This window comes from Streptomyces albipurpureus (assembly GCF_023701525.1).
GTDB classification, from domain to species: Bacteria; Actinomycetota; Actinomycetes; order Streptomycetales; family Streptomycetaceae; genus Streptomyces; species Streptomyces albipurpureus.
Window position 1 is genome coordinate 1 of the sequence record NZ_JAMQAW010000031.1, and the last position, 55,312, is coordinate 55,312.

A 55,312-nucleotide genomic window follows, 5' to 3' on the forward strand; every position below is an offset into this window, starting at 1 on the left:
CGAAACCCACACCACACCAACCCACCCTGACCAGCTAACCAACCACCCCCACACAACGGGGGAACCTCAGGCAACCCCAGCCCGTCCGGCGTTTGAGGACGGAACCCTTCACCCCCGGTGAGGACGGCAGGGAGTGGGGGCACTCAGCCGGTGCACCCAAGGTCCCGGCACAGGGTCACCCCTACCGAGACCCGCCCCTGCAAAGGGGCACCCCAGCCCGTCCGGCGATTGAGGACGGAACCCCCCACCCCGGGTGAGGACACCCAGTACGGGAGCGTCGAGCCCAGGACCCCGTACCCCGGGCACAAACCCCCACCCACAAAAGGCACCCCGCCAAGGGGCAACCCAGCCCGTCCGGCGATTGAGGACGGCCCCCCACCCCAGGTGAGGACACCCATCACAGACGGCGCCCGAGCCCGGAACGCAGGCCCCCCCCGCACAGGCCCCCCGCCAAGGGGACGCCCCCTCTAAGGGGGTAACGAGAACCAGATCCCCCAGCATCACCCCCTCGGTATGGCGTCTCACGCCCCTACTGGGGCCGTCGCGCCCCTGGGGGGCGTCTGGAGCGCAAAGGGGGCGATCCACGCGCGTAGGCGGGCGCTGAGAGGGGTTGGTGGCGGCGATGCGGCATTGCAATCTGACCACGGTTCGGTATTGGACATGTTCTGAGGCCGTGTGAGGAGTCATACTCAAAGCAATGAACAAGTCAGCCGAATCCCGGCGCCACCTGCCGACGAGTCCCTTCAACCGTGCGGCCCAGGCGGGTCCTCCCATCGAGGAGTATGCGGTGGGGGATCGGGTCTCGCACGATCAATACGGTCTGGGCCGCGTCATCGCGGTGGAGAGCGGCAATGCCGCTGTCCATGTCGACTTCGCCGGTCGCAAGGGGAGAATCCCCAGTCCTTACACCAAGCTTGCGAAACTCTGAGGGCCGCTGCCACCGAAACGCGCCACCGGAACCCGCCGTGTGATCCGCGGCGGGCCCGGCGGCCCGGTTCACAGTGCCTGCGCGGCGGGCTTCACCATGCCCCGTACAGTGCGTGACTTCACGAAGTCGCCTACAGCAGTCATCTCCCACTCACCGGAGAACTGCTTGATCAGCTTCGCCATCATCACTCCGGTCTGAGGCTCGGCGCTGGTCAGGTCGAAGCGGACCAGCTCTTCGCCTGTCGCTGCGTCCATCAGGCGGCAGTAGGCCTTGGCCACCTCGGTGAATTTCTGTCCCGAGAACGAGTTCACCGTGAACATCAGTCCGGTGGCCTCCGCGGGGAGGCGCCCGAGATCAACGGTGATCACCTCATCGTCGCCGGCCCCCTCGCCCGTCAGGTTGTCGCCCGAGTGCCTGATCGCGCCATTGAGAATGGTCAGCTTGCCGAAGTAGCAGCTGTCCAGGTGGTTGCGGTTCGGGCCGTACGCGATCACGGACGCGTCGAGGTCGATGTCCTTGCTGCGGTAGGCGGGCTCCCAGCCCAGACCCATCTTGAGCTGCGAGAGCAGCGGACGACCGCCCTTGACCAGGGACACCGTCTGGTTCTTCTGGAGATTGACGCGCCCCTTGTCCAGATTGATCTTTCCTGAGCCGGGGGCGGGTGCGGGGGGCGCCGGAGGCGCGGCAGCCACTCGGGGGTCCTGGACGGCCGGTGCGACGGGCGGTGCGGCCGGGGGCGGTGGCGAGACCGGAGCCGAAGCGGGTGCCGGGGCGGCCGCGGGCTCATCCTCAACCGAGACGCCAAAGTCCGTGGCGATGCCCGCCAGTCCGTTCGCGTAGCCCTGACCGACCGCACGGGCCTTCCAGGCTCCATTGCGCAGATAGATCTCCACGACCACGAGCGCTGTCTCGTTGCCGAGCTGCGGCGGGGTGAAGGTGGCGAGGGCGCTGCCGTCGTCGGCGTTACGGATGGTGGCGGTGGGCTCGATGCCCTGGAAGGTCTGCCCAGCGGCATCGGGGCTTGCCGTGACGACGATCTTTTCGATGCCCGGGGGGACCGCGGTGGTGTCCACCACGATCGCGTCCGGAGCGGTGCCTGCGCCGGAGCGGTAGGTCACCCCGGAGCCCGTCGGCTGGTTGTAGAAGATGAAATCGTCGTCGGAGCGCACCTTGCCATCGGCGGTGAGCAGCAGGCCCGATACGTCGAGCCGCACCGGGGCGGCGACGTCCACCGCGATACGAGCGGCGGAAAGGGGGATGTTCGAGCCGGGGGTCATAGCTGTCATGTCTGGGGTAACGAGCGAGATACCTTTGCCGTTCCCTTACCGTTTTGGTCGATAACCGGCAGGTGGAGACGGTCGACAACCTCGGGGCAGGGGAGCCCCGCACGAGACATGGCCAACTGTTCTGGAGGGGCCCGCAGCTGGTTGTCCGAAGGGTCTCACGCCATCGCATCGCCGTGGATGGCCGATTGCCCGGTCCACTCGCGCCGCGGTCCTCACCCGGAGTGCTGTCAGATGACCGTGGCCGTGCCGTTCGCTGCCGGGACTCACTGCTCCTTGACGGAGCCGCTGGACCCGGCCTAGCGTCATCCAGCCATATGCCATGGAGAAGATCAACACGGAGGGCACCCCATGACCGTCGCCCCCGTTCCCTCCCGTACCCAGTACGTCCTCGAAGAGATCAGGCACGCCGTTCTCATCGGTCGGCTCCGGCCCGGACAGCCGCTGGTGGAAACCGAGTTGGCCGCTCATTTCGGAGTCTCCAAGACCCCCGTGCGTGAGGCGTTGAAAACCCTGGCTGGCAGCGGACTCCTGGTGATGAGCCAGTACAAGGGCGTCACGGTGCGGACCGTGGACGCCGCCATGGCCCGCGAGGTCTATGACGTACGCCTGCTGCTGGAACCCGAGGCCCTGCGTCGGGCCGTTGAACGCTCAGCCGACCTGGAAGCGGATCTGGGAGCTGCCCGAGACGCGCTGGTCAGGGCCGCGGCAGCCACTGACCCGGCCGAGCACTCGCTGGCGGGCGGTGACTTCCATCGTGCCCTCTGCCTGCCCTGCGGCAATCCGCTGCTCGCCCGAATGCTCGATGATCTACGGGATCAGGCCGCTCTGGTCTCCGCCGTCGTCTGGGCGGCCGACCCTTCGGGGGAGCGGGAGGACGCCGAGCACCGCGAAATCCTGCGGTTGGCTCTCAGCGGCGATGCGCAGGGCGCGGCCGATGCGCTGCGTCAACACCTTGCCGGATTCGTTCACCGGGCCTTCCCCGGTGACGGAACCTCTCACTGACGTCACTTCAGCGCTGCCGCCATCATCTTCTGTGCGACGGGCGCGGCCAGGCCGTTGCCGCTGACCTCGGAGCGTGGGCCACCCGCGTCCTCGATGAGCACCGCGACGGCCACCTCCTTGTCGCTGTTGTCGTCCTTGCCGTAGGAGGTGAACCAGGCGTAGGGCGTCTTGCTGTTGTTCTCGCCGCGCTGGGCGGTGCCCGTCTTCCCGCCCACCTCGGCGCCCGTGACCTGTGCGTTGGAGCCCGTGCCGTCCTCGACGACCGTCACCATGGCGCTGCGCAACTGCTCCGCGGTCTTGGCGGAGACGACCCTTTGGGAGCCACCGTTCCCTGGGGATTCGAGGGTGTTCCCATCGGCGTCCACCACCTCGGAGACCATGTGGGGGGCGGCCATCACCCCGTCGTTGGCGATCGCGGCCGACACCATGGCCATCTGCAGCGGGGTCGCGGTCACATCGAACTGCCCGATCCCCGTCAGCGCGGTCTGAGCCTTGTCCAGACCGGTCGGATAGACGCTGGCGTACGCCCGTACCGGCACATCGAGCGTCTTGTCGTTGAAGCCGAACTTCTCCGCCATCGCCTTCACCTTGTCCTGCCCCAGATCGGCGGCCACCTTGCCGAAGACGTTGTTGCAGGAGTAGCGCAGGGCAGTGCGGAGAGAGGCGTTCTCACAGGGAGCGGAGGGGATGTCGTTGACCAGGACACGGGTGGTGCCCGGGAGGGTGTAGGGGAGGGGGCTCTTGGTCCGCTCGTCCACGGAGCCGTAGAGGCCTTCCTCCAGGGCAGCGGCCGCGACGACCAGCTTGAATGTCGAACCGGGTGCCAGCGGCTGGCGCAGCGCACGGTTGACCAGCGGCTTGTCCTTGTCGGCCAGGAGCTTCTGCCACTCTTTCGAGTCCGAGATCCCCGCGATCGTCGAGGGATCGTAGGACGGAGTGCTGACCATCCCGAGGATCTTCCCCGTCTTGGGTTCGATGGCGACGGCCGCCCCCTTGATATCGCCCAATGCCTTGTATCCCGCCGTCTGAACAGCGGGATTGATGGTGGTGAGCACATCGCCCGGGTCCAGTTGCTTACCGGTCAGTGCGTCCACGGGGTTCTTCAACCGGGTGTCCGTGCCGTCCAGCACCTCGCTGTAGATGCCCTCCAGCTGGGTCGAGCCGTACGCCTGCGAGCTGTATCCGGTCACCGCCGCATACAGCGGGCCCTCGGCGTAGGTGCGCTGATACGCGAGATCGCTGCCCGTCGTCCGCTGGGAGCCGGTGATCGGTGCCCCGGCCACGACGATGTCACCCAGTGGCTGGGCGTACTGGTCAATGATCTTGCGTCGATTTCTGTCATTGTCCGTGAGCGCCTTCGCCTCGTAGGTCTGGAGCCAGGTCGCGTGCACCAGGAGGGCCAGCACCAGTAGCAGACTGAAGACGGCGGCGTGCCTGATTGTCCTATTCATCCCACTGAAAGACGAAGGAGGCCCTGGTCAGGGTTCCCCTGTGCCCCGTTTCTCAGGATTTCTTCATGCCCGGCGCACGGAAGCACTTTGCCGCTGTGGATGGTTCGGCCCGGTGCCATGGGCGGCACTCCAGGGTCGGCGATCACGGTTTGCCCCTGGTTCCGAGCCGTCGGAGGACGTGCCGACCAGCAGGGTGCGTACGCCGATTCGGTGGCGGGTGCTGCTGGTGTCTGTCTCCACTCCGCCCAGCCCGGTTCTGCCAAGGAACGGAGCAACGTACGGACGCTGGACTTGGGCCCGTGACTGGCGGCAAACTGCCCCGATGGTCGACCCCTGTGAACTGCCCGTACTCCCTTTCCCGTTGCGTGCGTACGGTCCGCGGGGCAACTGGTCATACGAGAACGACGTGCTCACCGGCTGGGCCGGAGCCCGGGCCGACCGCTTTGTGTCACCAGCGGGCACCTCGCTGGACCCCGCATCCGACGCGCCACGGCTACTGGGCGCCCCCGCGGGGGACTTCCAACTCATCGCCCGGGTCACTGTCGGCTTCTGCGCCCCCTTTGACGCCGGCGCGCTCTACCTTCACGTCGGTGACCGTGAGTGGGCCAAGCTGTGTTTGGAGCGCTCCCCCGACAAGCCCACCATCTGCACGGTCGTCACCCGCGGCCACTCCGATGACGCCAACTCCTACGAGGTCGAGGGCGACAGTGTGTGGCTGCGCATCAGCCGCACCGGGAAGGCGTTCGCCTTCCACGCGTCCACGGACGGTGTGCGATGGACCTTCGTACGGATCTTCGCTCTCGGCACCGAAGAGTCGGCGGGGGCCGCGCTGGTCGGCTTTCTGGCGCAGTCGCCGGTGGGGGAGGGGTGTGTGGTCACCTTTGATCGAATCGACTTCAGGGAAGGGTGGCCGAATGGGCTGCGCGACGGTTCATGATCGTCTCCATGGGTCCGTAAACTGCTGCGATCACCCGCGCTGGTCCACCGGGGAGTAGTCGCCCTGGGCATCCACCCATGCCCACCCCAGCCGGCGACGACTGGCCGCCGGCCAGTCCGGCACCCCGAGCGCCCTCCGACCGCCCCATCCGACGGTGGCCGGGAGTGGAACACCCTCCATGCCCTCCTGTGCAGGAATCCGCCCTAACCACAGCGTGTTCGCACATAGTGAGCGCATGGCCACATCCATACGAACCTGGAGGAAATCGGTATGATCGTCGAGATTTGGAGCGATATCGCCTGCCCGTGGTGCTACATAGGTAAGGCGCGCTTCGAGAAGGGACTCGCCGGATTCGCCCACCGCGGGCAGGTAGAGGTGATCCACCGTTCCTTTGAACTCGACCCCCATCGGGCCAAGGGCGACACCGCTTCCGTCGTGGACATGTTGGCCAGCAAGTACGGCCGCACCCGGGAACAGGCGCAGTCGATGGAGGAGCATGTCGCCTCCAACGCCCGCTCCGAAGGTCTGAACTACCGAACCGAGGGCCGTGACCACGGCAGTACCTTCGACATCCATCGGCTGCTGCACCTGGCCAAGGAGCGCGGTCGCCAGGACGAACTGTTGAACCTCGCCTATCGGGCCAACTTCGCCGAGCAGCGATCCGTGTACGACCCCGAGGTGCAGGTCGCCATCGCCGTCGAGGCCGGACTCGACGAGAGCGAGGTACGAGCGGTCCTCGCCGATGGGGCGCGGTACGCATCGGAGGTACGGGCCGATGAGCAGGAGGCATCCGACCTCGGCGCCAGCGGGGTGCCCTTCTTCGTCTTCGACCGTCGCTACGGGGTCTCGGGCGGCCAGCCCGTCGAACTCTTCACTCAGGCGCTGGAGCAGGCATGGCAGGGGCGAGAGGCTGATGCGGCGGTGAAGGCGCCTGCTGTCGACGCAGCCGTCTGTGGGCCTGACGGGGCTTGCGAGGTTCCACAGCGTTGAGCGCATGTCCGGAAGCGGGCCAGCTGACGGAGACGCCCGATTGACCGGTGGGCGGGGGCGGCACATGGTGATTCCATGGAGAGCCTTGGCGGTGCGGAGTTTGCACCAGAATCAACGTATCTGAACACCTCCACCTGCGGACTGCTGCCCGCCCGGTCCGTTGCGGCGGCGACGGAGCTGATGCGACAACTGGTCGCCGGGCGGCCGGGCGGCGCCGGCGACTACGAGCCGCTCGCAGCGGTCCGACACTCCTTCGCGCAGATTGCCCAGGTCGACGAGGAACGCGTCGCCCTGGGGGGTTCGGTCTCCGTCCACACCGGGTTGATCGCCAACTCGCTGCCGACCGGGGCCGAGGTCCTCATCCCGGAAGGGGAGTTCGTTTCGGTCGTCACTCCGTTCGTGGTACGCGGGGACCTCAAGCCGCGTTTCGTCCCGCTGGACGGACTGGCGGACGCGGTGGGGCCCGAGACCGCCCTGGTGGCCTTCTCCGCGGTCCAGTCTGCGGACGGCCGGATCGCCGATCTGTCCGCGGTACGGGAGGCGGCGGCCCGACACGGGGCCCGTACCCTCGTCGATGCCAGCCAGTCGGCGGGGTGGCTACCACTGCGAGCCGGTGACTGGGACTACACCGTGACCGGTGGATTCAAGTTCCTCCTCTGCCCCCGCGGGGTTTCCTTCCTCACTCTCACCGAGGAAGCCCAGAACGAGGTGGCCCCCATCCACGCGGGGGGCTTCGCGGCCGCGGATCTCTCGGACGCGCCATACGGCCCGGTGAAGCACCTGGCCCCATCGGCCCGCCGCTACGACGAGCCCCCGGCATACCTCGCGTACCACGCGGCTCAGCGATCATTGGAACTGATCGAGGAGATCGGGGTGCCCGCCATCCACAAGCACGCCACAGACCTGGCGCACCGCTTCCGCGAAGGCCTCACCACACTCGGCCACCCCTCCATCCCCGGTGACTCCGCGATCGTGGCGATCCCGGGGCTGGGACACCTGGAGCCGGAGCTGGCCCGCGCGGGGGTGCTGGTCGCGGAACGGGCGGGGAACCTTCGGGTGGCGTTTCATCTGTACAACTCGGTGGGGGACGTGGAAAGCGTGTTGTCGCTGCTCCGACGCCTGAGGTGAGGCCCTGGCCGGGCCTGGTTTCCCCGGGGGTCCCCTTGGCGGGGTGCCTTTTGTGGGTGGGGGCTTGTGCCCGGGGTACGGGGTCCTGGGCTCGACGCTCCCGTACTGGGTGTCCTCACTTGGGGTGGGGGGTTCCGTCCTCAATCGCCGGACGGGCTGGGGTTGCCCCTTGGCGGGGAGCTCACCAGTCGGGGGCGGCTCTTTGCCCAGAGGCTCTGGGCACCCTGGGCCGAGTGCCTCCGCCTTTGATGTCCTCACTTGAGGACGGAACCCCCCCCACCCCCGGTGAGCACGGCAAGGAGCAGGGACACTCAGCCCCTGCACCCAAGCCCCCGACACACGGCAACCCCAGCCAAGACCCGCCCCCCGCCAAGGGCTACCCCCCCTGGGCCGCGCAGTCGGTGGTCTGGGTGCAGAGGTTCTCCTCTACCTTTCCCAGGAGGCGTACCAGCTCCACCCGCTCCCCCTCGTCCAGCCCCGCCAGGGTGCGCCCTTCCAACTCCGCCAGTGCCGCCTCCGCTGCCGCGTTCAGCTCACAACTCTCCGTTGTGGCTTCCACCAGCACCGCGCGGCGGTCGGCTGGGTCGGCGGAGCGTCGGACGTGTCCCGTCTGTTCCAGGCGTTGAAGCATCTTGGTCACCGTGGAGGGGTCCAGTTCCAGGGTTTTGATCAAGTCTGACTGGCGCTGGGGGCCGCTCTTCCACAGGTGGATCATCAAGGATTCCTGCCCGGGGTAGAGGCCCAGCACCTTGAGGGCCTTGGCCGCCGCCATGCGGTGGAGTCGGGCGGTTCGTGAGAGGGAACGGCTCACGGGTCCGCCGAGTGAGCAAGCCGACAGCGGCTCATGACAGACGGGGTCTGCGACTGCCTCGGATTTCATCGGGACTCCTCGCTGGTGGGCTGTCGTACGCACAGTGTCTCCGAACGCCCGCCCACACCTCCAACGAAAACTTTACCTTGGTCGACCAAGTAAATGCGTTACAGTGACTCCCGGATCGATTACTTGGCCGACCACATAATATTTTCTGGAGCCCTGATGACCACCGCTTTCGACCCGATCGACCTCTCGGGCAAGCAGCTGGCGAACCGTATCGCCATGGCCCCCATGACTCGCAGTCGCGCCTTCGGTACTGGTCTCTCGCCGACCGACTCGGTGGTCGAGTACTACGCGCAGCGCGCCACGGCTGGCCTGATCATCTCCGAGGGAATTCAGCCCTCGGAGACCGGCCGGGGATACCCCGACACCCCGGGGCTGCACAGTGATGACCAGGTGGCCGCGTGGAGCAAGGTCACCGATGCCGTGCATGCCAAGGGTGGAAAGATCTTTGCCCAGCTGATGCACGCGGGGCGGATCGGTCATCCCTCGCTGTTCGACGATGGCCGTTCCAGTGTTGGTCCGTCCGCCGTGGCCGCCGCCGGCCAGCTCTACACCCATGAGGGTCCCAAGGACTTCCTGCCGCCCCGGGCCCTGAGCGGCGATGAGATCCTTTCGGTGGTGGGGGAGTTCACCCACAGTGCTCGCAACGCCATCGAGGCCGGGTTTGACGGTGTGGAGCTGCACGGGGCCAACGGCTACCTGATCCAGCAGTTCCTCGCCTCCAACACCAATCAGCGCACCGACGAGTGGGGCGGCTCCGTCGAGAACCGCATTCGCTTCGCCACCGAGGTGACCAACTCCGTGGTGGCTGCCATCGGAGCCGACCGTACGGCGATCCGACTCTCACCCAGGAACGAACACAATGACATCGCCGAGGCCGATGCTCATGAGGTCTACCCCGCGCTGATCCGGGAGCTCGACCAGCTCGGACTCGCCTATGTGCACATCGCGGAGAACAACGGGAGGGTTCGGGAGCTCACGCTGGAACTGCGGAAGCAGTACAGCGGCACCATCGTTTTGAACCCGTCGACCGAGGGCCCCACCGACCATGCGGCGCTCTCCCTGATCGAGGACGGGATCGCCGACATCCTTTCCTTCGGTTCGCTCTTCCTCGCCAACCCGGACCTTCCGGACCGGCTGCGGACCGAGGGGCCGTACAACGCCCCCGACCCGGCCTCCTTCTTCGGCGGAGACGACAAGGGGTTCATCGACTACCCGGTGCTGAGCACCGTCTGACCGGGGGGCGACGCGGGGCCGGTCCGGACGACACCCGGACCGGCCCCGCGGTTGGCTCTCAGCGGAGCCGTAGCGTCATCGGATCGGTGTGAAGTCCCGTGCCCCGATGAACTCCGGTCGCGGCACCGGCGCCGCGAACGGCTGTACCGCCGCGTTCTCCACACTGTTGAAGACGATGAAGACGTTGCTGCGGGCAAACGGCGTGATGTTGTCACCCGAGCCATGCATGCAGTTGCAGTCGAACCAGGTTGCCGATCCCGCGCGGCCGGTGAACAGCCGGATGCCGTGCTCCTGCGCGTAGCGCGTCAGCGCCGCGTGCGAGGGAGTGCCGGCGTCCTGCATCTGGAGTGACTTCTTGTAGTTGTCCTTCGGCGTCTCGCCCGCACACCCCAGGAACGTCTTGTGCGACCCGGGCATGATCATGAGACCGCCGTTGGTGTCCCGGTTCTCGGTCAGCGCGATGGAGACCGAGACGGTCCGCATGCGGGGCAGACCGTCCTCGGCGTGCCAGGTTTCGAAGTCGGAGTGCCAGTAGAAGCCCGAAGCGCCGAAGCCGGGTTTCACATTGATGCGGGACTGGTGGACGTAGACGTCCGAGCCCAGGATCTGCCGAGCCCGCCCCACCACACGTTCATCGCGCACCAGGGCGGCGAACACCTCGCTGATCTTGTGCACCTCGAAGATCGAGCGCACATCCTGCGAGGTGGGCTCGATGATGGAGCGTTCATCGGCACGGATGGTGGGGTCGGCGATCAGCCGGTCCATCTCCGTGCGGTAGAGGGCGACCTCGTCGTCCGAGATCATGTCCTCGACGGTGAGGAAGCCATCGCGCTCGTACCCCTGTAGCGCGGAAGGCACGACGGGCCCCGGTGCTCCGGGCGCCGACCAGACCACCGGGTCCTGGCGCGGGGTCACCACCTCCCCCACGCCTCGGGTCGGGTAGAGATCGGTGCGTACGGGTGCGGTCGTCATGATTCAGCCCTCCTCGGTGAGCAGCGGATAGACACCGTTCTCGTCGTGGTCCTCCCGCCCGGTGACGGGTGGGTTGAAGACGCAGACACAACGGAAGTCGGTTTTGGGGCGCAGGGTGTGGCGTTCGTGACCGTCCAGGAGATACATCGTCCCGGGCTCGATCCAATGGGTCTCGCCGGTCTCGTCGTTGGTGAGTTCGGCCTCGCCCTCCACACAGAGCACCGCCTCGATGTGGTTGGCGTACCACATCGATGTCTCCGTGCCTGCGTACAGGACGGTCTCGTGGAGTGAGAAGCCCACCTTCTCCTTGGCGAGCACGATGCGTTTGCTCTCCCAGGTGCCGGACGTCGCCCTCACATGGCGCTCGGTGTTCTCGATGTCCTTGAACGAGCGGACAATCACGGTGCTCTGCTTCCTTTCTGCTGGGCCTTCCGGGATACGGGGAGGTCAGGCGGTTTCTCGGACGCTGCGGGCGAGGATGCGCAGGCCCTGGTCCAACTCGTCGGGTGTGATGGTCAGCGACGGCAGCAGTTTGACCACCTCGCTCTCGGGACCCGATGTCTCCAGGAGCAGCCCCAGTTCGAAGGCGCGGGCACAGATCGCCGAAGCGCGTGACTTGTCGGTGAACTCCAACCCCCACACCAGACCGCGGCCGCGGAAGGAGACTCCGGGCTCGGCGGTCTCGGCCACGATGGCCAGCAGTGCCTGCTCCACCTGCTCCCCACGGGCGAGGGTCTGCTTCTCCATCTGGCCGTCCGCCCAGTAGGCGTCGAGCGCCGCGGCGGCCGTGACGAAGGCGGGGTTGTTGCCGCGGAAGGTGCCGTTGTGCTCGCCCGGCTCCCAGATGTCCAGTTCGGGCTTGAAGAGGCAGAGCGACATGGGCAGGCCGTAGCCGCTGATGGACTTCGACAGGGTGACGATGTCGGGGGTGATGCCCGCTTCCTCAAAGGAGAAGAAGCCACCGGTCCTGCCGCAGCCCATCTGGATGTCGTCGACGATCAGCAACATGTCCTGGCGTACACACAGTTCCTGGAGCGCCCGGAGCCACTCGGCGCGGGCGACATTGATGCCGCCCTCACCCTGTACGGTCTCGACGATCACCGCGGCCGGCTTGTTCAGTCCGGAGCCCTGGTCGTCCAGGAGGCGTTCGAACCAGAGGAAGTCCTGGACCTGGCCGTCGAAGTAGTTGTCGAACGGCATCGGTGTGCCGTGCACCAGGGGGATTCCGGCGCCGGCCCGCTTGAAGGCGTTGCCGGTGACGGCGAGTGAACCCAGTGACATCCCGTGGAAGGCGTTGGTGAAGGAGACGACCGACTCGCGGCCTTTCACCTTGCGGGCCAGCTTGAGCGCCGCTTCCACGGCGTTGGTGCCGGTCGGGCCGGGGAACATCACCTTGTACGGGAGGTCACGAGGCCGCAGGATGATGTTCTGGAACGACTCCAGGAACGCCCGTTTCGCCGCGGTGGCCATGTCCAGACCGTGGGTGATGCCATCGCGCTCGATGTAGTCGATCAGGGCGCGCTTCAGTACCGGGTTGTTGTGCCCGTAGTTGAGCGAGCCGGCGCCGGCGAAGAAGTCGAGATAGGCGCGGCCGTCCTCGTCGTGCAGATGGCTGCCCTGGGCCCGGTCGAACACGGTGGGCCAGCCGCGGCAGTAGCTGCGCACCTCTGATTCAAGGGTCTCGAAGACGCTCAGGGCGGGCGGGGTGATGGTCACAGTGGTCTCCAGGGGGTCCTGTTGGCGAGTGCGCACATGGCAGGTCGGTCCAGGCGTCCGGATGGGGAGCGACCTTGACGGCCGGGTGGGGTGGACGCGCGAATGCGGGGACTCGGGGTGCGAAGAAGGTGGGGCGCGGGCTGGTCAGGCGCTGAGCGGGCCGATCCGGTAGAGAATCTCCGGCTGATGCGCCTCCAGGGGCTTCCCCGGCGCCGCTGAGTCCATCAGCCCTGGGGATTCCTGGTGCGGCTGAGGCTCTTGGGGGAAGTGGGCGTTCTCGAAGAGGGTCTCGCGCTCCAGCGCGGCGCCATGGCGCTTCGCGTAGGAGGTGAAGAGACGGTCCGACGCGGTGTTGTCGGGGGTGACGGTGGTCTCGATCTCCTTGATCCCCCGGTCACCGATGACCTTCGCGGTCAACGCGTCGAGCAGTACCCCGGCGAGACCCTGACCGCGGTACGCGCGGTCCACGGCGATCTGCCAGACCACCAGAGCCGTGGGGCGATCGGGCCGTGCGTATCCGGTGACAAAGGCAACCGGCGCACCGCTGGTGTTACGGGCCACGAGCGAGGTGGCGGAGAAGTCACGGCACCACAGCAGATAGCTGTACGAGGAGTTGAGGTCCAGAACCTCGGAGTCGCGGGCGATTCGCCAGAGCGCGGCTCCGTCCTCCACTCGCGGAGGTTCGACGGTGATGAATTCGCTCGATGGGGTGGCTCGTACAAGGTCTTCCTGTGCGGCGGTCATGCCCAAGTAATTTACCGAGCAAATTCTGAAATTGCATTGTTGGGAGGGGTTGGGTGGTGGGGCCTCGTGTGTTATCGCGCGGGCGGGAGACGTTCTCAATATGCGTAGTGGTTTGGGTGGTTTTGTTAGGCACAAAAGGGATTAATCATAGATCATGTGGGGTCGGTCACATCTTGAAATCACCGCCGATCCTATTGATGAAACTCTTATGTTTAGGGTCGGGATACGGGGGCAGGAGATGATGGAAAACCGTCAGCTATAAACGCGTTCAGCGAATGAGGAAATCATTTCGCGGAGGCGTTAGGAGTGCGCTCTGTGGGCAGTGCCTACACGGTTCCCTTATAAGGTCGTGGGTGAGTCTTCGGAGGGGTTCGCGGATTTATGGAGGGGCGTTTTCCTCGGTGCTCCCTCCTCCCGGATGGGTTCTCGTCGCTGTCTTCTCGGTTCCCGCTCGGCTGCCCCGCCAGGCGCTTCGGCGTTGCCTACGCCCGCACCTCACGCACGGCACGACCCCAGGGTGCCCGATGGGTCCGGTCGGCACCGCAGGCCCCTGGGGCGAGCAGCGGCGCCCGGCTCGCGGGGTGGGGATACGGCAAGGCCCCCGGAGCGACGCCTTTCGCCGTCCCGGGGGCCCGCTTCGGTGTTGCCTACGCCCACACCTCGCTGACCGCGCGTCCCGCGGCTTCCAAATCCACCGCCGCACCCCTGTCCGCCAGTGCCGAGCCCAGCGCGGTGAGCGAGGAACGCACCGCACCGCGGGTGGCGTCCAGGCCGTAGTGGTTGACCCGGACCATCTCCTTCGACAGCGCGCCACCGCCCGCGATCAGCGGTAGCGAAGGATCGGCTGCCAGGGCCTGCGCCACCAGATCGGACGCGTCCACACCCGCCGGTGCGCGCAGGGTGGTAGCCACCGGCGCCGCGTCCCGCGCCTCGTACACATACGGCTCCAAGCCGCCGCCCAGTGCCAACGCGCCCGCGCGCGTCGCGGCCGCCGCACTGGCGTGCCGCGCCATCACGGCATCCAGGCCCTCCGACTCGATGCGCTCTACACAGGCCTCCAGGGCCAGCATCTCCAGTTGAGCCGGCGCGTGCAGCAGCGCTCGGCGACCGCTGTCGATCCAGCGTTCCTTCCAGTCCAGCAGGGAGAGGTAGGAGCGCCGAGGTGCGGCCGGATTGGCCGCGAAACGCTCCCAGGCCCGTTCGCTGACCGACACCGCGGACACTCCGGCCGGTCCCCCCATCGCCTTCTGCGCACCGATCACGCAGAGATCGACTCCCCAGACATCCGGCAACAGCGGCTCGGCGGCGACCGACGCCACCGCGTCCAGCATGAAGAGCGCGCCGTGTCGCCGTACGACCTCGCCGATCTCCGCGACCGGGTTGGTGTTGCCCGTCGCGGCTTCCGCGTGTACCAGCGAAACGAAGTCGATCTCCGGCCGTGCGGCCAATGCCCGCTCCACCTGCTCCGCTGTGACCGCGGTGTGGAAGGGCACCTCCAGATCGACGACCTCGGCGCCACAGTCACGCAGCCAGTTGCCGAAGGTCTGCCCATAGGGGCCCGTCACCACATTGAGTGCGGTCGAGCCGGGCCGTGCGCCACTGCGGATGCACCCCTCCAGCGGCAGCAGTGCCTCACCCTGAGTGATCACCACATCCTGCTCGGTGTTGAGCAGAGCGGCGACCCGCCGTTCGATGCCCGCGAAGTGTGTGGCGGTCAGCGGGGGCAGGTCCAGGAGCGGATGTGTCACGGTGGTGCCTTCTTCGGGTCCGCGCTGCAAGTCGCGCTATGGGTTTCGTCTTCTGTCGAGCCGCCTGGGTAACACACTTGATCAGCGGCTTTAGGTCTCTCGGAGGAGAGTACCCACCGCGTCGTACGATCCTCGTACAGTGCTGGCATGAGCGATCACATGGTGTTGCGGCTGAAGGGGCGGGTGCTCGTCGGCCCGGAAGACGTACGGGACGAACTGTGGGTCGTCGATGGGCGAATCACCTATCACCGGCCGCTCGCAGCCAAAGATGTACAGACCGTATCGGGATGGGTGCTTCCCGGACTGGTGGACGCGCACTGCCATGTGGGGCTCGACCGACACGGCCCGGTGGACGACGCGACGAGTGAGAAGCAGGCGCTCGATGACCGGGACGCGGGCACCCTGTTGATCCGGGACGCCGGTTCTCCCTCCGACACCCGCTGGATCGACGATCGGGAAGACCTACCGAAGATCATCCGAGCCGGCCGCCATATCGCCCGTACCCGTCGATACATCCGCAACTACGCTCATGAGATCGAGCCCGTCGATCTGGTCGCCTATGTCGCCCGGGAGGCTCGACGGGGTGATGGTTGGGTCAAGCTGGTCGGGGACTGGATCGATCGGGACGCCGGGGACCTGACCGCTTGTTGGCCGCGCGACGCGGTGGAAGCGGCCATCGCCGAAGCGCATCGACTGGGTGCGCGGGTCACCGCGCACTGTTTCGCCGAGGACTCCCTCCGCGATCTTGTGGAAGCGGGCATCGACTGCGTCGAGCATGCGACCGGCCTCACCGAGGACACCATTCCGCTCTTCGCGGAGCGCGGTGTCGCCATCGTGCCCACGCTGGTGAACATCGCCACCTTTCCCGCGATGGCCGATGGCGGCGAGGCCAAGTTCCCCATCTGGTCAGCCCATATGCGCCGGTTGTACGAGCGCCGCTATGACACCGTCCGGTCGGCCTATGACGCGGGAGTGCCGATCTTCGTCGGCACGGACGCGGGGGGTTCGCTGCCCCATGGGTTGGTCGCGGCCGAGGTCGGTGAGTTGGTGAAGGCGGGCATTCCTCCGCTGGAGGCGCTGTCGGCCACCACGTGGGGGGCGCGGGCTTGGCTCGGCCGTCCGGCGCTGGAGGAGGGGGCACCCGCGGATCTGGTGGTGTACGACGAGGACCCGCGGGCGGACACCAGGGTGCTGGCCGCCCCGCGCGGGGTGATCCTCAACGGGCGGGTGATCGGTTGAGCACGGGCGGTCTTCACCGGCGCCGTCGCCGGACCGCGCGGCGGTGGCGTGTTGACCGAGCGTGACTCGGGCGCGTCGCCCGTCGTTGAGCACTTCTCCGTGTGCCCTCATCGGTGAACCGGCGCACCACCACACGCCCTTGACGATCGCCCCACAGGCGAACACTCGTACCTCACAAATCGAATATAAACGCGGAAACCCCCCTTTGGGGTGAACTAACGCCAGGTATCTGTCGGTTCACTCTCAGTGCGTAAAGATTCCGGTGTCCCAGTCGCCATGGCCCGCATGTCCCTGCGGGCCAAGGGCGATGTCATGTCTCCTGTGGGGGTTCCACCACCTTGAACAGCAATGCCTTCCGTATGTCCGCACGCCGCTGCGCCGCCGCCACCGCCACTGCCGCATTGGTCGCGGCCCCGGTGGCGTTCGCGGCCCCCGCACAGGCCACCGGCGGCGGTGAGGGAAGGGCGAGCGCGGTTGTGCTGCGCACCGGCCTCGAAGTGTCCCTGCTCAACAAGACCGTTCAGGTGCCGCTCAACGCCTCGCTCAACGAGGTCAAGGCACCCGCCAGCGCGGAGCAGACCGCGCTCACGGTGGAGTTGGACGGAGTGGACCGCGGCAAGCCCTTCTCCGTGCTGCGTGCGGATGTGGCCACGGCGAAGGCCACCACCGAAAAGAAGCGGACCGAGGGGTACGCCAATCTCGTCCGGGCCAAAGTGAATCTGCCGGGCCTACCGCTGCTGTCCCTGATCGAGGTGGAGCAGGTCACCTCCAGGGCGGTCTGCAAGGCCGGCGAGCGACCCACCGCTGAATCGAATCTGCTCGGCCATGTCCGTGTGCTCGGCAAGAAGGTCACGCTCACCACCGGCGGTCAGACGAAGGTCACCGTCCCCGGCGTCGGCGAGGTGACCCTCGACCTCTCCCGGACCCACACCACATCCCGAACCGCCGCGGCCACCGCGCTGGCGCTCCAGGTCGCGGTGAACCCCCTCAATCTGAATGTCGCCGAGGTGAACGGTTCCGTCACCCTCGTCGAGGCCACCTGCGAGTCGCCCAAGGCCCCGCACAAGCAGGAGCAGACCCAGGCCACCGAGGAGCCCCAGAAGCAGCAGGAGCAGCCGGCGAAGCAGGAACCAACGGCCGCTTCCACCGGGGGAGTCAAGGCCCTGACCGGCGCTGAGCCCGCCGAGAACCTCGCCGAGACGGGTGGTAGCCCCACCACGATGTACCTCGCGGCCGGTTCGGCGGCGCTCCTCGGGCTGGGCGGCGGCGCGCTGTTGGTGGCCCGCAAGCGCGCCAGGACCCGCGGCTGACGGGTAGGGCACTTCCGGCTACGGCCCCTGGCCGTAGCGGAGTTGGTCAGGACCCGGCGCCGGCGGGCGCCGGGTCCTGACCTTCCGCGTACCAGCACGGGGTGGACCGTCCCGCACATCGGCGTCGCGCACCGGGCTCCTCCGGTACGGCTGCTACTCGGTGCGCAGCGCCGTGGCCGTGCGGGCCTTGGCCGCCCAAGCGGCGGGCAGGAGCGCGCCCAAGGCGGCGATGAGCAGGCCGCCGAGTGCGAGCGGGAGCGGTTCGGCCCCTTGGTGGACGGCGATGACGGAACCGGGGAGGCGGAGCCCCACACGGTCGCCCATCGCGGGGAGGACCGAGCCGCGCAGTGCTACGCCGAGCGGCACGCCCAGAGCGCCGGCGGCCGGTCCGGTCACGACGACCGAGGCGAGGACCATCGCGACGGTCTGCCGAGGGGGCATACCGAGCGCCTTGTGGACACCGATCTCCCGGACGCGTTCGCGGGTGTCGAGCAGTACGCCGTTGAGCACGCCGAGCGCGGCGACGGCGACGAGCATCAGCGTGAGGATCACGGACGGCGAGTTGAGCGTGACGACCATGCCGTTGCCGTTGCCGTTGCCGGGCCCGCCGGCCTGGGCGGTGGCTCCCAGCGGCGCCAGGCTCCCTTTCAGCGCGTCGACATAGCGGGTGACATCGGCGTCCGACGTGACGGCGATGTGATGGCTCGTCTCCGTCAGGTCGTGGGTGACCACGACGATGGTCCGGCCCTCGGCGTTGAGTTCGGTGAACAGCTTGCTGACGTCCTGTCCGGCGGCCGTGTCCAGGGCCCCGGTCGGCTCGTCGGCCAGGAGCAGCGGCGGCCGGCTCATCAGCGCCCGTGCCACCGCGACGCGCTGCCGTTCGCCGCCGGACAACCGCCCCGGGTAGGCGCGGGCGTGCCGGTCGGGCCCGAGGGTCTCCAGAAGCCGTGCGCCGGCGGTCCGCCTCGCCACGGGCCATGCCCGCGAACCGTGCGGGCGGGACGACGTTGTCGGTGACGGTCAGGTCGTCGAGGAGGTGGAAGAACTGGAAGACCATGCCGACCTTCGACCGCCGGTAGCGGGCCGCTCCGGCCTCGCCCAACCGGTCCACCCGCACGCCGTCCACGGTGACGGACCCCGCATCGGGCCGGTCCAGGCCAGCGACCAGATGGAGCAGCGTGGACCTACCGCTGCCAAGGGGCCGAGGATAGCGACGGCCTCGCCAGGTCGCACGTCAGCGATGCCTCGTGCAGGGCGGGCGGGCCGTCGTCGTGACGGCGGCTCACCTCGCGCAGTTCGATCACCGGCGTGGTCATCAACGGGCTCCTTCGCTACGGGCACCAGATCGGGCCTCTGACTCCCGGAACGCTGGGAGCGAGCCCCGCCGCCGTGCGTCACCCCGCCCGGACCCATTCCCGTACCGCACCGGGATCACCTGCCGGAACGTCATCCCTGCGATGTAGCAGCCCGATGTACGCCGGGCGCCGGGAACGACCGCTGAGGCGGATTCCGGGGGATCGGGCGGCGGCGACAATGAACCGGTGATGAACGCGGGTACGACGCTGGAGCGGCTGCGGGTCCTGGTCCGCGAGGCGCTCCGCGACGTCAGACGTCAAACCGGTCCGCCGCTGCGGCTCAGCCATCGGGCCTGGCAGTTCGACGTGCTGGTGGCGCTGGTGCTCGGCATCGCCACGGTCTACTACGGCATCGACAACGCGAACAACGTCGTGGTGCGGGAGATCGCACCCGGCGTGGAGCACGCCGTGCCGCGCCCGGCCGGACCGGGCGGCATGGCCTTCATGGTGACCCTCGCGGCTGTCGCCTCGGGCGCCCTGGCGCTGCGCCGCCGGTTCCCGCTCGCCGTGCTGTACGTCGTGACGGCCGCGGTACTGGCGACACCGCAGAGCGTCATGCGGCTGACCTTCTACGCGTTTGTGATCGCCGTCTACAGCGCCGCGGTCCACAGCCCCTACCGGGTGGCGACCCTGGCGGCGCTGCCGGTGTCGGTCCTCCTGGTCGGCACCACGGGGAACTCGCTGACACCGATCATCCCCAACCAGTACGTCGCCCTGCTGATCCTGGTCCCGATGGCAGGAGCCGCCCTCGGGCTGCGCACCTGGAAACTCCGGACCGACGAGGGCCGCACCCGGCTCTCCGCCCTGGAGCGCGGACAGGCCGAGGCGCTGCGCCGGGCGGTCGAGCACGAGCGGGCGAGGATCGCCCGCGAGTTGCACGACGTCGTCACGCACAACGTCAGCGTGATGGTCATCCAGGCGGGCGCCGCCCGCAAGATCATGAAGACTTCCCCCGAGCAAGCCGGAGAGGCGCTGCTCGCGGTCGAGGCGGGCGGGCGTGCGGCCATGACCGAGCTGCGTCATGTGATGGGACTACTCAGCATGGCCGACGAGGGTGAGGGGGCGGACGAGGATCCGGACGGGACCGGCGCGGCTGCGGAGTTGGCCCCTCAGCCCGGCCTGGACCAGCTGGGAACGCTGGTCGGACGCGTCCGGGACGCCGGACTGACGGTCGGCATGACCGTGACGGGAGCGCCTTGCCCCCTCTCGCCCGGCCTTGAACTCGCCGCCTACCGCGTGGTCCAGGAGGCGCTGACCAACACGGTGAAGCACGCGTCCGGCGCCACCGCGGCGGTGACCGTCGAATACGGCGCGGACCGGCTCCGGGTGGAAGTCACCGACACCGGTGGACACCAGGGTGCCGACGCGGCTGCCGGAAACGGCCGGGGCCTGATCGGCCTGCGTGAGCGCCTCGCTGTCTACGACGGAACCCTGAACACCGGCCGGCGCCTGACCGGCGGCTACCGTGTGGAGGCACTCATCCCCCTGGAGGCGAGGTGACCGAGTCGCTGCGCGTGGTGGTCGCCGACGATCAGACGCTGGTCCGTACCGGGTTCCGCATGATCCTGATGGCCGATGGCATCGATGTGGTCGCGGAGGCGACCAACGGCCTTGAGGCCGTTGACGCGGTGCGGCGCACCCGGCCCGATGTGGTCCTGATGGATGTGCGGATGCCGGAACTGGACGGCCTCGAAGCCACTCGGCGCATCTTCACGCCACGAGCGGGGGAGGCGCCGCTTCGGGAGCTACCACGGGTGATCATCCTGACCACCTTCGACCTTGACCGCTATGTCTATGCGGCCCTCTCGGCCGGAGCCAGTGGCTTTCTCCTCAAGGACGTCACCCCGGAGCAGTTGGTCGCGGCCGTCCGCACGGTTCGCGCCGGTGACGCGCTGCTGGCGCCGACGATCACCCGCCGTCTGGTGGAGCGCTTCGTCCAACGGGAAGGCGACACCGCCACGATCCACCGTGACCTCGCCGCACTGACCCCACGTGAGCGCGAGGTCCTCGCGGTGCTGGCCAGAGGTCTGAGCAACGCCGAACTCGCCGTCCGCCTCCATCTGTCCGAGGCGACCGTGAAGACCCACGTCGCTCGTATCCTCGCCAAACTCGGTCTACGCGACCGCGCCCAAGCCGTGATCGTCGCCTATGAGACGGGCGTGGTCAGCGTCGGGCGGCCTGCGCCTGGCGAACGGTCCGCTGAGCGGGGCTGAGCCGGATCGGACTCCGGGGCGCCAGCGATGGACAGGGCGCCCGGAGAGCGCAACCGACCCCACGTCCCACGGGCCGCCCGCCCCGGACGCCGTCCTCAGCAGCCCACCATCGTCAATGACTGATCCAGTGCTTGGAGGAACCGGTTGGTGGTCACCCGATCCCGGACCGCGATCCGCAGCCAACTGGGACCAAGGCCGGGGAAGGTGTCACCGCGCCGGACCGCGAAACCGAGTGAACGCAGCCGCTCGCGCACCTCCGCGCCCCGCCGTACATGCGCCAGGACGAACGACGCCTCGGCGTTCGCCACCACCCGCACCTCATCGAACTCCGCGAGCCCGGCGAGTAGATGGGCCCGCTCCACGGCGATGAGCCCGGCCGCCTGTTCCGCCTCCTTCAACGCCGCCGGGCTCATGCACACCTCGGCCGCGATCAGCGCCGGGGTGGAGACCGGCCAGAGCGGTTGGGCGCGCTCCAACTCCGCGATCACCTCCGCGGGCGCCAACACATAGCCGACGCGAAGACCGGCCAGACCCCAGGTCTTGGTGAGGCTGCGCAACACCACGAGCCCGGGTACGTCCGTACGGCCCGCCAGGGTCTCGTACTCCTCCGGTACCGCGTCCATGAACGCCTCGTCGACGACGACCAGCCGGCCGGGTCGGGCCAGGGACGCGATGTCGGCGGCCGGATGGAGCACCGAGGTGGGGTTGGTGGGATTCCCGATCATCACCAGGTCCGCGGACTCGGGCACCGCGGAAGGGTCGAGCCGAAAGCCGTCCTCCTCGCGCAGCACCAGTCGCCGTACCGTATGGCCGGCGTCCCGCAGGGCCGCCTCGGGCTCGGTGAACTGCGGATGGACGACGAGCGGGTGCCGCACCTTCAACGCCCGGGCCAGCAGCACGAATGCCTCCGCCGCACCGGAGGTCAGCAGCACCCGCTCCACCGGGAGCCCATGCCGTGCGGCGACCGCCGCTCGGGCGGAGCGCCCGTCCGGGTATGCAGCCAGTGTCATCAGCGACGCGGCGATGCGTTCGCGCAGCCACTCCGGTGGAGTGTCGGTACGGACATTGACCGCGAGATCGGTCATATGCGCCGCGATGTCCCGGACTTCGGCGTCGCCGTGGTGGCGCAGATCATGGGGGTCAGCGTGCGTGTACATGGTTGCTGTATGGACTTTCGTGGGTGCGGGGGAGCGGGACGGGCGGGGTGAACCGGTGGGGCGGCTGGGCCGGGCCCACGGATCGGTGCTGATCCGTGCCCTGCTCAGTCGCCGTCCTTCGCGGGAGTCGGCAGGCCCATCGGTGCGGGAGCGGGGAGTGCCGCTGTCTGAGATGGGCGATGGCCATGAGGGTGACGTCTCTCGGTTGAGCCGCGCTGGGAGAGGGGAGCAGGGATGTCACACGTTCTCCAAGGGGTGAGGGTCGTACGGCAGGAGCAGGGGCGCGACGGAGGTCTCAGCGCCATGCGCACGGTGACCTCCGGCAACGGGCGGCCGCCCGGCGGATACGGAGGACCCCCGCGCACTCGCGGGTCCGGGCAGGGGCCGAAGGGGCGAACTGGTGAGGGCTCGGAAAGGAGCGTCCGGAGGGGGCTCGCAGATGCGGTGACCCCTCTGCCGGAGCCGCCCCGGTCGCTCCCTTCCCGGCCGCTCTGTTGCCTACTGTTCCCGGCCTGGCTGGTGACGGCCGGTGCGGGCCGGGGTGAACCAGGGGCGGGCACATGGCGATCGGATGCGTCAGGAGGCGCGGATCCATCGAGGGGGACGGATGCCTGGAGAGGGGCGGGCACCTTGAAGGGCGCGGACATGTCGAGAGGGGCGGACGCGCGGCGAGGTGCGGTCGGGTCGGGAGAGGCTGTCGGGTCGGCCGCACCGGGAACGCCGGTCTGCACCACGGCTGTCCGGTCGGTCGGTTGATCAACCCACGGGTGACGCGGGACGCGGTGGCTGATCGGGGCCGCTCCCCGACCGGGGCGGCTGGGCGGGCGCGTCACAGATGCCGCGGGCGGCTTGCCCATGCCAGGGACATGGTGCCGCGCGCGGCCAGAGGGGCCATCGCTCACCGTGCGGGGTCTCCGCGCGGCCCGCGACAGGCGGGTGGCTGTGTTGCCGACCGTCACGATCGTCATCATGTCCACCCTTGCGGTATCCACTCCGAGTGCTGCACGCACATGGCTTGTTCTATTCGGTCGATAGGGTTGATGTCCCGGCTACGAGGGTCCTCGTTATGGGTGGTGGTGCGCAACGTTCGGTAGTCGTCGTGCCGGTTCCCGGTCCGCTGACCGAAGCGTCGGCTAGCTTGCTCGGGCGTCCCCGTAAGCCTTGGAATCCACCCAAAGCATCTCTGAGCAGCGACTCCCCTACAGCGGGCGGCACGTACGGCGTATGGTGCCACCGCCTGCGCCCGGCCTTCGCTCTACTGGCCCGATCGTCTGCGACCCACGGTCAGGCATTTCGTCGATCGGTCTGACCGGGCGGTGTCCGTCCCCTGAGGTCGAGGCCGGATTTACTAGTAGGCGGCGAAGGTTCGACTTCGGCAGCGCTCTTGATCGGTACTCTGCGTGCCACCGCGCAGGTCGCCTTGGCGGTCCTTCCCCCGGGACGGGACCTGCGTTTGGGCACCAGCAGTTCGCCCCCGCCGGCCAGCGCCGCCGCCTCGGCGACCGAGGGCGTGCCCACCGCACCGAGTACGGCCGCTGAGGGATGCGGTACGGCGATCCGGGCGAGGTGGTCCGCCGGGTGGGCCACCAGGGGCACGCCGAGCCACCGCGCGGCGGCGAGAACGCCGGGCTCGGCGGCCTTCTCCTGGACGGTCGCCAGTTCGCAGACGTCCAGCGCGGAGAGCCCGGCGTCCCTCAGCGCGTCCTTGACGAGCCCGATCACCTCAGCGGCGGGCACCCCACGGGAGGCGCCGACGCCGACGACCAATGACCGCCCGACCAGCCGCGGCCCGTTCGTCCCCGCACCACCACCGCGCTCACTGCCCGGATGCGCCGGGGCATCGGCATCGGCCATGAGCGGGCTCCTCTCGGGTCAAACGGGTGATTCGGGCGGCTCCTGTGCCGGAAACCGTCCCGTGGTGGGTCGATCCGCTAGCAAAGGTGCATGGCGGTGTTCGTCGCGCTCGGCGCGTTTGTGATGACGCTGTTCGGCGGTTGGACGGCACAACGCGTCACCGACCGGCGCCATCTCGTGCTGGGCCTAGCGGGCGGACTGATGCTGGGTGTGGTCGGGCTCGATCTGCTGCCCGAAGCGTTGGAAGCGGCAGGCCAGGAAGTGTTCGGGGTGCCCCAGGCACTGTTGCTCTTCGTCGGTGGCTTTCTGGTGGCGCACATGGTGGAACGGCTGCTGGCCGCCCGCCAGGTGGCCCATGGGGCGGAGGAGGAACGAGTGCCCCAGGTGGGGCTGACGGCCGCCGGAGCGATGGTCAGCCACAGCCTGATGGACGGCATCGCGATCGGTGCCGCGTTCCAGGTGGGCGACGCCATGGGGCTCACCGTGGCCCTCGCGGTCATCACCCATGACTTCGCGGACGGCTTCAACACGTACACGATCACCAGCCTGTACGGGAACACCCGCGCCAAGGCCCTGGCCATGCTCTTCGCCGACGCGCTCGCCCCGGTGGTCGGTGCGGCCTCCACCCTGTTCTTCACCTTGCCGGTGGAACTCCTCGGCAGCTACCTCGGGTTCTTCGGCGGAGCGCTGCTCTATCTCGCCGCCGCCGAAATCCTCCCCGAGGCGCATCACACCCACCCGGCGGCCTCCACCCTGCTGTGCACCACGGCGGGGGTGGGCTTTATCTGGCTGGTGACCGGAATCGCCGAATGAGCAGGCCGTACCCCGTGGTCGAACTCGGACCACGGCGCCGGCTGAGCGGACCGACTCCCGAGGCCCGCGCTGAGCCCTGGACGTACCGCACGGCCTCATCCCGCGCACCACCCGACGAACCGCCCGGCCACCCCTGGCTCGGCCGCCCAGTGCGTGTGCAGATAACTGGCATGGACCCCGCCCTGGACAAACCCCTCCCGCCGGGGTTCAGGCAGTCGCATCCCCCAGGCGGGGGCAGGCCCCGCCGTCGGCTCGATCACGGTCCGGTGGAACTCATGCCCGCGCAGTCGGGTACCGACCGCGGCCAGACAACTGTCGGTCAGCGCGACGGCCTCGCGATACCCGAGCGTCAGCCGCTCGCCCATCCGCGCGTCCGCGTCCAACACCCCGCACATCGGCCGGCCGTCGAGCGATCGCGCCAGATAGAGCAGCCCGGCGCACTCCGCGGCCACCGGACCCCCCGCGTGCGCGAAATCGGCCACGGCCTTGCGCAGTCCCTCATTGGCGGACAACTCCGCTCCGAACACCTCGGGAAACCCGCCACCGATGACCACCCCGGCCGTCCCATCGGGTAGCTGGGTGTCACGCAGCGGATCAAAGGCGACCACCTGCGCACCCGCTGCGGTAAGGAGTTCGAGGTGCTCGGCGTACGAGAAGGTGAAGGCCGGGCCGCCCGCGACGGCGACCACCGGCCGCCGCTTGCCCGCACCCCCCGAACCGGTCGCCGGCGGAGCCCACGGCTGGGCGCTGAGCGGTGGTGCGCTCCGGGCCAGGGCGAGGAGCCCCGGCAGATCGCAGCCCTGCCGCACCAGCTCGGCCATGGCCGTGACCGCCGTGACCGCCTCGGCCCGCCGCTCGGCCACCGGTACCAGCCCCAGATGCCGGGACGGGGTCGCCACCGCCTCGCCGCGCCGCAGCACCCCGAGCACCGGTACCCCCGACTCCTCCAGCGCGTCTCTGAGCAGCGCCTCATGCCGGTCGGTGCCGACCTTGTTGAGGATGATGCCCCCGATCCGAACCTCCGGGTCGAAGGAGACAAAGCCGTGCACCAGGGCGGCCACCGACCGCGACTGCGAGGAGGCGTCCACCACCAGCACCACCGGCGCCCGCAGCAACTTCGCCAACTGCGCCGTTGACGCCAGCTCACCCGCCCCCGACGCACCGTCGTAGAGCCCCATCACCCCCTCCACCACGGCCAGATCGCAGCCCGCCGCGCCGTGCAGGAACAGCGGCGCCATCAGCTCCGTACCGCAGAGATACGCGTCCAGGTTGCGGCCTGGGCGGCCGGTGGCGAGCGAGTGGTAGCCGGGGTCGATGTAGTCGGGCCCCACCTTGTGCGGGGACACGGCGAGACCCGTCGCGGCGAAGGCCGCCATCAGGCCCGTCGCCACCGTGGTCTTCCCGCTGCCCGACGAGGGTGCGGCGATGACGAGACGCGCTACCACTCGATGCCCCGCTGCCCCTTCTGACCCGCGTCCATCGGGTGCTTGACCTTGGTCATCTCGGTCACCAGATCGGCGAAGTCAAGCAGCTCCGCGGGGGCGTTGCGGCCGGTGATCACCACATGCTGGTTTCCCGGCCGATCGCGCAGCACCGAGATCACCTCGGCGGTGTCCACCCAACCCCAGTGCAGCGGATAGGCGAACTCATCGAGGACGTAGAGCCGGTACGCCTCTGCCGCCAGGTCTCGCTTGACCTGCTCCCAGCCCTCCCGGGCCGCCTCCTCGTTGTTGAACTGGGCATCGCGCTGCACCCAGGACCAACCCTCGCCCATCTTGTGCCAGTCCACCCGGCCGCCCTCACCGGACGCCCCGAGCACCTTCAGCGCGTTCTCCTCGCCGACCTTCCACTTCGCCGACTTGACGAACTGGAACACCCCGATCGGCCACCCCTGGTTCCAGGCGCGCAGCGCCAGCCCGAAGGCGGCCGTCGACTTGCCCTTGCCCGTGCCCGTGTGGACGAACACCAGCGGACGGTTGCGGCGCTGACGTGTGGTGAGCCCGTCGTCCGGTACGACGGACGGTTGTCCCTGCGGCATCTATGCGGCCCTTCCCATCGCTATCGATCCACCCGGGGTCCGGGCGGTCTGCTCACCGGTGTGCCGAGCACTCTTCACCAGACCGGCGATCGCATCCGCCCGCAGTTCGTCCAGGGTCACCGCCGTGCCCTGGAGGTCGGCCGCGAGCGTGACCGCGAGCCCCAGCCGCACCAGCCCCGACTCACAGTCCACGACGATCGACGCGGTGCCGTCGGATGCGTGCAGCCGAGCGGCCCGGGCGGCAAGCGCCACCGGGTCGGCCCCGCCGCCCGTGGCGCGCCCATCGGTCACCACGACCAGCAGCGGACGGCGCGAAGGGTCGCGCATCCGCTCAACGCGCAGCACGTCATGGGCCTTCAGTAGCCCCGCCGCCAGCGGGGTGCGCCCACCGGTCGGCAGCAGCGCGAGTCGGGCGGCAGCCGTGTCCACCGACGAGGTCGGCGGCAGCGCCACCTCGGCATCCCGACCGCGGAAGGTGATCAGCCCCACTTTGTCCCGCCGCTGATAGGCGTCCAGGAGCAGCGAGAGCACGGCACCCTTGACCGCCCCCATCCGCTGCCTGGCAGCCATCGAACCCGACGCGTCGACCACGAACAGCACCAGGTTTCCCTCCCGCCCCTCGCGCACGGCCTGCCGTAGATCGTCACGGCGAATCACCAGACCGGGCCCGCTCCGTCCACGGGCGCGCTGATGCGGGGCCGCGGCCTGCACGGTCGCGGTCAGATGGAGTCGGGACAGAGCGCCTCGCGGCCGGTGGGAGCCCGTCGTCCGGCCGTGCTCGGTCCGGGCACGGGAGCGCCGGCCCGCCGCCCCCTCGCCGAGACCGGGCACGCTCAGCGCCTTGGTCCGAAAGGGCTCCGCGGCCGAGACAGCGCGCTGTTCACCGCTGCCGCCGGACGCGGGCTCCTGGGGCTGGGGCTGCGCGGGTCCGTCGTCCGGGGCCGGCGCGTCGGGGGCGTCCCGCGGGGGCTCTCCACCCTCGCCGCCACCGTCAGGGCCGCCATCGGGGTCTCCACCAGGGCCGCCATCAGGTCCGGGATCGGGGTCGGTGTCGGGATCGGGGTCATTTTCTCCGGACCCGCCGAACTCCTCCAGCGTCTGGTCGAGTTTGTCCTCATCCAGACCCGGCGCGTCAAAGGGATTGCGCCGCCGCCGATGCGGGAGCGCCAGGAGGGCCGCCTGCCGGACATCCTCGGCGAGTACCTCGGTACGCCCCGCCCAGGCGGCCAACGCGGTGGCCGTACGCGCCATCACGATGTCGGCACGCATCCCGTCGACCTCGAACGCGGCGCAGGTGGCCGCGATCTGCCGTAGCGCGTCGTCTCCCAACCCGACCGTGGGCAGCAGCGCCCGGGCCGCGACGATTCGCGCCCTCAGGGCGTCTTCCTCACCGGTCCAGCGCGTCGCGAACCCCGCCGGCTCGTCGTCGTACGCCAGCCTTCGCCGCACCACTTCGACCCGCTGCTCCGGCTCCCGTGACGCGGCCACCTCCACCGTGAGGCCGAACCGGTCAAGGAGTTGCGGCCGGAGCTCACCCTCCTCCGGGTTCATCGTCCCCACCAGCAGAAACCGCGCCGCGTGCCGTACCGAGACACCTTCGCGCTCCACATAGGAAGCACCCATGGCGGCGGCATCCAGCAGCACATCCACCAGATGGTCATGGAGCAGGTTCACTTCGTCGACATACAGGATTCCGCGGTGCGCGTCCGCGAGCAGCCCCGGCTCAAAGGCCTTGACGCCGTCCGCGAGCGCCCGTTCGATGTCCAACGCGCCCACCAGCCGGTCCTCGGACGCCCCCACCGGCAACTCCACCATCCTGGCGGGGCGTTCGGTGGCGGAGCCCGGCTCATGGGGTCCGTCCGGGCACCCGGGGTCGGGTGCGAGGGGATCACAGGAGAACCGGCAGCCGGGGATCACGGAGACCTCTGGTATCAGGGCCGCCAGCGCCCGGACCGCGGTGCTCTTCGCCGTGCCCTTCTCACCGCGGACGAGCACACCGCCGACCCGCGGTGATACGGCGTTCAGCAGCAGGGCGAGCCGTAGGTCGTCCTGTCCGACAATGGCGGTGAACGGGTACGGCGTGCTCATCCGGCCTCCTCCGTGGTGTGCGAATGTGTCTGTGGTCGCCGAGGTGACTGCGCTGACCGCGGCGATCTCGGGATGTGCTCCGGTGCTGTTGTGCTGACTGCTGCTGTGTGGGCGGCGGGTGTGTCGGCGGCGGGTGTGTCGGCGTCGCGGGACCGATGGTCCTGGGCCGCCGTCGACCCGCTCACCGAACCCGCCCCGGCCGTGGGGTTCCGTCTTCGGCCTTCGCCCGGGGGAGCGGCGGCGCTCCGGGGGGAACGAACGGAAGCCCCGCGGGCGCACCCCGCTCGATCAGCCGCAGCAGCGCGTCCGTATCGGCGTGCTCCTCGATGAGATCGCCGAGCCGGTCCAACTGCTCCTCGCGCAGCGCGCCGAACGACGTATCGGGGGCGGGGGTGAAGCGCCGCCCGGTGGCCCTGGCGACCTCCCGCAGAAACCGCCGACGGAAGCCGTCGCTCTCCAGCGAGCCATGCCAGTGGGTGCCCCACACCGCCCCCACCCGGCACCCCGCCAAAAAGGGCTCTCCGCCGAGGACCTCGGCCACCCCGTGATGGATCTCGTACCCCTCCACCCGTTCACCGAGCGCTTCACCGACCGGCCGGGCAAGGGTCTTCTCGACCGCGAACCGTACGCGTACGGGCAGCAGCCCCAGCCCCGGCACCGAGCCCAGCCCGGATTCGATGTCGTCCTGGATGTGCTCGCCCAGCAGTTGGAAGCCGCCGCAGATACCCAGTACCGGGCGCCCGTCCGCCGCCCGCCGCGCCAACTCCCGCGCCAGACCGCGCTCCCGTAGCCACTGGAGCGCGCGGACCGTGCCGCGGGTGCCCGGGACGATCACCAGATCCGCGTCGGACAGCTCCTCGGGCCGATCGACGAAGCGCACGATCACCCCCGGCTCGGCGGCCAGCGCGTCCACATCGGTGAAGTTGGACATCAGCGGTAGGGCGCACACCGCGACCCGCAGAATGTCCTCGCCGACCGGCGGTGCCGTGACCGACTCACGCACCGCCCCGCGCAGGGACACCCGCAGCCCGTCCTCCTCATCGATGCCGAGCCCGTGCGCGTAGGGCAGCACACCGTAGGTCCGCCGCCCGGTGAGCCCTTCGAGCATGTCCAGGCCCGGTTCCAACAGGGACACATCGCCACGGAACTTGTTGATCAGATAGCCCGCCACCAGCCGCTGGTCCTCGGCGCCCAGCAGCGCTGTCGTACCGAAGAAGGAAGCGAACACCCCACCGCGGTCAATGTCTCCGACAACCAGCACCGGAAGCCGCGCCGCCCGGGCCACCCCCATGTTCACGATGTCCGTACGCCGCAGATTGATCTCGGCGGGACTACCCGCCCCCTCGCAGATCACCGCGTCATGGGTGGCCCGCAACTCCTCCAGACACTCCACCACGGTGCCCAGCAGGGCCTGCTGGCGGCCGCCGTGATAGCCGCGGGCACTCATCTCACCCACCGGCTTCCCCATCAGCACGACCTGGCTGGAGCGGTCGCTGCCCGGTTTGAGGAGCACCGGGTTCATCAGCGCGCTGGGCTCGACCCGGGCGGCCTGCGCCTGCATGGCCTGCGCACGGCCGATCTCCGCGCCCTCCCGGGTCACAAAGGAGTTCAGGGACATGTTCTGGCCCTTGAAGGGGGCCACCTTCACCCCCTGGCGCACCAGCCACCGGCAGATGCCCGCGGTGACCACGCTCTTGCCGGCGTCCGATGTCGTACCGGCGATCAGTAGCCCGCCCCCGATGTGCCCACCGCTCTTCATCCGGTCCCTCTCAGTCCTCGGCGGCGCTGTGCGGCTCGCTGGAACAGCGACCGTCCGACCACGCTCGCGCCCAGCGCCAGCAGAGTGACCCGCTGGGAGAGCCGGACCGCCCGCTCGATGTCCCCGACCGCGACCGGCCGGCCCGTGCCATGGAGCACCGGCCGATGCTCGATCCGTCCCCCGTAGGACAGGGACCCGCCCAGCCGTACCCCCAGCGCCCCGGCGAACGAGGCCTCCACGGGACCCGCGTTGGGACTGGGGTGTCGATGGGCATCGGACCGCCAGGCGCGTACGGCGCCCATCGCGTCCGGGCCCGCCGCGGCGGCGAGAGCGGCCGTCAGCCGCGCCCCGGGCCAGCCGGCGACATCGTCCAGCCGGGCCGATGCCCAGCCGAACCGTCGGTGGCGCGGCGAACGATGGCCCACCATCGCGTCCAGGGTGTTCACCGCGCGGAACGCCAGCAGACCGGGTACGCCCGCGACCGCGCCCCACACCAGGGCCCCCACGACGGCGTCGGAGGTGTTCTCCGCGACGGACTCCACGACGGCCCGGGCGATCTGCTGTTCATCCAGGGCGTGGGGGTCGCGCCCGCACAGGTGTGGCAGCCGGCCACGGGCCTTCTCGGTGTCGCCCGCCGCGAGTGCCGCACCGATGGCACGGGCCTCTCGCCCCAGCGACGTTCCTCCGACGACGGTCCAGGTGGCGGCGGCGGTCAGCGCGATGGATGCGGCGGGGCCGCGCCGGGTGATACGGGAGAGGAGAGCGGCGGTGGCGGCGACCGAGCCGACACAGACGGCTGTGTGCAGCGCACCCCAGCCGCGGTGATCACGCCAGAGGGCGTGCTCAACAGCGCCCGCGGCCCGTCCGAACAGAGCGACCGGATGTCCTCGGCGGGGGTCGCCGAGCAGGAGGTCGCACGCCAGACCAGCGGTGGCGCCGTACGCGAAGACACGATCGGCACGCATCGGATCAGGCCGGTGTTCCGCCAAGAAGGGCCCTTACGGCCCGGGCCGCTCGCTCGCCGTCCCGGGGCGCGGCCACCTCCCAGGGCGCTGGCGGCGACGCTTCCATGGGTGGCGTGGTGCCGTCGATCAGGGCAGGGGCTGAACCGCAGCCGGGCATGGCGATATGTCCTCACTCAGGGTGTCCGCGCCCTGGTCTGACGTGATCGACGGTTGGAGTTCCTGGCTCGCGGGGATCGCTCCCCGGTGACAGTGGCGGGACCGCGCCGGATTCGCACCGGCTTCCTCTGTTGCCGTCGTCTTGGCCCCGGCAGTCCACCATGCTGTGAGAACACCCGTCAACCTGCCTTTGACCTGCGATGAGTCAGTGTGCCGAGCCCCACACGGACAGGAGTGGCCGATGGGTCCTGGGAACGCACAGAAGCCGAGCCAGAGATCCCGGGAGGGGATGTCCGGCCCGGCTGGTGAGGCGGGGCCCGGTACCGCGGGTACCGGAGGGGACCGCGCTGGCCGTCAGGTGACGATCAGATAGATCCCGAAGCTCACTGCCGCCAGGCAGAGCGCGAAGCAGGCATACGCACCCACCCGCGGCAGGGTCACGGAAGCCGTGCTGCCACCGGCCGTCGACGGCTGCTTGCTCAGACCGATGATGCCCAGGGTGAACAGGCCCACCAGGGCGACGGTGGCGACGAGGCTCACGCCGAACACTGAGCCGAGGGCTACCCAGTCGATTTTCATGGTCTTCAGTCCTTACACCGCGGCCGGGCTTGCGGGACCGGCTTCGGGGGTCGCGGCATTGCGGGCCGGGATGGTGGTCTTGAGGTCGTCGAGGGAGTGGCTCATGGAGACACCGGCCGGAGGCGGGGTGACGGCCGCGATGGCGGTGGTCACGACGCCGGGCTCATCGCCGTCGGAGACATCGTTGACGTTGTTGTGGTCGACCACCTGGCGGCGGGAGATAAACCAGATGGCGGTCGAGGAGGCGATCAGGAAGACGGCCACGGCCGCGACGCCCCAGTCGCCCTGCTTGGTCACGTACTCGGAGCCCGCTGCTACCAGACCGGCGGCCGGCAGGGTCAGACCCCAGGCCACGAACATCCGGGTGGCGGTGGACCAGCGCACCACACCGCCCTTGCGGCCGAGGCCCGCGCCCATCACCGCACCGGAGCAGGAGTGGGTGGTGGAGAGCGAGAAGCCGAGGTTCGAGGAGGCGAGGATGACGCTGGCCGCGCTGGTCTGGGCGGCGAAGCCCTGCTGCGGCTGGAGGTCGGTCAGGCCCTTGCCCATGGTGCGGATGATGCGCCAGCCGCCGAGGTAGGTACCCAGGGCGATGGCGATACCCGCGGAGGCGATGACCCACATCGGAGGGTTGGAACCGGGGACGAGCACTCCACCGGCGACCAGGGCCAGGGTGATGACACCCATCGTCTTCTGGGCGTCATTGGTGCCGTGGGCCAGCGAGACCAGTCCGGCCGAGGCGATCTGACCGGCGCGGTATCCCTTGGCGGTGGACTTCGGGTCGGTGTTGCGACCGATGCGGTAGGTCAGCCGGGACGCGAGGTAGGCGGCCAGACCGGCGACCAGGGGGGCCGCGATAGCGGGGATCAGTACTTTGGTGACGATGGTGCCGCCATTGACTCCACTGGTACCGACCGAGGCGATGGTCGCACCGATCAGACCACCCATCAGGGCGTGCGAGGAGCTGGACGGCAGACCGATCAGCCAGGTCAGCAGATTCCAGAGGATGGCGCCGACGAGCGCCGCGAAGATCACTTCAGGGGTGATGCCTGACTCGTTGACGATGCCGCTGGAGATCGTCTTGGCGACCTCCACCGAAAGAAACGCGCCGACGAGGTTGAGCACCGCGGACATCGCGACCGCGGCCTTGGGTTTCATCGCGCCGGTCGAGATGGTCGTCGCCATCGCATTGGCCGTGTCGTGGAAACCGTTCGTGAAATCGAACACGAGAGCCGTCACGATCACAATCGCGAGCAGCAGCGTGATGTGTTCCATTTACCCAGGCAATCTATCGACGTCAGTGACATCGCGAACGTAGATAACCTGGGTGAACGGAAGGTGAACTGGGGCGAGATTCGGGGTGTCTCCAAGTGAGGTTCCAGGTTCCACTTGCTCGCTGAGTGATCTCCTTGGCCCGTCTGCGTGGCCATGCGTCCGGGCCCACCCCAGGTGAAGCGGTCGCTAGGTGTCTTTCGTGGCTTTTGCGGTGATCTACATCACGGACTGTCTGTTGTCTTCTGGCCAAGGCCTGACAGGATCGATTTATGGCCGAACAGATGTCCAAGGAGTCCATCGAACGGGTGTGGCAAGACGTCATAGCCACCGCATGCAGAACGGCCGGTGCGGGCCTGGTAGTCGGCACATCCGGCAATGTCTCCGCACGAGTCGGCTCCCTGGTGGTGGTCACACCCAGCGGAGTGCCGTACGAGCAGCTCACCGTCGCCGACGTGGTGGCCGTCGACCTCGCTGGGCAGCAGATGGTCGGTGACCTCAAGCCCACCAGTGAACTACCGCTCCACCTGGAGGTTTACCGGAATTCCCAGGCCCGTGCGGTCGTTCACACCCACGCCGTCCACGCCACCGCCGTCTCCACTCTCGTCGATGAGCTACCGCCGATCCACTACATGACCGCCGACCTCGGCGGCCCCGTGCGAGTGGCCCCGTACGCCCTCTACGGCACGGATGAACTCGCCCGCAACATGCGGCGGGCCCTGGCGGGGCGCACCGCGTGCCTGCTCCAGAACCACGGCACGATCGCCCATGGGGACACCTTGGCTCGGGCATATGACCGCACGGCCCAACTGGAGTGGATGTGCCAGGTCTGGCTGACCGCGTCGTCGGTGCCCGGTCTGCGGCCCTCGCTGCTCTCATCCGCCCAGCTCGACGAGGTGGCCGCTCGACTTCGCGGCTATGGCCAACGTCCCTGACGGCACGTTCCGCTTAGGGGCTCCCACGGCGCGCTGGCGGTGACGGAAGGCCGTCTGGGCCATCGCTCGGGCGCAAGGGGCCGCGATGCCTTTCGAACGGGCGGCCCAGCCGTCTCCGACGAGGGCGCGGCCACTGTCCGGTGCCGCGGGACCGGCAAGCCGGCAATAGGCGCCCTTCGCGGTCCTCAAGGCCCACCCGGGAAAGCCCTCCCCCCGGGTGGAATCCAGGCTGCGCGGTCATGGTGCACCACCCTCGGTGACCGAAGCTGCCTCGGACCATCGGTCGCTCTGGCCGAATCTCGTTGGCTCGGTTGGCCAGCCTGCCCGCCGTGACTTCGCGGAGCACCTTCCTGGGGTTCGGGATGCCCGGGGAGCCGATGGGCCATGAGGCCGGTCGGGTCGCGGCACGGGTCGGCGCGGAGTCGGTTGCGTAGCGGGCGGGCGGTAGCGAGCCCGGAGCGTGGGTGCGGTGCTGCCGGGAGCCATGGCTGACGCCTGGGCGCGGGCGGCTCGGGTCATGGGCTTGCCCCAGGGGTCTGCCGCAGCGGTGCGGCGGGCGGAACCGAGCCCCGCACCGCCCATTGGCTCCAAAGCCGCGCAGGGGGCCGCTGAAGGCCCCAGCGAGTCCATCGCGCGGAGGGGCAGGCGTAGGGCGATCCTGTTTCCCCCGCCAGGGGGTGGGCCAGGACCGTGCGGCCCAGAAGGTGACCCGTAGACGCGCGGAACGCCCCCAGCGCCCAGGTACCTGGCTCGCGAACGGTCGCCTGGGGATCGTCCCCGTAGCCCCTGCGAGTGACTCCGGCCCTGCGAGGACTCCGGCTCCGCGCGGGCACCCTCACTCCGCGAGTGAGCCCTGCTCCGAGCCCTGGCCCCGACCGCCGGCCAGGCTGCGACGCCGAGAGCTCGCCAACCACCACATCGCCTGCCCCGCCTGGGGATCGGTCGGATGCGCGGATCGAGACCCCGACAGCCGACTGACCGCGAGTGGCCTAGAGCCGCGGGCTCTCATCGAGCGACGGTCCAAGGGCCCGCCCGCCACGCGTCGCGCCGCGCACCGCGGGTGGCGGCCGGCTGCGTCCCGGCACCGCCCACGACCGTCTCGATCAAGGAGAGAACCCAAGGGAGAACCAAGGAGAAGGGGCCCCGCGCCGGGTTCGCGCATCCCCGCCGGACACACCTTTAGTCCGCTGCCAGGCAGCCGCGTCAGAGCCGCTGACCGGCGAACGGTGGCCATGGGAGGGGCCCGCCCACTGGCAGAGCGGCCCAGCCGTGCCGACACTGGGGTGGTGCGCCCTGTAACCGCGACGGCAGCGGCCGTCACCACTCTGCTCGGCGTTGGCGCGGCTGCGATCGCGGCCGGCCGCTACGCAAGCGATGCGGCCCTCAAGATCGCGCCCGACCGACCGCTCCCCGGCGATCCCCGGCTCACCGTGCACGCCACGGCCGCCGGACAGATCACCCTGACCCGCACTCTCGCCGCACAGCGGCCCGGCACCTATGGACTCGCCGGGCAAGACGTCCACGCCATCGTCGGTCCGGCGCTCGACGGCGTACCGCATCCCGTCGACACCGTGGTACGCCGACTGGAGAGCATCGGCCACGGCACCCTGGAGCCGGGAACCAAGGTGCGAATGACCCCGCAGCTTCATATCGGTGACCCGACCAGCGCACTCGGCATCGAACACATCGACGTCAGTGTGCCCGGCGAGCTCGGCCCGCTGCCGGCCTGGTACGTGCCTGGTCCCCGCGACACCTGGGTGATCGCCGTACACGGTCTGGGAGCCACCCGCGAACACCCCTTGAACCTCCTGCCGTTCCTGCACGGTCGACGGTTGCCCGTGCTCGGCATCGGCTACCGCGGGGACCCCGACGCCCCTGAAGCACCCGAGGGAATCGGGCACCTCGGCTACACGGAGTGGCGCGACCTCGATGCCGCCCTCCGCTTCGCCGTCCGCAACGGTGCGAACCGGGTGGTTCTCCACGGCTGGTCCACCGGCGCCACCATGGCCCTGCACGCTGCGGCGAACTCCGCCCTGCGGGACCGGGTCAGCGGGCTCGTGCTGGACTCCCCGGTGCTTGACCGCGAGGCCACCCTGCGCGCGCTGGCCACAGCCCGCCATCTGCCGGGACCGCTGGTGCCGCTCGCCGTCAAGGCAGCCCAGAGCAAGGCCGGCCTGCTGGGCGATCAGCCGTTCGCTGCCGGTGACACCCAGCTCCCCACGGTGCCAACGTTGATCATCCACGGGCCCGATGACACCATCGCGCCCTGGCGGTCATCGCGTGAACTTGTCGCCCGCCGACCCGAACTGATCCAGCTCCACACCGTTCGCAGCGCCCCGCACGCCGCCATGTGGAACGCGGATCCCGCCCGCTACGAAGAGGCGCTCCGTCGCTTCCTCACCCCGCTGATGTAGCACCGGTCCGTAGGCCGACTCGGTCCCCGGCCCGCTGGCGACGGCACCGCCGAACCCTCGGTTAATTGGTTCCGAACCCTCGGTTAATTGGTTCCGTTTGGGCTTTCGGGCCGTCAGCGGGAAGACTGTTCCCCGTGACGTCCCGAAAGCCTGATGAGCAATTGGCGCGCAACTCCAGACTTCGTCTTGTCCGCCCGCGACCGCTGGCCACCGCCCGGCGGGCCGTGACGACCCGGCGCACCCGGCCGGCGCCGAGGCCCCCCGAGGGCACACCTCCGCCGGCGGAGCTCGCCCGTCAGGCGCGCGAGGTCCTTGCCGACGCCGTACGAATCGCCCGCTGGGCAGCGGTGGAGCGCGATCCCCGCACGCTGCCGCTCGCCGACCAAGCCCAAGAACGTGCCGCCGAAGCGCTGGCGCTGACCCCACTCCAGGTCCGTGCGGGCTGGGATCGAGCGCGACTTGCCGGCCTGGTCGAAATCCACGGGAAAACCGCCCGCCCGGGGTGGCGGCTGCGTGCCTGGGACCGCGATGACATGGCCGTGCTCCGCGGCTGGGTCGCACTGTTCGACGCTTGGTCGCTGGCGCACCCGGCTCCCCCTGAGATCGCTCCCACCGCGGTCGCGGAGGTAGTGGAAGCCGTTCCCCAACTACTCTCCCTCCTCCAGCTCTCGGCCGGTCCCGTACTGACGGCCGCACTGCTCGACCTCCTGGAACAACGGGTGGCCGAGCTGCGTGAGGAACGCTGCGAAGTCCCCTACGGACCAGACCATCCGCACCCCGCACCAAGCCCCGAGCCCGCCGCCGACGGCCTTCCCAGTACCGCCTCCACTGCTCAGTCCAGCGTCCCGGGCGCTGGTGCCGCTCCCTGGGAGCCCGCTGCCGCGGCTGATCCGGTCTCCGATTCAGCCACCGAGACGAGTGTTCCGGTTGCGCCGGTCTCCCTTCTTCTCCACTGGGCCCTCGCGGGCCTGGCCTCCGTCGGCGCACTCACCCTCGACCAGGACCGCTCCGCCACCCTCACCCCCCTCGGCAACTGGGCGGTCTGGGTCAAACTGGAGCAGATCTGCGTCGCGGCCCAGAGCCCGGCCGGCAACATCGAGCAGCCCGCTGAGGACATGCTCCGCGGCTGCGCACGCCTCACCCCCGGTCCCGCCCGCGTTGAATACCGAGCCTGGCTCGCCGCCCGTACGGTCTCCAGCGCCGTCGCCGAACTACTCGACGTCGCGCGCGGCGATGACGCACTTCTGCGCGGACTGGCCTTCGAAGCCCTCAGGGTCGTCGGCGGACCAGCAGAGCCCGAGGTGCGCACCGCCGCGCAGGAGCTCTCACTGCGTCCCTATGCCCTGCTGTGGATCGCCGAGTACGAAGGCATGGACCCCGAGGACGCCCACGATGTCCTCACCCGTGAGGAATCGACCTGGCTCTGGGTGGACACCGCGGCCGCCGTCGCCGACCACGGCGAGCCCCAACTACTGCTGCGCCACCTCGACTCGGCGGTCCAGGGCACGGTCCCGGCACTCCTGGACGAGGTCCGTTCCGGTCGTCACCCTCGCACGGTCCAAGTCCTGGTTGCCCTGGCCGCCGCCCATCCCGACCCAGCCCTCGCCAAAGCCGTGCGCCGGGCAGCGTTCCAGGTGCACTCCGGCGGAGCGTGACCCCGCGCGTCGGGGGCTTCCCCCAGGGCCCCCGGCCGCTCTCCAACCTGCCCGAAGAGCAGCCGACTTAAGTCCCTTCGGTGTGCTTTGGCATGATCCATGATGTAGGTCCCGAAGCTCGCCATTCGTGCTTCGTAGGTCGACCTCCGTATCCCCCTGCGCCAACCAGTCCCGCACCCTTGGCCCTACTCGCTCGGGACCTGCGCGATGTGCGCGCCGTACACAACCGCTCGCCCCGAACACGCGGCCACACCACCTGCGAGGACGAACACTCCCGCCCCACCCTGGGGACGGGCCGCCAACTCCCCTCCCGCCGATGCCGGCTTGGTGAGAGCGCCACCAGGCGGCTGTCGGGGCGTGGCGAGTCCCCGCCGCCTGGCTGGCCGGATCACTTCTTCTTCCAGCGGCTGACGCCCTTCGAGATCTGGTCGACTCGCGGCACGGACAGGCCCGTCAGCTCCGCGATCGCGCGGAGCGTCTTCCCCTGCCCGCGCAACTCCCTGATGGCATCCCCGCGCACTCGTTTGACGCGTACCACGGCGGCGGGCAGGAGATCGTCACCCAGGAGTCTCGCGGCAGCCTCTCGCTCGACGGGGTCCGCGATGTCGTCAGCGAGTGCCATGGCCGCGTCGATATGGGCTGCCATCTGTGTACGAAGATCAGTCATGGGTCGACCGTAGGTCGATCCACCCCAGAATTCAAGGCCCCCTTTACGTGCTGTGTCGGTTCCCTGCGGCGACATCGTCAAGGCGGCGGTCGAAGCGGACGGCGCAAGGGGGCTGTGGGTGCAATCGGACCTCTCCGTGCGTCGAGGCCGGCGTGTCCCCGCGCCCCCGCCGTGGGTGCTCGCTCCGATGGGCTCCGTCACTTCCTTCGGTTGCTTCCTTCGCGCGCCGGGATGTGATCTGCGTCTCGGCCCGCGCCGCCCTGGGCGCCACCCACCGGTCACCGGCTCCGCCCAGGGCTCCACTGCCTCAGCCGAAGGTGTTGCACCGGGCCATGTCCCCGGTGCGGTAGCCGGTGTGGAACCACTGCTGCCGTTGTGCCGCCGACCCGTGTGTCCAGGTCTCCGGGGTGACCCGCCCCTGGAGCCGCTCCTGGATGCGGTCGTCGCCGACGGCCGCCGCCGCATCGAGCCCCTCTCCGATGTCGGCGTCCGTCAGATTCGTGAGCAGGGGGCGGCCGGTCCGCTCGTCCGGAGTGGTCGTGGCGTGATGGGCCCATACGCCGGCGTAGCAGTCGGCCTGCAACTCCACCCGCACCGCGTTGCTCGTGGCCCCCTGGCGGCCGTCCTGGGCCCGCTGGAGCGTGCCCATCAGGTTCTGCACATGGTGGCCGTACTCGTGTGCCACCACATAGGCCTGGGCGAAGGGGCCGCCGCTCGACCCGAACTTCGTCCGCAGCTCGTCGAAGAAACCCAGATCCAGATAGACCTGGCGGTCCGCCGGGCAGTAGAACGGCCCCACCGCCGAGCTCGCCGCCCCGCACGCGGTGTTCACCTGTCCGCTGAACAGCACCGTCCGTGCGTCCGAGTACCTTCCCTGGCGCCTTGGGAACTCCGCTCGCCAGTAGTCCTGGACGCTGTTGACCACCGCCACGATCCGGCAGTCCTCCCGGCTGTTGGCGTCCGAGCCCCGCCGGCACGCCTGCTCGATCGCCGCCTGAGGGGAAGAGGTCGGGACCGGCCCGGTGTCCCCGGACGACAACCCCAGCTGCTCGGGGCCCACGCCGAAGAGCAATCCCAGGATCAGCGCGATGAGCCCGGCGATGCCCCCGCCGATGGTCGCCTTTCCCCCGGGGACGCGGCTGCCCCGCACATCCTTGACCTCGGATGTGTCCAGGTCGGCGTCATCGTCGAACTGCATGGGCCACCACCCTCGGCTTCCGCCCTCGGTGTCGGATTCCCGGCAACGGCACGGCGGCAGCCCGCCGCCCTGCGCCGAGTATCGATCACTCTGGTGTGACTCGCCCCTTTTCGCCCTCGTGGCGGTGGGGGCGGGCGACGGGAGGCCATAACGTGCCACTCCACCGCACCTGCGCCCCTACACCGGGAAAACCACTTGCAGACCCCCGTTAGACTGGCCCGTATGGCCACTCTCCTTGTGCATTAGACGGCGTCGAAGCTTCCACGCCCCATCCTTCCGCCGTCCATACCGCCCTGGAGACCGTCCGTGATCACCGCTTCCGGCATCGAGTTGCGCGCCGGTGCGCGCATCCTCATCGAGTCCGCTTCCTTCCGCATCGCCAAGGGCGACCGCATCGGCCTGGTCGGTCGCAACGGCGCGGGGAAGACGACCCTCACCAAGTGCCTCGCCGGCGAAGGCGTCCCCGCCGCCGGCACCATCACCCGCTCCGGCGAGGTGGGCTACCTTCCGCAGGACCCGCGCACCGGCGATCTCGACATCCTGGCGCGCGACCGCATTCTCTCGGCCCGCAACCTCGACGTCGTGCTCAAGAAGATGCGCGAGAACGAGGACCGGATGGCGAACGGGCAGGGTGCCACCCGCGAGAAGGCGATGAAGAAGTACGAGCGCCTGGAGACGGAGTTCCTCACCAAGGGCGGCTACGCGGCCGAGGCCGAGGCAGCCACCATCGCCGCGGCGTTGGGGCTTCCGGACCGTGTCCTTGGCCAGCCCCTCCATACGCTCTCCGGTGGTCAGCGCCGTCGGGTCGAGTTGGCTCGCATCCTCTTCTCGGACGCCGACACCCTGCTCCTCGATGAGCCGACCAACCACCTTGACGCCGACTCCATCGTGTGGCTGCGGGACTACCTGAGGACCTACCGCGGTGGCTTCATCGTCATCTCCCACGATGTCGATCTCGTCGAGACCGTGGTGAACAAGGTGTTCTATCTCGATGCCAACCGGGCCAACATCGATGTCTACAACATGGGCTGGAAGCTCTACCAGCAGCAGCGCGAGGCCGATGAGAAGCGCCGCAAGCGCGAGCGGCAGAACGCCGAGAAGAAGGCCGCGGCCCTCAATTCCCAGGCCGACAAGATGCGCGCCAAGGCCACCAAGACGGTGGCCGCGCAGAACATGGCCAAGCGGGCCGAGCGGCTGCTCGCCGGTCTGGACGAGGTGCGGATGAGCGACAAGGTCGCCAAGCTGCGCTTCCCCGAGCCCGCGCCTTGCGGCAAGACCCCGCTGACCGCCGAGGGGCTGTCCAAGTCCTATGGCTCGCTGGAGATCTTCACCGATGTCGACCTGGCCATCGACAAGGGTTCCCGAGTCGTCATCCTCGGATTGAACGGCGCCGGCAAGACCACCCTGCTGAGGTTGCTCGGTGGGGTGGAGAAGCCCGACACCGGATCGGTCACCCCGGGGCACGGCCTCAAGCTCGGCTACTACGCCCAGGAGCACGAGACCCTCGACCCGGACCGCACGGTCCTGGAGAACATGCGGTCGTCCGCGCCCGACCTCGATCTGGTGGAGGTCCGCAAGACGCTCGGTTCGTTCCTGTTCTCCGGCGACGATGTCGACAAGCCGGCCGGAGTGCTCTCCGGCGGTGAGAAGACCCGGCTGGCACTGGCGACCCTGGTCGTCTCGTCCGCCAATGTGCTGCTGCTCGATGAGCCCACCAACAACCTCGACCCGGCCAGCCGCGCCGAGATCCTCGGTGCGCTGCGCACCTACAAGGGTGCGGTCATCCTCGTCACCCACGATGAAGGAGCCGTCGAAGCCCTGGAGCCGGAACGGATCATTCTGCTGCCGGACGGCGTCGAGGACCTGTGGGGCGCGGACTACGCGGATCTGGTGGCGCTCGCCTGACCCATGTCCCAGCCGCCCCAGCCGGAAAGGGGACCGGGAGACCGGGCCGCCGCACCGATGGGGTGCAGGGCGGATCTTCAGGGTTCGGGTTGCAGCCGCTGACCGGCCGGAACCCGGAACTACCGCTTCCGATCTGGGACGCAATGGGGGCTTTCGGCCGTATCCCGGGCCGTCTGACCAGGGGCGTCGCCATAAAACCCCGGGCTTGGGCACTTCCGGGCCCGGGGGAGACCCGGGCCGTCGCTGATCCACTTCGTATGGATCATTCGGCTCACGGGTGATCCATCATCTGAGTGAGTGCGTCTCATACCGTGGCGCGGTGCCTCGCGTGATTGCGCTCGATGAGTACCGGCGTGCGCCCGGCCGACTCCGTTTTCCGTACCGTCGCTGACCTGGTAGTTCCTGGGGCAGTTGATTCTGACGTGCACATTCAACAGACTGGAATCGATCATTCCGGGCGGGTTGATCGTGCTGTGCACGCCAAAGCCGCTCGCACGGACCTTGTCGAATGGGTGGCCAGGAAGCGCGCAAGGGGTGATCATGAGAAGTCCAGAGCGCACTTCCCATGAGGAGGCACGGGTGGCCGAGACTCTGAAGAAGGGCAGCCGGGTAACCGGCGCCGCGCGCGACAAGCTCGCGGCAGACCTGAAGAAGAAATATGACTCCGGTGCGAGTATCCGGGCGCTGGCCGAAGAAACCGGTCGTTCCTATGGGTTCGTCCATCGGATGCTGAGCGAGTCCGGAGTAACGCTGCGGGGACGCGGCGGAGCGACGCGAGGCAAGAAGGCCACTACGGCCTGAGGGCTGATGACCGTGGCTCGCCATCGGTCTCCAGGGTGGTCACCCGGTCGATCTGGCGGTCGACCGGGTGGTTGCCCCCGGTTGGTTACTGTGCAGTAGCTTAGGCTGCGCTGATGCCATCCGGACCGGAGGTGCCCCGTGACTTCGCTTGACTCTGCTCATGACTTCGTGCTGGACAAGGACGGCGTACGACTCACCGTCGAGAACGCGGTCGCCACCGTGACCCTGACCAACCCGGAAAAGCGAAACGCCCAATCTCCCGCTCTGTGGCGGGCGTTGGCGCAGGCGGGTCGGTCGCTACCGGGCACGGTGCGAATCGTGGTACTCCGCGGCGAGGGCAAGTCCTTCTCCGCTGGGCTCGACCGGCAGGCATTCACGCCGGAGGGCTTCGACGGAGAGCCGTCGTTCCTCGACTTGGCGCGGGGCTCCGACGCGGAACTCGACGCTGCCATCGCCGAGTACCAGGAGGCGTTCACCTGGTGGCGGCGGAGCGACATCATCACGATCGCGGCGGTCCAAGGCCATGCGATCGGTGCGGGCTTCCAGCTCGCCTTGGCCTGCGATCTGCGGGTCGTGGCGGACGATGCTCAGTTCGCGATGCGCGAGACCAGCCTGGGGCTCGTCCCCGATCTCACGGGAACGCATCCGCTGGTCGCTCTCGTGGGATACGCACGTGCGCTGGAAATCTGCGCCACGGGTCGCTTTGTGCATGCCGAAGAGGCGGAACGCACCGGACTCGCCAATCTGCTGGTACCGCTGGCCGAGCTTGACGACGCGGTACGGGACCTGGCAGCCGCGCTGCTCGCCGCCCCCAGGGATGCGGTGATCGAGACAAAGGTTCTTCTGCGAGGTGCGACAAACCGCACCTATGACGAGCAGCGCACCGTTGAGCGCGCGGCACAGGCCCGCCGGCTCCGCGATCTCGCGGGCCTCGGCGACTGACGTCGCGCGAGATCCAGCGACGGCCTGCCGTGCGGCCGCTCGCTGCTCACCGGCGGCCGATGAGAGACCAAGCTCCGGCTCCCGGTTCGCTGGTCGTCAGGCGCCGGGAGCGCTTCCGTCCACCCGCAACGGACGCGCCGGGAGCGCTTCCGTTCACCCGCGTTGCTCCCCTTCGCCTGGGCTTCACCTCGGCCCGCCCGATGTGCCCGCTCCGATTCGGGTGCCGAAGCCGGTCTGAGGCCGCCCACCCCGCCGTCGGTCGCGTACCGGGGCCTGCCCGCTGTGTCTGAGGCGCGCCCCGGCGAGATCAGCCCGCGGATACGTTCGTCACCAGGACGACCACGGGCCGCCCGTCGTCGCCGAGCGCCCCCAGCACCGCCTGACGCACCGCTGCCACGACCGCGAGCGGCCGGTGACCAGGAGTGATCGCCACCTCGACCCTGAGGTGGTCCTTCCCGAGATGCACGGCCGACCCCAGGGTCGCCGTCAGATGCGCGACCCCGGGGGCGGCGGACGCGGCCAACGCCGCGGGACCCTCCGGACGGGCCGGGCGTCCCCCGGGTGGAGGAGCGGACTCCGGGCTTTCCCGGTGATCTTTCCCTGGGGCCTCCACTGAGGGATCCAACAACCCCGTCACCTGCAGATCTGTCTCCTCGACCAAGAGATCCAACTCCTGGGTCGCCACCGTCCACAGGGCTTCCCGCAGCTGGGAGGCGACCAGGGGCAGGGGCTGGCTGGTGCTGGTGCTGAAGCCCGCCTCGATGCGCAGGGCTCCCGGCGGCAGTGCGCTCGGTGGCGGGGGCACGGGTGAGACGGCTGCCGTCTCCGGGTCCGCAAGCGAGAGCCTCACCCGCCCCAGCTCCACCGCCGGCACCCGGGCCCCGGCGACCCGGAGCGCTGCCACGGCCGCCTCTTCGGTCAGCCAGGCCCCGTCCGCGGCCGTTCCCAGCGGAAGGAGTCTGCCGAGGCCGAGCCGGTTCCGTACCGCGTCACGTGTGGTCATGGCCCCAGCGTGCCGCATCCCCGGCGCGAGAGTGGGCAACCGCACTTAGTGTGGGCTCAGGGGTGTCTTCTTGATCGCGCAGTAGTTGAGCAGGACCGAGAAGGGCCCGCCAGGGAGTACCACTGCCCGGAAAGGACGTAAGGCGATGAGCGAAACCGACCCGAGGAACCGGCCCGACAGCTCGGGCAATGTGCCATCCGGTGGAACGGACGAGGCGAGGAAGACATCATCCGGTAAGCGTGGTGGCGGCGATCCGGCCTCCCGCGGACGGACCACCATCGCCGACGGGGTCGTCGAGAAGATCGCCGGCCTGGCCGCACGCGATGTGCTCGGTGTCCACGCGATGGGCAGCGGGCTGTCCCGTACCTTCGGCGCGGTGCGTGACCGGGTGCCCGGCGGCAGCAAGTCCAACGCAACCCGCGGAGTGAAGGCCGAGGTCGGCGAGGTGCAGACCGCCCTCGACCTGGAGATCGTGGTCGACTACGGCGTCTCCATCGCCGATGTCGCCCGCGCGGTCCGCGAGAACGTGATCTCCGCGGTGGAACGGATGACCGGACTTGAGGTCGTCGAGGTCAACATCGCCGTGAGCGATGTGAAGCTGCCGGACGAGGAAGAAGACGAGCCGGAGCAGCGTCTCCAGTAGTCCCAGCCATTCCCGACAACCGCAAAGGAGCTCACGATGAGCATGGCTGTGGTCGGCCTGGTGGCCGGCATGGCGCTCGGTTTCGCCGGATACTTCGGCGGCTTCGGCGCGTTCTTGCTCGTGGCCGCGTTGGGGGCGGTCGGCTTTGTGCTGGGCCGCTTCCTGGACGGCGACCTGGAGCCCGGAGAGTTCTTCCGCGGTCGCGAGCGCGGCGACCGGCGGCGGTGACACCGGGTGGCAACGGATCACATCACTCCCGACGACCCGGGCGGTGAACGGATCGCCCCAGGCGAACGCGGTGCGACCGTCATCGCCGACCGGGTCGTGGCCAAGATCGCCGCACAGGCGGCTCGTGAGGCGCTCAACGGTGTGCCCAAGGGGGCCAACGCACCCCATGCCACGGTCACCGTGCGCCATGACGCCGCTCGCGTACGGATCAGCCTGGAACTGGACTACCCATCCGATATCGGTCGTCAGTGCGGTGCGGTGCGCCGCACGGTGACCGAACGGGTGGAAACACTGGCCGGTATGGAGGTGCCCGAGGTGGCGGTGCTCGTCGAGCGACTCCACTCGGCCCACTCCGGTGACTCCCATGGCCGAGCACAGGGGAAGATCGCATGACCGAGCCCGTATCGCCCCAGGAGCCCCCCGGCCCCGTCCTGGTCAAGCCCGAGCGCGCCGCTGATGAGCCGGCGACGCCGACGGCCGGTCGCCAGGGGGCCAAGGCGGGCCGATTCTGGTCCGTACGTAGGATTCCGGCCGCGCTGCTCGCTCTGGTGGTGCTCGGCGGTGCGGGCCTTCTCCTCTATGACATCGCCGCGGTACGGGCGGATCGGCCGGCCATGCAGTGGCGGCGCTCCACCGCCGACCATCTCGCTCGCTGGCGGGTGGACGAGCCCTGGGTGATCGTCGTGGCCGCGGCCGTCGCGCTGCTCGGGCTCTGGTTGATCCTTCTCGCCCTCACCCCGGGGCTGCGCTCGCTGCTGCCCATGCGCCGCGACGATCCGACCGTACGCGCCGGCCTGGACCGCGATGCCGCGGCGCTGGTGCTCCGGGATCGGGCGATGGAGGTGCCCGGGGTGCAGTCCGTGCGGGTGCGCCTGCGCCGGAAGAAGGCGACTGTGCGGGCCCGTTCCCACTTCCGCGAACTGGACGATGTCCGAACGGATCTGGACACCACCTTGGCCGGTGCCGTGGCCGCGCTGGGCCTGGCCCGGCCGCCGGCGCTGACCGTGCGGGTCGCCCGGCCGTCGGCGAAGAAGGGATGACCCGCCATGCTGCGGACGGTCAATCGTGTGCTGCTGGCCCTCGCCGGTCTTGTGCTGCTGTGTCTGGGCGGGGGAGTGCTGGCGGCGGGAGCGGGTCTCGATGTGCCGTCGTGGTGGCCCTGGGACGGGCGGCGCGATGTGCTGTTGAGCGTGGCGGATCGGGAGCGGTGGCGGGATGAGGGCTGGTGGTGGCCGTCGATCATCGCCGGGCTCGCGGTCCTGGTCCTGCTGGCGCTGTGGTGGTTCTGCGCCCAACTGAGGCGCTCCCGGTTGACGGAGATCCTGGTCGACAGCGGTGACGGGGAGGGCTCCCAGCTCCGTGGAAGGGCCCTGGAAGGGGCCATCGAAAGCGAGGCGGAATCGCTGGACGGGGTGTCCCGGGCCCGCGTCAGACTGTCGGGCCGACGCGATCAGCCGACGGCCCGCGTGCGGCTGTTGCTGGAGCCGTACGCTTCCCCCGCGGTGACCGTGGCCCGCTTGGCGTCCGAGGCGGTGGCTCATGGCCGCGACTCCGCGGGCCTGGCCGCACTTCCGGCCGAGGCCCGCCTCAAGGCGGCCAAACACGGGGCCACCCGGGTGACCTGAAGGCCCCCGGGCGCCCAGGGGAACCGAGACGGCCCGGGGCGCGAAGCGCCAGCGCGCCCATCGGGCCGTTGGAATGGCGGATACGGCGTCAGAAGCCGTGCCGTGCGCCCCCATCCACCGGGATCATCACTCCGGTCAGATAGGAAGCCGACGGTGAGAGAGCGAACGCGGCCACCTTCCCGAACTCGTCGGGGTTGCCGTACCGCCGCAGCGGAATGCGGGCCTCTGCCGCCGTGCGTGCCGCGTCCCCGTCGCCCGAGAGCGAATCCAACTCGCGGATGCGGTCCGTGTCGATCCGCCCTGGGATGAGCCCGACGACCCGGATTCCCCGTGGCCCCAACTCGGCCGAGAGGGACTTGGCGAACCCCGCCAGCCCCGGCCGCAGGCCGTTGGAGATCGTCAGCCCGGGGATGGGCTCATGGACCGAGCCGGAGAGCACAAACCCGATCACTCCGCCCTCGCCCAGCGCGGCGGCCGCCGTCCTGGCCATCCGTACGGCCCCGAGGAACACCGACTCAAACGCCAGCCGCCACTGCTCGTCCGTGTTGTCGGCGGCGAACCCGGGTGCCGGGCCGCCCACGCTGATCAGTACGCCGTCGAGGCGTCCGAAGTGTGCCTGGGCCGCCGCGATCAGCCGATCCGCCCCGGCGGGGTCGGAGTTGTCCATCGCCACCCCGACCGCGTCCGAGCCCAGTTCCGTGGCCGAGTCCGCCACGGTCTTCTCGTCGCGCCCGGTGATCACGACCTTTGCGCCCTCCGCGACCAGGGCCCGCGCAGCCGCGTTCCCCAGCCCGCGCGAAGCGCCCGTCACCACGTATGCGCGGTCCTTGAGTCCAAGATCCATGGGCCTATCCTGCCTCTTCCTCCCGGCCCAGCGCGAGGGCCGTGGTCACCAGCGCGATATGGCTGAACGCCTGGGGGTAGTTTCCGAGCTGTCGTCTGGCCACCGGGTCGTACTCCTCCGCCAGCAGCCCGACGTCATTGCGCAGGGCCAGCAGCCGCTCGAACAGCTCGCGGGCCTCCTTCACCCGTCCCGTCATGCGCAGCGCGTCCGCCAGCCAGAACGAGCAGGCGAGAAAGGCCCCCTCCTCACCGGGCAGGCCGTCAACGGCCGCCCCCTCGGTGCTGTAGCGCTTCACCAGACCGCCCGGAGTGCCGAGTTCCGCTCGGACGGAGTCCACGGTGCCGATCACCCGGGGATCGTCCGGGGGCAGGAAGCCGACCCGGGGGATCAGCAGGGTCGCCGCGTCGAGTTCAGTAGAGCCGTAGTACTGGGTGAAGGTGTTCCGTACCGGGTCATAGCCCTTCTCGCACACCTCCCGGTGCACCTCGTCGCGCATGGCACGCCAGCGCCCCGCGTCCCCGCGTAGGGAGGTGTCCGACTCAAGGGTGCGCACGGCACGGTCCGCCGCCACCCAGGCCATGACCTTGGAGTGCACGAAGTGGCGGCGAGGGCCGCGTACTTCCCAGAGTCCCTCATCCGGTTCCCGCCACTTTGACTCCAGGAAGCCGAGCAGACTGAGCTGGAGGTACCAGGCATGCCGATGGCCGGGCAGGCCCGCCTCCCTGGCCAGGAAGAGCGAGTCCATGACTTCGCCGTACACATCGAGTTGCAGTTGATCCACCGCCGCGTTCCCGGTGCGTACGGGGGATGAGCCCGCGTACCCCTTGAGCCAGGGCAGTACGGTTTCGGGCAGCCGCCGTTCCCCGGCCAGTCCGTACATGATCTGGAGGTCGGCCGGATCGCCCGCGACCGCCCGCAGCAGCCAGTCACGCCAGGCCGATGCCTCCTCCTTGTATCCGGCGTCGAGCAGGGCGTCCAGGGTGAGGGTGGAGTCCCGTAGCCAACAGAAGCGGTAGTCCCAGTTCCGTACGCCGCCCAGTTCCTCGGGCAGGGAGGTGGTGGGCGCGGCGACGATCCCGCCGGTGGGACCGTAGGTGAGCGCCTTCAAGGTGATCAGGGAACGGACCACAGGCTCGCGATAGGGGCCTTTGGTTCGGCACCGTACGGCCCACTCCTCCCAGTCCCGCAGACTGTTCTCCAGGGCTTCGTAGGGATCGCTGCACTCCGGTCGTGGTTTGTGCGAGGGATGCCAGGTGAGGACGAACGCCACCTTCTCGGCCGCCTTGACGGTGAAGGAGGAGACGGTACTGAACTGCTGACCCCAGGTCTTGACCGTGGGAATGCTGCGCAGCCAGACCGAGTCAGGACCGGCGACCGCCACTCGATGCCCATCCGCGCGGCGCATCCACGGCACGACCGAGCCGTAGTCGAAGCGCAACCGCAGGACACCCTCCATCTCGACCGAGCCGCTGATGCCCTCCACGATCCGCATCACATCGGGTGCCTCATCGCGCTGCGGCATAAAGTCGATGATCTTGACAGTGCCGGTGCGGGTCTTCCACACGGTCTCCAGGACCAGCGAATCGCCCACATAGCGGCGGCTGGTGCACCGACCGGCGCCTTTGGGAGCGATGCGCCAATGTCCGTTGTCCTTGTCGCCGAGGATCGCGGCGAAGCACGCCGCCGAGTCGAAGCGCGGCAGACACAGCCAGTCGATGGAACCGTCGATGCCGACGAGGGCCGCCGTCTGGAGATCGCCGATGAGGGCGTAGTCCTCGATGCGTAGGGTCACGCTTTGGCCTGTTCCCGTCGGGTGCGCAGACTAAGCAACCGGGCGACCAAGCGGGTACGAATGCCGGATTCGCCCCACCCGTAACCACCTCGGGGGTCATCGGAACCGGTCGGCGCCTTGGGACGGAGGGCAGTTCCTCAGGCGCTGACCGGGGTGGCGGGCTCGACGGCCGGCTCCTTGGCCGCCCGGCGGTCGCGCACCTCACGCCGTACGAGGATCACCCAGCCGATGGGCACACCGGTGGTGAAGAGCCACCACTGGACCGCATACGCCATGTGCGCGCCGATCGAGTCATGGTCGGGCGCGCCGATCAGCTCCGGGGTGTCGCCGGCCGGATCCGGTCCTGTCATCTCCAGATAGCCGCCCAGTACGGGCATGCCCAGGGACTCCGCCTGCCGGGCGCTGTTGATCAGCATCACCTGGCGGTCCGGTAGCCGGGAGCGCTCCTTGATCCCGCTGCCCTTCGACGTCTCGTCGGCCTTGAGCCGGCCGGTGACCGTCACCGTGCCCTTGGGCGCGGGCGGTACATCGGGAAACGCGTGCTGATCCCCTCGGTCATTGGGCACCCAGCCGCGGTTGACCAGCACCACCCGGCCGTCGGTGAGGACCAGCGGGGTCAGCACATGGAAGCCGACCCGGTCATCACTGTTGGTGCGCAGCCGGACGACGACTTCCTTGTCCGTGGCAAAGGTGCCCGTGGCGGTGATCCGACGCCAGAAGTCGGATCGGGGCACGCTATGACCCTCGGAAGTGAGCTCGGTGACGGGGACCGGCTCGGCTTCCAGGTTCCGGGCGATCAGCTCGTTCTGCACAACACGGCGCTCATGGCGGTGGTACTGCCAGAACCCCAGCTCAATCATGGTGGGGATGAGAACGAGGCCGATGAGGGTGAGGATCACCCACTGCCGGGACAACAGGAAGCGGTACACGGCTTCGACCGTACCTGCTGGGTCGGGTGGCCCCGGCGCCGGGGCCGCCGAAACCCCTTCCCGCCCGTACCCCGCGAGGTCCGCGATCGGCTGCCAGCCGCGCCACACCCGCGGCCGTCCTTCCGCGGGCTCGGGCGACCGGGCCCAGGCCCTGCCCCGTCCGTGGCCCCGGGGTGGTCACGAGCGGATCGTGACGCCTGTCGGTGGGCCGGCAACGGCCTCATACCCGGTCCACGATTCCCACCCGCCCCTCCGCCCGGGCGCAGTGCGCTCCGCAGTACCAATGGCCCTCGACCTCGACGCCCTGGCCGATGATCTGGACCCGGCAGTGCTCACAGATGGGCGCCATCCGGTGAATGGCGCAGGAGAAGCAGTCGAAGACATGCACCGCGCCCTGCGCGTGCACCTCGAACGACATGCCGTACTCGTTTCCGCAGACCTCGCAACGTGCCATGGGCCACAGGGTGCGGGGCGCGATCGTCGATCTCCGGGGCGGCACGCCAGGCCGTCACCCGTCTGCCGGGGTCACATCCCGCAGCAGTTGGGTGAAGGCGGCCTCGTCGATGACCGCGGTGCCGAACTGCTTCGCCTTCAGCAACTTCGACGTCGCGGCGTCCGGATCATTGGTCACCAGCACGCTCGTCAGTCGCGACACACTCGTCGCGACATGCAGACCGGCCTCGATCGCACGGTCCTCCAGCAACTCCCGGTCGACGGAGGTGTCACCGGAGAACGCGACCCGCATCCCCTGTTTCAGCGACTTGCCCACCTCATAGCGTCCCGGGTTGGGGTGCGGGCAGGCGGGACGCTTACGGGAAGGACGCCAGCTGCCAGCGCCGTACCTGCCGTAGGAGCCCGATCCGCCGTAGGACGGCTGGGACCCGATTCGAGGCGCGGCCGACGCCGGTGAGTCGACCCATTCGGTCAAAGGGCGGCACTCCAGCAGCGGGAGTCGCACCCCGTCATGAGCCGCCGCCCGCAGACTCGGGCGGAACGCCTCGGCCAGCACCCGGGCGTCGTCCAAGGCGTGGTGCGCGCGCTGCTGGACCACGCCGAAGTGGGCGGCCAGCGACTCCAACTTGTGATTGGCCAGCGGCAACCGGAGCTCTTTGGCGAGCGCGATGGTGCACAGCCGCTGCCGGACCGGAGCGGTGCGGCGGGCTCTGGCGTACTCGCGGGCGATCATGGACCAGTCGAAGAGGGCGTTGTGCGCCACGAGCACCCGCCCGTCCAACCGCTCGGAGAACGCGTCGGCGATGTCCTCGAACAGCGGAGCCCCTTGAAGGACATCGCTGGTGAGACCGTGAATCCACACCGGGCCCGGATCGCGCTCGGGGTTCACCAGGGTGTACCAGTGGTCTTCGACATCGCCCTGGGCAGTGAGACGGTAGACGGCAGCAGACACTATCCGGTCGTCCCGAGCGAGTCCGGTGGTCTCCACATCGACGACCGCGTACCCCTGTGGATACGCGGTCGGCCAAGTCGTCGCTGCTGTCGTGCTGTCGTCAAGCATGGTCACAGAGAATACGGCCCCCCGCTGACAGCTTCCGATCCCCCTGCCCTGTAAGCTCCTTGTGGCCTTTCACGCGCCGGTGCCATCCCTCTCCCGCCTGCCCGTACCAGCTGCCTCTCGATCAGCTGACGATCCCTGGGCAGCCTCCGCGTACCCCAACGCCCGTACCGCTGTGGTGAGTAGCGACCGGTACGTCAGCGCCCGGGTACCCCGTTCGAGCGGTCGGCCGGAGAGCGACGCGATGCCCCCAGGGGTGAGTCCCCGCCGCCCGGCGGGTCGCACCCCCATACGCGGCCCGGCCGCACGCGGGTCGATCCGCACCTCCGTGTCCGCTCGGTGAGACGCTCCCTGAGTGAGTTCTGACGAACCGGATGACCCGTCCCGCTACCCGCCCCACCCCCCGTCCCGCGACGGCTCCACCGCCGCGGACGGTGACCCCGGCGATGGCGGGACCGAAGGCGGCGCCCCCGAGGACGCCGGCGTGGCCGATGCCTTGGAGGGCGCCCGCCATGAGCCCCATGGGGCTCACCTGGGCACCCGGCTGAACTGGCTGCGGGCCGCGGTGTTGGGCGCCAACGACGGAGTGGTCTCCACCGCGGGTCTGGTGGTGGGCGTCGCCGGAGCCACCGAGGATCGAGGAGCGCTGCTGACCGCCGGGCTGGCCGGACTGCTCGCCGGTTCGATGTCCATGGCCGCCGGTGAGTATGTGTCCGTCTCCACCCAGCGGGACTCCGAGCAGGCGGCTCTCGACGTCGAACGTCGGGAGCTGCGTGAACAGCCCGCGGCCGAACTCGACGAACTCACCGATCTGCTGGCGGAGCGTGGACTCTCACCGCGGGTCGCCCGTGAGGCCGCCGTCCAACTCACCGAACGCGACGCGCTCCGGGCCCACGCACGCGTGGAACTCGATATCAACCCGGACGCCCTCGCCAACCCCTGGCACGCGGCGGTCGCCAGTTTCCTCGCCTTCACGGTCGGCGCGCTGCTCCCGCTGCTCGCGATCGTGCTGCCGCCGTCTTCGGTCCGGCTACCGATCACGGTCTGCTCCGTGCTCGCCGCCCTGGCGCTGACCGGCTGGTGGAGCGCCCGCCTCGGCGCTGCCCTGGCTCCGCGCGCCATGCTGCGCAATGTCGGCGGGGGAGCGCTGGCCATGGCGATCACCTATGCGGTGGGTTCTCTCCTGGGGGCGGCCGGGGTCTGAGAGCCGAGCACTTCGACCGTGCCGCACCCGGACGCGGTCCCCGAGGCCCATGGACCCGCCTTCTTGGTGGAAGTCACCAAAACCCGCTGACAATCCATCTCACATACTTGTCGGTAATAACGTCTGGTCCCGCACCCGAAACCGCCTCTACGGTTCCCCCATGCCGAATCCTCCCGATGTAGTGCTGTGGTCCGTACCCGCGTTTGTGCTGCTCACCGCCGTGGAGCTGATCAGCTGTCGACTCCGTCCCGACGACGAAGCAGCGGGATACGACGCCCGGGACACGGTCACAAGCCTGGCCATGGCGCGCGAAGTGCGGGCCGCGAACAACCGGCGGGAGCGCGCCGGGTCGGTGGTCCGCGGCCCGGGGTGGCAGCCGCCCGCCCCACCGGGGCCGGGCCCCCGTGCGGGAGGCTCCCGGGCGCACTCCGAGACTCCCCGAAGCGCCGTGGTGAGCGCCGCCACCGTCCCGAGGGCCGTGGGAGGCACGGGATGAACGCGTCCGAAGCCCCTCTCGCGCTCCCGATGAAGCGACGTCCGTTCGCCGGGCAAGGCACCCCCGCCAGGGCTCTGCTGGCCCTCTTCGCCCTGGTCCTGCTCACCGATCTGGTCTCACTGCTCGTCGACGCCGAGTTGGGCCATCAGATCGCCAAGCCCCTGCTGATGCCCCTGCTGGCCGCCTACACCATCGCCCGCCGGGGCCCACGCCTCCTGGTGGTCGCGCTGCTCTGCGGCTGGGGTGGCGATGTGTTTCTGCTCTCCGACGCCGACTGGGCCTTCCTCGTCGGCATGGGGTCCTTCGCGGTGGGGCACCTCTGCTATCTCGTCCTCTTCGGCCGCGCCCGTACGCCACCGGGGCCGGCCCTGCTCTACGCAGTGGCGCTCATCGGCGCGATCGCCGCGCTCTGGCCAGGCCTACCGGCCGAACTGCGCATCCCGGTCACCGGATACGCGCTGGTGCTGACCGTCATGGCCTGGCGGGCGAGCGCGCTGGGAGCCGTCGCCGGCGCGGGCGGGGCGCTGTTCCTGATCTCGGATCTGCTCATCGCCACCTCAGTCGCCGAGTGGCCCCAGCCCCCGGCCCCCGATTTCTGGATCATGCTGCTGTACTCGGTGGGACAGCTACTGCTCACTCTGGGGGTGCTCGCCCGCTACCGGGGTGACTGAGGCACCCGTAGACGGCGAGAGGGGGCTGGACGCGGTG

General features: G+C 69.4%; 49 protein-coding genes, 3 pseudogenes and 1 riboswitch. Of the genes and pseudogenes, 25 read left to right on the plus strand and 27 right to left on the minus strand.

What is annotated here, in order from left to right:
- Nucleotides 1-697: 697 nt before the first annotated feature.
- Entirely contained in the window at nucleotides 698-928 is a 231-nt protein-coding gene (locus NBG84_RS24985) for a hypothetical protein (protein ID WP_250921838.1), read from the plus strand.
- 68 nt (nucleotides 929-996) lie between these two features.
- Here NBG84_RS24985 and NBG84_RS24990 read toward each other — a convergent pair whose 3' ends face one another.
- Nucleotides 997-2,214 carry a TerD family protein gene (locus NBG84_RS24990; RefSeq protein ID WP_250921839.1) on the minus strand — a complete coding sequence of 406 codons (1,218 nt, stop codon included), beginning with the start codon at nucleotides 2,212-2,214 and terminating at the stop codon, nucleotides 997-999.
- A gap of 348 nt (nucleotides 2,215-2,562) precedes the next feature.
- Between NBG84_RS24990 and NBG84_RS24995 the strand changes: the two genes are divergently transcribed.
- Nucleotides 2,563-3,216, plus strand: a complete 654-nt coding sequence (locus NBG84_RS24995; RefSeq protein WP_250921840.1) for a GntR family transcriptional regulator — start codon at nucleotides 2,563-2,565, stop codon at nucleotides 3,214-3,216.
- A gap of 2 nt (nucleotides 3,217-3,218) precedes the next feature.
- Here NBG84_RS24995 and NBG84_RS25000 read toward each other — a convergent pair whose 3' ends face one another.
- The gene (locus tag NBG84_RS25000) at nucleotides 3,219-4,667 is read right to left on the minus strand and encodes a peptidoglycan D,D-transpeptidase FtsI family protein (RefSeq protein ID WP_250921841.1); all 1,449 of its coding nucleotides are present in this window, start codon (nucleotides 4,665-4,667) and stop codon (nucleotides 3,219-3,221) included.
- 322 nt (nucleotides 4,668-4,989) lie between these two features.
- Here NBG84_RS25000 and NBG84_RS25005 point away from each other — a divergent pair, with 322 nt between their 5' ends.
- The 3 genes from NBG84_RS25005 (at nucleotide 4,990) to NBG84_RS25015 (ending at nucleotide 7,722) form a co-directional block, all read left to right on the plus strand.
- Nucleotides 4,990-5,604 carry a DUF1349 domain-containing protein gene (locus tag NBG84_RS25005; RefSeq protein ID WP_250921842.1) on the plus strand — a complete coding sequence of 205 codons (615 nt, stop codon included), beginning with the start codon at nucleotides 4,990-4,992 and terminating at the stop codon, nucleotides 5,602-5,604.
- Nucleotides 5,605-5,874: 270 nt separating this feature from the next.
- A complete protein-coding gene (locus NBG84_RS25010; RefSeq protein ID WP_250921843.1) occupies nucleotides 5,875-6,594 on the plus strand; it encodes a DsbA family oxidoreductase in 720 nt (239 codons plus the stop codon).
- Nucleotides 6,595-6,669: 75 nt separating this feature from the next.
- On the plus strand, nucleotides 6,670-7,722 hold the full coding sequence (locus NBG84_RS25015) for an aminotransferase class V-fold PLP-dependent enzyme (RefSeq protein ID WP_250921844.1): 1,053 nt from the start codon (nucleotides 6,670-6,672) through the stop codon (nucleotides 7,720-7,722).
- Between the two features lie 376 nt (nucleotides 7,723-8,098).
- On the opposite strand, the gene NBG84_RS25020 is transcribed toward NBG84_RS25015, so the two are convergent.
- Nucleotides 8,099-8,602 carry a MarR family winged helix-turn-helix transcriptional regulator gene (locus NBG84_RS25020; RefSeq protein ID WP_250921845.1) on the minus strand — a complete coding sequence of 168 codons (504 nt, stop codon included), beginning with the start codon at nucleotides 8,600-8,602 and terminating at the stop codon, nucleotides 8,099-8,101.
- A 156-nt stretch (nucleotides 8,603-8,758) separates the two neighbouring features.
- Between NBG84_RS25020 and NBG84_RS25025 the strand changes: the two genes are divergently transcribed.
- The gene (locus tag NBG84_RS25025) at nucleotides 8,759-9,835 is read left to right on the plus strand and encodes an alkene reductase (protein WP_250921846.1); all 1,077 of its coding nucleotides are present in this window, start codon (nucleotides 8,759-8,761) and stop codon (nucleotides 9,833-9,835) included.
- 75 nt (nucleotides 9,836-9,910) lie between these two features.
- Here NBG84_RS25025 and thpD read toward each other — a convergent pair whose 3' ends face one another.
- The 5 genes from thpD to NBG84_RS25050 form a co-directional block, all read right to left on the minus strand.
- On the minus strand, nucleotides 9,911-10,807 hold the full coding sequence (gene thpD, locus NBG84_RS25030) for an ectoine hydroxylase (RefSeq protein ID WP_250921847.1): 897 nt from the start codon (nucleotides 10,805-10,807) through the stop codon (nucleotides 9,911-9,913).
- A gap of 3 nt (nucleotides 10,808-10,810) precedes the next feature.
- The gene (locus NBG84_RS25035; RefSeq protein ID WP_250921848.1) at nucleotides 10,811-11,209 is read right to left on the minus strand and encodes an ectoine synthase; all 399 of its coding nucleotides are present in this window, start codon (nucleotides 11,207-11,209) and stop codon (nucleotides 10,811-10,813) included.
- A 45-nt stretch (nucleotides 11,210-11,254) separates the two neighbouring features.
- Complete coding sequence (gene ectB, locus NBG84_RS25040) at nucleotides 11,255-12,523, minus strand: diaminobutyrate--2-oxoglutarate transaminase (protein WP_250921849.1); 1,269 nt, start codon at nucleotides 12,521-12,523, stop codon at nucleotides 11,255-11,257.
- 144 nt (nucleotides 12,524-12,667) lie between these two features.
- Nucleotides 12,668-13,267 carry a diaminobutyrate acetyltransferase gene (gene ectA, locus NBG84_RS25045; protein ID WP_250921850.1) on the minus strand — a complete coding sequence of 200 codons (600 nt, stop codon included), beginning with the start codon at nucleotides 13,265-13,267 and terminating at the stop codon, nucleotides 12,668-12,670.
- A 647-nt stretch (nucleotides 13,268-13,914) separates the two neighbouring features.
- Nucleotides 13,915-15,015, minus strand: coding sequence for a pyridoxal-phosphate-dependent aminotransferase family protein (locus tag NBG84_RS25050; RefSeq protein ID WP_250921851.1), 1,101 nt, complete (start codon nucleotides 15,013-15,015; stop codon nucleotides 13,915-13,917).
- 147 nt (nucleotides 15,016-15,162) lie between these two features.
- Here NBG84_RS25050 and NBG84_RS25055 point away from each other — a divergent pair, with 147 nt between their 5' ends.
- Nucleotides 15,163-16,254 (plus strand): amidohydrolase family protein, encoded by a 1,092-nt coding sequence (locus tag NBG84_RS25055; RefSeq protein ID WP_250921852.1) that lies wholly within the window; start codon nucleotides 15,163-15,165, stop codon nucleotides 16,252-16,254.
- Between the two features lie 338 nt (nucleotides 16,255-16,592).
- The gene (locus NBG84_RS25060; protein ID WP_250921853.1) at nucleotides 16,593-17,564 is read left to right on the plus strand and encodes an SCO1860 family LAETG-anchored protein; all 972 of its coding nucleotides are present in this window, start codon (nucleotides 16,593-16,595) and stop codon (nucleotides 17,562-17,564) included.
- Between the two features lie 153 nt (nucleotides 17,565-17,717).
- Here NBG84_RS25060 and NBG84_RS41190 read toward each other — a convergent pair whose 3' ends face one another.
- Nucleotides 17,718-18,143 carry an FtsX-like permease family protein gene (locus NBG84_RS41190; RefSeq protein WP_308312111.1) on the minus strand — a complete coding sequence of 142 codons (426 nt, stop codon included), beginning with the start codon at nucleotides 18,141-18,143 and terminating at the stop codon, nucleotides 17,718-17,720.
- A gap of 135 nt (nucleotides 18,144-18,278) precedes the next feature.
- Nucleotides 18,279-18,880, minus strand: a pseudogene (locus tag NBG84_RS25065) (ABC transporter ATP-binding protein); the annotation flags it as partial.
- A 228-nt stretch (nucleotides 18,881-19,108) separates the two neighbouring features.
- On the opposite strand from NBG84_RS25065, the gene NBG84_RS25070 reads away from it, so the two are divergent.
- Together NBG84_RS25070 and NBG84_RS25075 are read left to right on the plus strand one after the other, a co-directional pair.
- Nucleotides 19,109-20,419: a sensor histidine kinase gene (locus NBG84_RS25070; RefSeq protein WP_250921854.1), complete on the plus strand. Its 1,311-nt coding sequence runs from the start codon at nucleotides 19,109-19,111 to the stop codon at nucleotides 20,417-20,419.
- Complete coding sequence (locus tag NBG84_RS25075) at nucleotides 20,416-21,132, plus strand: response regulator (protein ID WP_250921855.1); 717 nt, start codon at nucleotides 20,416-20,418, stop codon at nucleotides 21,130-21,132. The genes NBG84_RS25070 and NBG84_RS25075 overlap by 4 nt, the downstream gene beginning before the upstream one ends.
- A gap of 95 nt (nucleotides 21,133-21,227) precedes the next feature.
- On the opposite strand, the gene cobC is transcribed toward NBG84_RS25075, so the two are convergent.
- Both cobC and NBG84_RS25085 read right to left on the minus strand, forming a co-directional pair.
- Nucleotides 21,228-22,289 carry an Rv2231c family histidinol phosphate aminotransferase CobC gene (cobC, locus tag NBG84_RS25080; protein WP_250921856.1) on the minus strand — a complete coding sequence of 354 codons (1,062 nt, stop codon included), beginning with the start codon at nucleotides 22,287-22,289 and terminating at the stop codon, nucleotides 21,228-21,230.
- A gap of 1,395 nt (nucleotides 22,290-23,684) precedes the next feature.
- Nucleotides 23,685-24,059 (minus strand): annotated as a pseudogene (locus tag NBG84_RS25085) (cobalamin biosynthesis protein); the annotation flags it as partial.
- A 174-nt stretch (nucleotides 24,060-24,233) separates the two neighbouring features.
- Between NBG84_RS25085 and NBG84_RS25090 the strand changes: the two are divergent.
- Complete coding sequence (locus tag NBG84_RS25090; RefSeq protein ID WP_250921857.1) at nucleotides 24,234-24,956, plus strand: ZIP family metal transporter; 723 nt, start codon at nucleotides 24,234-24,236, stop codon at nucleotides 24,954-24,956.
- A 95-nt stretch (nucleotides 24,957-25,051) separates the two neighbouring features.
- Here the strand turns inward: NBG84_RS25090 and NBG84_RS25095 are convergent, their stop codons facing one another.
- From NBG84_RS25095 to NBG84_RS25125, 7 genes are all read right to left on the minus strand, one after another.
- Complete coding sequence (locus tag NBG84_RS25095; RefSeq protein ID WP_250921858.1) at nucleotides 25,052-26,401, minus strand: cobyrinic acid a,c-diamide synthase CobB; 1,350 nt, start codon at nucleotides 26,399-26,401, stop codon at nucleotides 25,052-25,054.
- Nucleotides 26,395-26,994, minus strand: coding sequence for a cob(I)yrinic acid a,c-diamide adenosyltransferase (cobO, locus tag NBG84_RS25100; protein WP_250921859.1), 600 nt, complete (start codon nucleotides 26,992-26,994; stop codon nucleotides 26,395-26,397). The genes NBG84_RS25095 and cobO overlap by 7 nt, the downstream gene beginning before the upstream one ends.
- Complete coding sequence (locus tag NBG84_RS25105) at nucleotides 26,995-29,082, minus strand: putative cobaltochelatase (protein WP_250921860.1); 2,088 nt, start codon at nucleotides 29,080-29,082, stop codon at nucleotides 26,995-26,997.
- Between the two features lie 181 nt (nucleotides 29,083-29,263).
- A complete protein-coding gene (locus NBG84_RS25110; protein WP_250921914.1) occupies nucleotides 29,264-30,823 on the minus strand; it encodes a cobyric acid synthase in 1,560 nt (519 codons plus the stop codon).
- A gap of 14 nt (nucleotides 30,824-30,837) precedes the next feature.
- Nucleotides 30,838-31,806, minus strand: a complete 969-nt coding sequence (locus tag NBG84_RS25115) for a cobalamin biosynthesis protein (protein WP_250921861.1) — start codon at nucleotides 31,804-31,806, stop codon at nucleotides 30,838-30,840.
- Nucleotides 31,807-31,999: 193 nt separating this feature from the next.
- Nucleotides 32,000-32,132, minus strand: a riboswitch (cobalamin riboswitch).
- 184 nt (nucleotides 32,133-32,316) lie between these two features.
- Nucleotides 32,317-32,541, minus strand: coding sequence for a hypothetical protein (locus tag NBG84_RS25120; protein WP_250921862.1), 225 nt, complete (start codon nucleotides 32,539-32,541; stop codon nucleotides 32,317-32,319).
- Between the two features lie 12 nt (nucleotides 32,542-32,553).
- Nucleotides 32,554-33,816 (minus strand): inorganic phosphate transporter, encoded by a 1,263-nt coding sequence (locus NBG84_RS25125; RefSeq protein WP_250921863.1) that lies wholly within the window; start codon nucleotides 33,814-33,816, stop codon nucleotides 32,554-32,556.
- Between the two features lie 269 nt (nucleotides 33,817-34,085).
- Between NBG84_RS25125 and NBG84_RS25130 the strand changes: the two genes are divergently transcribed.
- The 3 genes from NBG84_RS25130 to NBG84_RS25140 all read left to right on the plus strand — a co-directional run bounded on the left by NBG84_RS25130 (nucleotide 34,086) and on the right by NBG84_RS25140 (nucleotide 38,817).
- Nucleotides 34,086-34,748 (plus strand): class II aldolase/adducin family protein, encoded by a 663-nt coding sequence (locus NBG84_RS25130; protein ID WP_250921864.1) that lies wholly within the window; start codon nucleotides 34,086-34,088, stop codon nucleotides 34,746-34,748.
- A 1,286-nt stretch (nucleotides 34,749-36,034) separates the two neighbouring features.
- A complete protein-coding gene (locus tag NBG84_RS25135; protein WP_250921865.1) occupies nucleotides 36,035-37,162 on the plus strand; it encodes an alpha/beta hydrolase in 1,128 nt (375 codons plus the stop codon).
- Nucleotides 37,163-37,296: 134 nt separating this feature from the next.
- Nucleotides 37,297-38,817, plus strand: a complete 1,521-nt coding sequence (locus NBG84_RS25140; RefSeq protein ID WP_425608695.1) for a hypothetical protein — start codon at nucleotides 37,297-37,299, stop codon at nucleotides 38,815-38,817.
- Between the two features lie 388 nt (nucleotides 38,818-39,205).
- Here NBG84_RS25140 and NBG84_RS25145 read toward each other — a convergent pair whose 3' ends face one another.
- Entirely contained in the window at nucleotides 39,206-39,484 is a 279-nt protein-coding gene (locus NBG84_RS25145; protein WP_250921866.1) for a hypothetical protein, read from the minus strand.
- A 307-nt stretch (nucleotides 39,485-39,791) separates the two neighbouring features.
- A complete protein-coding gene (gene ypfJ, locus NBG84_RS25150; protein ID WP_250921867.1) occupies nucleotides 39,792-40,682 on the minus strand; it encodes a KPN_02809 family neutral zinc metallopeptidase in 891 nt (296 codons plus the stop codon).
- A gap of 306 nt (nucleotides 40,683-40,988) precedes the next feature.
- Here ypfJ and NBG84_RS25155 point away from each other — a divergent pair, with 306 nt between their 5' ends.
- The 3 genes from NBG84_RS25155 to NBG84_RS25165 all read left to right on the plus strand — a co-directional run bounded on the left by NBG84_RS25155 (nucleotide 40,989) and on the right by NBG84_RS25165 (nucleotide 44,330).
- On the plus strand, nucleotides 40,989-42,587 hold the full coding sequence (locus tag NBG84_RS25155) for an ABC-F family ATP-binding cassette domain-containing protein (protein WP_250921868.1): 1,599 nt from the start codon (nucleotides 40,989-40,991) through the stop codon (nucleotides 42,585-42,587).
- A 579-nt stretch (nucleotides 42,588-43,166) separates the two neighbouring features.
- Nucleotides 43,167-43,388, plus strand: a complete 222-nt coding sequence (locus NBG84_RS25160) for a helix-turn-helix domain-containing protein (RefSeq protein WP_010987827.1) — start codon at nucleotides 43,167-43,169, stop codon at nucleotides 43,386-43,388.
- Nucleotides 43,389-43,526: 138 nt separating this feature from the next.
- Nucleotides 43,527-44,330, plus strand: a complete 804-nt coding sequence (locus tag NBG84_RS25165) for an enoyl-CoA hydratase/isomerase family protein (RefSeq protein ID WP_250921869.1) — start codon at nucleotides 43,527-43,529, stop codon at nucleotides 44,328-44,330.
- A 307-nt stretch (nucleotides 44,331-44,637) separates the two neighbouring features.
- Here the strand turns inward: NBG84_RS25165 and NBG84_RS25170 are convergent, their stop codons facing one another.
- Complete coding sequence (locus tag NBG84_RS25170; protein WP_250921870.1) at nucleotides 44,638-45,333, minus strand: hypothetical protein; 696 nt, start codon at nucleotides 45,331-45,333, stop codon at nucleotides 44,638-44,640.
- A gap of 145 nt (nucleotides 45,334-45,478) precedes the next feature.
- On the opposite strand from NBG84_RS25170, the gene NBG84_RS25175 reads away from it, so the two are divergent.
- From NBG84_RS25175 to amaP, 5 genes are read left to right on the plus strand one after another with little or no spacing between them, the layout of a single operon-like run.
- The gene (locus NBG84_RS25175; RefSeq protein ID WP_250921871.1) at nucleotides 45,479-45,976 is read left to right on the plus strand and encodes an Asp23/Gls24 family envelope stress response protein; all 498 of its coding nucleotides are present in this window, start codon (nucleotides 45,479-45,481) and stop codon (nucleotides 45,974-45,976) included.
- A gap of 36 nt (nucleotides 45,977-46,012) precedes the next feature.
- Nucleotides 46,013-46,204: a hypothetical protein gene (locus NBG84_RS25180; protein ID WP_250921872.1), complete on the plus strand. Its 192-nt coding sequence runs from the start codon at nucleotides 46,013-46,015 to the stop codon at nucleotides 46,202-46,204.
- Between the two features lie 6 nt (nucleotides 46,205-46,210).
- The gene (locus NBG84_RS25185; RefSeq protein WP_250921873.1) at nucleotides 46,211-46,597 is read left to right on the plus strand and encodes an Asp23/Gls24 family envelope stress response protein; all 387 of its coding nucleotides are present in this window, start codon (nucleotides 46,211-46,213) and stop codon (nucleotides 46,595-46,597) included.
- Nucleotides 46,594-47,244 carry a DUF6286 domain-containing protein gene (locus NBG84_RS25190; protein WP_250921874.1) on the plus strand — a complete coding sequence of 217 codons (651 nt, stop codon included), beginning with the start codon at nucleotides 46,594-46,596 and terminating at the stop codon, nucleotides 47,242-47,244. The genes NBG84_RS25185 and NBG84_RS25190 overlap by 4 nt, the downstream gene beginning before the upstream one ends.
- A gap of 6 nt (nucleotides 47,245-47,250) precedes the next feature.
- Nucleotides 47,251-47,829 carry an alkaline shock response membrane anchor protein AmaP gene (gene amaP, locus NBG84_RS25195; protein ID WP_250921875.1) on the plus strand — a complete coding sequence of 193 codons (579 nt, stop codon included), beginning with the start codon at nucleotides 47,251-47,253 and terminating at the stop codon, nucleotides 47,827-47,829.
- A gap of 88 nt (nucleotides 47,830-47,917) precedes the next feature.
- Here the strand turns inward: amaP and NBG84_RS25200 are convergent, their stop codons facing one another.
- The 5 genes from NBG84_RS25200 to NBG84_RS25220 all read right to left on the minus strand — a co-directional run bounded on the left by NBG84_RS25200 (nucleotide 47,918) and on the right by NBG84_RS25220 (nucleotide 52,907).
- Nucleotides 47,918-48,673: an SDR family oxidoreductase gene (locus NBG84_RS25200; RefSeq protein ID WP_250921876.1), complete on the minus strand. Its 756-nt coding sequence runs from the start codon at nucleotides 48,671-48,673 to the stop codon at nucleotides 47,918-47,920.
- A 4-nt stretch (nucleotides 48,674-48,677) separates the two neighbouring features.
- The gene (locus NBG84_RS25205) at nucleotides 48,678-50,465 is read right to left on the minus strand and encodes a glycoside hydrolase family 15 protein (protein ID WP_250921877.1); all 1,788 of its coding nucleotides are present in this window, start codon (nucleotides 50,463-50,465) and stop codon (nucleotides 48,678-48,680) included.
- Between the two features lie 137 nt (nucleotides 50,466-50,602).
- The gene (locus tag NBG84_RS25210) at nucleotides 50,603-51,394 is read right to left on the minus strand and encodes an SURF1 family cytochrome oxidase biogenesis protein (protein WP_250921878.1); all 792 of its coding nucleotides are present in this window, start codon (nucleotides 51,392-51,394) and stop codon (nucleotides 50,603-50,605) included.
- A gap of 220 nt (nucleotides 51,395-51,614) precedes the next feature.
- On the minus strand, nucleotides 51,615-51,848 hold the full coding sequence (locus NBG84_RS25215) for a hypothetical protein (protein ID WP_250921879.1): 234 nt from the start codon (nucleotides 51,846-51,848) through the stop codon (nucleotides 51,615-51,617).
- 54 nt (nucleotides 51,849-51,902) lie between these two features.
- Nucleotides 51,903-52,907, minus strand: a complete 1,005-nt coding sequence (locus NBG84_RS25220; RefSeq protein ID WP_250921880.1) for a DEDDh family exonuclease — start codon at nucleotides 52,905-52,907, stop codon at nucleotides 51,903-51,905.
- Between the two features lie 481 nt (nucleotides 52,908-53,388).
- Here NBG84_RS25220 and NBG84_RS25225 point away from each other — a divergent pair, with 481 nt between their 5' ends.
- From NBG84_RS25225 to NBG84_RS25235, 3 genes and pseudogenes are all read left to right on the plus strand, one after another.
- Nucleotides 53,389-54,108, plus strand: coding sequence for a VIT1/CCC1 transporter family protein (locus NBG84_RS25225; protein WP_250921916.1), 720 nt, complete (start codon nucleotides 53,389-53,391; stop codon nucleotides 54,106-54,108).
- Between the two features lie 160 nt (nucleotides 54,109-54,268).
- A pseudogene (locus NBG84_RS25230) lies at nucleotides 54,269-54,412 on the plus strand (sterol desaturase family protein); the annotation flags it as partial.
- A gap of 221 nt (nucleotides 54,413-54,633) precedes the next feature.
- The gene (locus NBG84_RS25235; RefSeq protein ID WP_250921917.1) at nucleotides 54,634-55,275 is read left to right on the plus strand and encodes a lysoplasmalogenase; all 642 of its coding nucleotides are present in this window, start codon (nucleotides 54,634-54,636) and stop codon (nucleotides 55,273-55,275) included.
- Nucleotides 55,276-55,312 lie beyond the last annotated feature (37 nt).

Coding starts and splice junctions, on each gene's coding strand:
- NBG84_RS24985 (WP_250921838.1), top strand. CDS start 698: ATGAACAAGTCAGCCGAATCCCGGCGCCACCTGCCGACGAGTCCCTTC.
- NBG84_RS24990 (WP_250921839.1), bottom strand. CDS start 2,214: ATGACAGCTATGACCCCCGGCTCGAACATCCCCCTTTCCGCCGCTCGT.
- NBG84_RS24995 (WP_250921840.1), top strand. CDS start 2,563: ATGACCGTCGCCCCCGTTCCCTCCCGTACCCAGTACGTCCTCGAAGAG.
- NBG84_RS25000 (WP_250921841.1), bottom strand. CDS start 4,667: ATGAATAGGACAATCAGGCACGCCGCCGTCTTCAGTCTGCTACTGGTG.
- NBG84_RS25005 (WP_250921842.1), top strand. CDS start 4,990: ATGGTCGACCCCTGTGAACTGCCCGTACTCCCTTTCCCGTTGCGTGCG.
- NBG84_RS25010 (WP_250921843.1), top strand. CDS start 5,875: ATGATCGTCGAGATTTGGAGCGATATCGCCTGCCCGTGGTGCTACATA.
- NBG84_RS25015 (WP_250921844.1), top strand. CDS start 6,670: ATGGAGAGCCTTGGCGGTGCGGAGTTTGCACCAGAATCAACGTATCTG.
- NBG84_RS25020 (WP_250921845.1), bottom strand. CDS start 8,602: ATGAAATCCGAGGCAGTCGCAGACCCCGTCTGTCATGAGCCGCTGTCG.
- NBG84_RS25025 (WP_250921846.1), top strand. CDS start 8,759: ATGACCACCGCTTTCGACCCGATCGACCTCTCGGGCAAGCAGCTGGCG.
- thpD (WP_250921847.1), bottom strand. CDS start 10,807: ATGACGACCGCACCCGTACGCACCGATCTCTACCCGACCCGAGGCGTG.
- ectA (WP_250921850.1), bottom strand. CDS start 13,267: ATGACCGCCGCACAGGAAGACCTTGTACGAGCCACCCCATCGAGCGAA.
- NBG84_RS25055 (WP_250921852.1), top strand. CDS start 15,163: ATGAGCGATCACATGGTGTTGCGGCTGAAGGGGCGGGTGCTCGTCGGC.
- NBG84_RS41190 (WP_308312111.1), bottom strand. CDS start 18,143: ATGGTCGTCACGCTCAACTCGCCGTCCGTGATCCTCACGCTGATGCTC.
- NBG84_RS25070 (WP_250921854.1), top strand. CDS start 19,109: ATGAACGCGGGTACGACGCTGGAGCGGCTGCGGGTCCTGGTCCGCGAG.
- cobC (WP_250921856.1), bottom strand. CDS start 22,289: ATGTACACGCACGCTGACCCCCATGATCTGCGCCACCACGGCGACGCC.
- NBG84_RS25090 (WP_250921857.1), top strand. CDS start 24,234: ATGGCGGTGTTCGTCGCGCTCGGCGCGTTTGTGATGACGCTGTTCGGC.
- cobO (WP_250921859.1), bottom strand. CDS start 26,994: ATGCCGCAGGGACAACCGTCCGTCGTACCGGACGACGGGCTCACCACA.
- NBG84_RS25105 (WP_250921860.1), bottom strand. CDS start 29,082: ATGAGCACGCCGTACCCGTTCACCGCCATTGTCGGACAGGACGACCTA.
- NBG84_RS25115 (WP_250921861.1), bottom strand. CDS start 31,806: ATGCGTGCCGATCGTGTCTTCGCGTACGGCGCCACCGCTGGTCTGGCG.
- NBG84_RS25120 (WP_250921862.1), bottom strand. CDS start 32,541: ATGAAAATCGACTGGGTAGCCCTCGGCTCAGTGTTCGGCGTGAGCCTC.
- NBG84_RS25125 (WP_250921863.1), bottom strand. CDS start 33,816: ATGGAACACATCACGCTGCTGCTCGCGATTGTGATCGTGACGGCTCTC.
- NBG84_RS25130 (WP_250921864.1), top strand. CDS start 34,086: ATGGCCGAACAGATGTCCAAGGAGTCCATCGAACGGGTGTGGCAAGAC.
- NBG84_RS25145 (WP_250921866.1), bottom strand. CDS start 39,484: ATGACTGATCTTCGTACACAGATGGCAGCCCATATCGACGCGGCCATG.
- ypfJ (WP_250921867.1), bottom strand. CDS start 40,682: ATGCAGTTCGACGATGACGCCGACCTGGACACATCCGAGGTCAAGGAT.
- NBG84_RS25170 (WP_250921870.1), bottom strand. CDS start 45,333: ATGACCACACGTGACGCGGTACGGAACCGGCTCGGCCTCGGCAGACTC.
- NBG84_RS25175 (WP_250921871.1), top strand. CDS start 45,479: ATGAGCGAAACCGACCCGAGGAACCGGCCCGACAGCTCGGGCAATGTG.
- NBG84_RS25180 (WP_250921872.1), top strand. CDS start 46,013: ATGAGCATGGCTGTGGTCGGCCTGGTGGCCGGCATGGCGCTCGGTTTC.
- NBG84_RS25190 (WP_250921874.1), top strand. CDS start 46,594: ATGACCGAGCCCGTATCGCCCCAGGAGCCCCCCGGCCCCGTCCTGGTC.
- amaP (WP_250921875.1), top strand. CDS start 47,251: ATGCTGCGGACGGTCAATCGTGTGCTGCTGGCCCTCGCCGGTCTTGTG.
- NBG84_RS25200 (WP_250921876.1), bottom strand. CDS start 48,673: ATGGATCTTGGACTCAAGGACCGCGCATACGTGGTGACGGGCGCTTCG.
- NBG84_RS25215 (WP_250921879.1), bottom strand. CDS start 51,848: ATGGCACGTTGCGAGGTCTGCGGAAACGAGTACGGCATGTCGTTCGAG.
- NBG84_RS25220 (WP_250921880.1), bottom strand. CDS start 52,907: ATGCTTGACGACAGCACGACAGCAGCGACGACTTGGCCGACCGCGTAT.
- NBG84_RS25235 (WP_250921917.1), top strand. CDS start 54,634: ATGAAGCGACGTCCGTTCGCCGGGCAAGGCACCCCCGCCAGGGCTCTG.